Consider the following 54,780-nt stretch of genomic DNA (forward strand, 5'->3'; position numbering starts at 1 on the left):
GTCTACCGGGCGATGGCTCGCGTCGAGGTGATCCGGGAGCGGACGTTCGAGGAGGAGGTCGACGTCGAGGTCCGCTCCCGATCGGCGTACCAGGCCGATCAGGAGGACCTCTTTACCGATCTCGGGCCGACGGAACGTCTCCAGGAGAACGTCAACTACGAGGCGCTGTTCATGATCGACGGCGAGACGAACGCGGTCGACGAGGCGGAGACGCTGTACGGCGGTGCAGTCGAGGGCTACTACGAACCGCAGTCGGATCGGATCGTCGTCGTCTCGAACACCCCCGACGAACCCGAACTGAACGAGGTGGTGCTCGGCCACGAACTGGTCCACGCCCTGCAGGACCAGCACTTCGACCTGACGAACTACGATCGGGAGTCGCTCGACGGGAGCAACGCCGAGAACGGGCTCATCGAGGGCGATGCCGTCACGGTCGAGCGGGCGTACGACCAGCGGTGTGGCGCCGAGTGGGAGTGTGCCCTCCCGGCCGACGGGCCGACCGAACTCCCCGACGACGTCAACTGGGGCCTCTACTTCACGATCTACCAGCCTTACGCCGACGGACCCGACTACGTCGCCCACCTGCGCGAGCAGGGCGGCTGGGACGCCGTCGACGAGGCCTACGACGATCCGCCGACCAGCACGTCCGAGGTGATCCACCCCGGCGAGGATCGCGAGCCGGCCACGATCGACGTCGCGGACCGATCGAGCGAGGACTGGGAGCAGCTCGAGATCGACGGCGAGCCGGCGACCGAAACCGTCGGCGAGGCCGGGATGGCCGCGATGTTCGCCGACGGGGCGACCGATCGGGACCGGCCGTCGGTGATCTCCAGGGACGAGTTCCTCGGAATGGGGCTGTCCGGCGGCGAGGACCTCAGGTACGACCAGCCCTACTCCGACGGCTGGGCCGGCGACGAACTGGTAACGTACGTCCCGGCCAACGCTGACGCCGACGGGAGCGACGATCCGAGCGCCGCGGCCGAGGACGCCGGCTACGTCTGGCAGACCGAGTGGGTGTCCGATGCGGAGGCCCAGGCGTTCGTCGACGGCTACCTGCAGCTGCTCGACATCAACGGTGCCGACGCCGTCTCGGATCGCCAGGATACCTACGAAATCGACGACGAGTTCGCCGGCGCCTACTACGTCGAGCAGGACGGCGAGACGGTGACGATCGTCCACGCGCCGTCGGTCGACGCGCTCGACGAGGTAGAGCAGGGTGCCGCACCCGAGGGCGACGATCGGCTCGAATTCGACGACGGTGACGACGGCGACGACGGAGCCGACGAAACCAGCGCCTGGAGCGACGAGATTCCCGGGTTCGGCCCCTCGATCGCCGTCCTGTCGCTGGTGCTCGGCACCCTCGCGGTCCGGCACGGCCGACGCCGGTAACCGTGGCACTTATCCGTCGTCGTTCGAAGGCCACAGTCGATGCGCCGGGCCAGACTCTTCGCGATCGTCGCTCTCGTCGTCCTGTCGGGGTGTACGCTGCCCGGCACGCCGGGCCAGTTCGATCCCGATCGGGACCCCGGTCACGTCGCGGGATACGCCTCCGACGAGACCTTCGCGTTCGATGGAAGTGACGGCCTCACCGAGCACCAGCTCGAGGCGGTCAAGTACCGCGCGATGGCCCGGATCGAGGTCGTCCGCGGGCTCACGTTCGACCGCGACGTCGAACTCGAGGTGATCGGCAGGGACGCGTACCGCGAGCGACGCGCGGGGAGCGAGCCGGCGTCGCAGTTCGACAACGAACTCTGGCGCGGCGCGTTCGTCGTCGACGGCGAGACGGACGTGAACGAGGCGTTCGACGACCTCTACGGTGACTCCGTACAGGGATACTACGTGAACGATCGGATCGTGATCGTCACCGACGACCCCGACGAGATCCGGATCGATCGGCGGACGCTGGTCCACGAACTCGTCCACGCGCTCCAGGACCAGCGCTTCGGGATCGACCGGTCCGGCGAGACGATCGACGAGCGCCGGGCGGAACTCGGCCTGATCGAGGGCGAGGCGAACTACCTGACGCACCTGTACGACCAGCGCTGTGGCGCCGAGTGGCAGTGTCTGGCCGATCGCGAACCCGCTGCGTCCGACCCCCGTCCGTTCAATTTCGGCCTGTTCCTCTCGATCTACGCGCCGTACTCCGCGGGGCCGCCGTTCGTGGCCCACCTCCACGAGACCGGCGGCTGGGACCGGGTCGATCGCGCCCACGAGGCGCGACCGGCGAGCACGAGCCAGGTGCTCGCGCCCGAGACCTACCCGGACGTCGAACCGGTCGGCGTGGAACTCGAGGACCGATCGAGCGAGGACTGGGATCCCGTGACGGACGACGACGGCGAGATCGAGTCGGACACGGTCGGCGAGGCGACCCTGTTCGCGACGCTGTGGGCCAACGGGGTCGTCGATCGCTCGTCGCTCACCACCGGGGCGACCGATCTTTCGCCGTACAACTACTCCGCGCCCGCGACAGACGGCTGGACCGGCGACACGTTCCGCGCCTACGCGGACGGGAGCGATCGAACGGGCCACGTCTGGCGCCTCTCGTGGGAGAGCGAGGCGGACGCCGAGGCGTTCGCCGACGCCTACCGCGACCTGCTCGCGGCCAACGGTGCCGGGCGGGTCGACGACGGCGTCTACCGGATCGACGACGGCGACTCCTTCGCCGGCGCCTACCGCGTGACCGTCACCGGCGATCGGGTCACGATCGTGGGCGCGCCCACCGTTCCGGAACTCGACGAGATCTATCCCGCCGGCGATGCAGCTACGACCGCGTCGATCGCACCCACCGCTTCCGGCAGCGGATCGCCGATCGGCGCCTCGGTCGGGAGCGCCGGATCCGCCCCGCGCGCCGCGGCAGACGGGTAGCTTTTTTGTCTCCGGTCGGAAACCGTCTGTATGTCGAATCCGTTCGGAACCGTCACGTCAGACGCTATTCTCGAGGGATCTGCGACCGACGCCTACTTCGAGCGCACCCGAGCGACGCTCGAACACGCGGGGAAGAACCCCCACGTCGTCGCGGAGGTGACGTCGGACCAGTTCTCGACCGGTGCGTTCCAGGTCTTCACCGGGGTCGAGGACGTCGCCACCCTCTTCGAGGGTCGCAACGTCGATATCGACGCCCTGCCCGACGGGCAACTGTTCGACGGCGGCCCCGTGATGCGGATCGAGGGCCCCTACCTCGAGTTCGCCGAACTCGAGACGTCGTTGCTCGGCTTTCTGTCCCAGCCAAGCGGGTTCGCGACCGCGGCGCTCGAGGCCCGCCTGGCCGCGCCCGACTCGCTCGTGCTCTCGTTCGGCGCCCGCCACGTCCACCCGTCGATCTCCTCGATCGTCGAACGCGCCGCCCTGCTCGCCGGCCTCGACGGCTTCTCGCACGTCGCGGCGGGGGAGATCCTCGATCGCGAACCGGGCGGGACGATGCCCCACGCGCTCATGTTCTGCTTCGGCGAGGGAAACCAGGCCGACGCGTGGCGGGCGTTCGACGAGGCCGTCCCCGAGGAAACTCCCCGAATCGCGCTGGTCGACACGTTCTGGGACGAGGTCAGCGAGAGCCTGCTGGCCGCCGAGACGCTGGGCGACGACCTCGACGGCGTCCGCATCGACACCACGAGTTCGCGCCGCGGCGACTTCCGGCACATCATCCGCGAGGTGCGCTGGGAACTCGATTCGCGCGGGTACGAGGACGTCGACATCTTCTGTAGCGGCGGCCTCGGCCCCGACCAGCTCCGCGACCTGCGGGACGTGGCCGACGGCTTCGGCGTCGGCGGCCACATCACCGATCGCGATCCGATCGACTTCAGCCTCGACATCGTCGAAATCAGCGAGGGATCGGAAGCTCCCTCGAGCGGTCGGACGCAGTCCGGAAACGGGGGCGAACCGGTCTCGAAGCGCGGCAAACTCTCGGGCGTCAAGGAAGTCTACCGCACCCCCGACGGCGGCCACCACGTCACGCTGGCCGATCGTGACGGCCCCGAAGACGGCGACCCGCTGCTCGAACCGCTCGTCCGCGACGGCGACGTCGTCCGCGAGTTCGACCTCGACGCGGCGAGCGATCGGTGTCTGGCCGACGCGGAGGCGGTCGGCTTCTCGGACCAAGAGTAGGGGCTCGTCGCCTCAGGCCCGTGTCTTCCGGGGGTCCGCGGTCGTCGAGATGCGACAGGTACGATCGAGACGGTGGTGCGACGTGCCCCTCACCGGTCGGGATCGGTACCGTAATCGTGAGACGAAAACAGCGTTGCTAGACCTGCTCGACGCTCCCGTCGGGATCGCGTTCGCGGAACACCTGCCCCTCGAACAGCGTGACGACCACGTCGTCGTCCTGCCAGGCCGTCGGCGGGAGACCCGCCTTCCGACAGGTCCGATCGAGATACTCGCGGGCGCTCCAGCCGTTCTCGACCGGGACGGTCGGGTAGAGCCAGCCGCTTTCGCCGCCGCCGTCGATGGCGACCCCGTGGGTGCCGAGTTCGAGGTCCGCCAGCGGATCGTCCGTCAGGACGACGTTCCTGACCGCGCAGACGGAGACGGTGAGGTTCGGGAGTTCCGAGGGACTGACTTCCGAGCCACACGAGTCCCCGCTCGCGGCCTCGATCGCCGCGTCGACGATCACGTGACCGAGCTGTTCGCCCGACCGATAGCCGCCGGCACAGCCGCGCAGGCTGCCACGGCCGCGGGTCGATTCGAGGCGCACGAACGCACCGGTGCGCTCGTAGAAGGCTTCGCGCATGCTGCCCGGTTGTTCTCGTTGCCCGTGTTCTACGTAGGATTCGACGGACTCGCGCGCGAGTTCGACTGCGCGCGCGCCGTCCTCGAAGGAGAGGTCGACGCCCTGTCGCTGGGACATACAGGTATACATAGGAATAGTCGTCCTAAAACGCTTCCATTCGCTTCGCGATCGGACCCCGACGCCGCTCGGGGAATTAATTCGCCGTTAATCACCCCGAGAACTGGATGCGGGGGCGGCCTCAGACGATCCGCGTCAGGGTCGTCGTCGGACCCGATCGCCGACGAACGCGACTTCTCACTGGCACCCCGCCCCGGCCAGTTGCGCCGCGCCCGAGACCCCCCGCGATCACTCCGCTATGCGGCGGGACGACGCGGCCGTCCAGCATGGGAACGGAGCACCGGATTTCATCGGCCGCTGTGACGACCGAGGCCGACCGCGAGGGGAGTCCACGCCGACGCCGACGAACGTCCCGTACGATCGGGGGACTTATTCGGGTCTGGTTCCTACGATCGATGGGAGAGAGAGCCTGGCTGCCGCGATGATCGTGCCGGCAACGGCGCGATCACCGAGCGTGGTCCACCCCTTCGGGATGCGCCACGCGCCAACGTTGCCCGACTCTCCGAGTCGCGCAACGCTCACAACGTGAACCGTCCCTTCGGGACGCTTCACGCCCGCGAGGAAAGTCCCCCCACCTGTTCGGGCAGGTGACCGGGCGCAAGTCCGGAGCGGGAGACCGCTGGCTCTGGAACAGAAACGACACGTCTCGGCCCGATCGATGACGCGTGCGAACCCGACCGCAAGGAAGGGGAGTTGACCCGCGGAGAGGCCGTAGTCGAGTCTCGTGGTTCGACGCCACGGACCGTGTTTGTCACGGTCGGCTACGGAGAGACGGCCGAGGAGCGATGGAACGGCGAACCCTCACCGGTGCAAGTCCGCGCCGTGGTAGCCCGAACGCCCCGCGGCGCAGCCGCGGACGGCGCGGACGCTCAGCCGAATGCCGGGACGAACAGAAGGGGGCTTACTCCTCTCACCCAGTTTTTCGTCGCCGAGCGACGGCGTTGTCGATCGGGCAGATTTGAACACGCCGAGACGTTCCGGGTCGCTCACTGCGTTCGCTTCCCGGGCTGCGACTCGTCTGCTCAAATCTCCGCGTTGGAGTGTTATACCGACGCAGACGCCTCGCTACGCTCGGCGTTGTTGCGTCGGTGAAAACGTCCTGACGGAGTCCAACGCGAACGCAGTGAGCGTTGGGCACGTCAGGACCGAACGCAAAAGCGGGCGCTGAGCAATGCGAAGCGTCCGCGATAAGTGAGCGTCCTGACGGAGATTTGAACTCCGGTCCCTGGCTCCGCAAGCCAAGAGGATAGTCCACTACCCTATCAGGACTCATCTCTTCGTAGCCGCGTGGACATTAAAGCCCTTTCGAAAGCATCCCGATCGCGCCCCGCGAATTCGATCGTGTGAGACACTGTCGAGAGTGTCGAAGTACTCGGGGTCCGTCCGCACCGCAAACTGCCGCCGTCCCGCTCCCGGTAGCGAATCCGGAACCGCATCTCGGGTATCCCGGCGATCGCGATCGTCCGGACGTTTAAATACGGAGGGGCGCTCAAACCGGGGCATGCTCCCCTCGCGTGAGCCCCGACGAAGGACGGTCCGGAGGCGACGTGGCCGCGATGCCGGTCTCGACTTCTGTACCCGTACGACGGCCGTCGAGAGCGATCGCGGTGGGTCGTCGCGACACCGAATGGACAACGCTTATGCGCGGGCTACGCATGCACGAGCATAGAATGAGCGACATCGAGGGTGTCTACGAGGATCTCGAGGCCGACGTCTCTCTCGAGGAGTTTCGCGAGGCGGTCGAGGCCAAAGTCGAGCAGATGGGGGGACTGGCGGACGAGGAGACGGCGGCGATGCTCGTCGCTCACGAACTCGGCGAGAGCGAGGTCGGCGGCGTCGCCGACGTCGAACCCGGCATGGAGGAAGCCAAGTTCGTCGCCAAGGTGACGAGCATCGGCGAGGTCCGGACGTTCGAACGCGACGGCGAGGACGAGGACGGGCGCGTCGTCAACGTCGAGGTCGCCGACGAAACCGGGTCGGTCCGCGCGGCCTTCTGGGACGAGCACGCCGAGGCCGCCACGGAGGAACTCGAGGAGGGCGACGTCCTGCGGATCAAGGGCCGCCCCAAGGACGGCTACAGCGGCGTCGAGGTCAGCGTCGACGACGTCGAACCGGATCCGGACACCGAAATCGACGTCGCGGTCGCGGACACTCACACCGTCGAGGACCTCTCGCTGGGCCTCTCGAACGTCAACCTCGTCGGGCTCGTCCTGGATACCGACGCCGTGCGCACGTTCGATCGGGACGACGGTTCCGAGGGGAAGGTCTCGAATCTCACCCTCGGCGATTCGACCGGTCGCGTGCGCGTCACGCTCTGGGACGAGCAGGCCGACACGGCCGAGGATATCGAGGCCGGCACCACCGTCGAGGTCGTCGACGGCTACGTCCGCGAGCGCGACGGCTCGCTCGAACTGCACGTCGGGAACCGCGGGGCGATCGAGGAGGTCGACGCGGACGTCGAGTACGTCCCCGAGACCACCCCGATCGAGGACCTCGAAATCGGCCAGACGGTCGACATCGCGGGCGTCGTTCGATCGGCCGATCCCAAGCGCACGTTCGATCGGGACGACGGCTCCGAGGGCCAAGTCCGGAATATCCGCGTCCAGGACGCGACGAGCGACATCCGCGTCGCGCTCTGGGGCGAGAAAGCCGACATCGACGTCGGGCCGGGCGACGAGGTCGCGCTGGCCGACGTCGAGATCCAGGACGGCTGGCAGGACGACCTCGAGGCCTCCGCGGGGTGGCAGTCGACGGTCACCGTCCTGGATACCGACTCGGCCGGCGACGACTCGGCCGCCGAGAGCGGCGGAGACGGCGCGAACAGCGGTCTCTCGGCGTTCGCGGACGACGGAAATGGCTCGGAGTCGGCGACCGCCGACGGCGCGGACGAGTCCGGATCGACGACCGACGCCGACGGCGCGAGCGACGCCGACGACCCCGCGAACGGCGAGGAGATCGAGTTCACCGGCGTCGTCGTCCAGGCCGGCGACCCGGTCGTGCTTGACGACGGCGAGACAACGATGAGCGTCGTGACGGACGCGGACGTCGGCCTCGGCGAGGAGGTAACCGCCCGAGGGGTCGTCCGCGAGGGTCGTCTCGAGGCGAGCGACGTGTTCTGAGGGCGCGAGCAGGCCGATCGGCCGATTAGGAAAAGCGTTAAGGGACTCAGCTTCGCGTATCTGTACATGAACGTCGAACTCCCGTTCGCCCCGGTGGATACGATCATCCGGCGGAACGCGGGCGATCTTCGGGTGAGTGCCGACGCGTCGAAGGAACTCGCAACGCGGATCCAGGAACACGGGAGCGAGCTCGCCATCGAGGCCGCCGAGCGAGCGACCGCAGACGGGCGCAAGACGCTGATGGCGGAGGACTTCGAGGTCGAACAGGTCGTCGACAAGGACGACCTCGAACTCCCCGTCGCACCCGTCGACCGGATCGCACGGCTCGAGATCGACGATCGGTACCGCGTCTCGATGGACGCCCGCGTCGCGCTCGCGGACATCCTCGAGGACTACGCGGACAACGTCGCCCGTGCGGCGGCGATCCTCGCCCACCACGCCGATCGGCGAACGATCACCGAGGCCGACATCGAGACGTACTTCTCGCTGTTCGAGTGAGATGCGCTTTGGCTACAGCGAGCTCTGTCTCGCACACGATCCCGGGTCGCGCCACCCCGAGTCGCCGGACCGGCTCCGCGCGATCCGCGAACGGCTGAAGCGGAAACACGGCGTCGAGTACGTCGACAGCGCCCCCTCCGACGTCGATCGGCTGGCGACCATCCACGACCGCGACTACCTCGAGTCGGTCAGGGAGTTCTGCGCCGAGGGCGGCGGAAGCTGGGATCCCGACACGAGCGCCGTCGAGGAGACCTGGGACGCGGCCCGCAAGAGCGCCGGGCTGGCCTGCTGGGCCGTCGACGAGGCGCTCGACGGGGCGACCGGCCGGGAGACGCCGTTCTCGATCGGCCGACCGCCGGGCCATCACGCGATCGAAGACGACGCGATGGGCTTTTGCTTCGTCAACAACGTCGCGGTCGCGGCCCAGTACGCGCTCGACCACGACGACCACGACGTCGAGCGGGTCGCGATCGTCGACTGGGACGTCCACCACGGCAACGGCACCCAGGACATCTTCTACGACAGGGACGACGTCTTCTTTGTCTCGCTCCACGAGCAGGGGCTGTATCCCGGCACCGGTGCCGTCGACGAGACGGGCGAGGGCGACGGTGCGGGGACGACGATGAACCTCCCGATGCCGGCCGGCACCGACGACGTCGAGTATCTCGCCGCGTTCGAGGGGCCGATCCGGGACGCGCTCACGGCGTACGATCCCGACCTCCTGCTCGTCAGCGCGGGGTTCGACGCCCACCGCCACGACCCGATCTCGCGGATCCGCCTCACGACCGAGGCCTACGCCCTCATGACCGATCGGCTGCGCACGCTCGCCGACGAGACCGACGCCGCGTTCGCGTTCGTCCTCGAGGGCGGGTACGGACTGGACGTGCTCGCCGATAGCGTGGCCATCGTCCACGAGACGTTCGACGGCCGAGAGCCGATCGAACCCGGGGCCGACGTGAGCGAGAAGGCCGAAGAGGCGATCGAGGCGGTCGTCGAGGAACACGATCTCGACGTCGACCTCGAGTGACTCGGACGACGCGATCGAGTATCTTCCTCAGGGTACCGGTTCGAAATAGGCCGCGAGTTCCGACTCGAACTCGGGCAGCAGTGCCGTCACCTCCTCGCCGACCAGCACGTCGTACGCGTCCTCGAGCGTCGTCTCGACGTGGGCCCCGAGGCCAACGTCGAAGAGCCGAGCGCTCGCGACGAACTCGCGGGCGGTGGTGAACTCGCGAGGTCGTTCGGTAACGTACCGATCCTCGGCGATGAACGGCCCGTAGGCCTTCGGGTCGTCGGCGTAGGCCTCGTAGAACCCCTCCGCGTGGTCGCGGACGTGGACCGGGGGCCCGCTGTGGCGTTCGACGGCTGGGCGTTCGGCGACGGCGAGTTCGACGAGGAGGACGGCCGTCTCGTCGGCGAACGTCGCGGCCCGGAAGACGTCGAAGCCGCGGTCGTCGAGTCCGTCGGTGACGCCGTCGAGGGACTTGCGCAGTTGCGGATAGAGCTGATCTTCCACGAGGTCTGGGGCCTCGAACCGGATCGCGATCGGCGTCGTTCCCCGACGGTCGACGTGCGCCCGGAGGTCGGCGGCGTCGATCGGGTCCGGCGTCGCGGGTTCGAAGTGATCGGCGGACGGGTCGGCGAGGAACTCGCGGGCGTAGTGCTGGAGTCGGGCGACGTTCTCGGCCGCACAGACCGCCGCGACGTTTCGCTCGGGATCGGTGGGATCGATGACGACGAGCGGATCGTCGAACTGACGGTCGGCGTCGCCGCTTTCCGGCCCGTGATCTTCGGGATCGAGTTCCACCGGCGGCTGCCAGTCGGCCGCGGCCTCCAGCAGCGATCGGAAGCCGCCGTACTCGAGGACGAGCAGTTCGGTCAGGTAGCCGCTGAACCCCCGGGTCCGGAGGTCGCTGCCGTACGCGCCGATCCCCTTCAGGAACTGCTTCGCGAGTCGCACGTCGTCCGCGAGAGCGTCGTCGAGGCGCTCCTGGAGGTACTGCGTGTGAAACGGGGTGCGATCGACGGCCGATCGGATCTCGGTCGCCGACTCGAGCCGGAAACAGGGGACGACGTCAACGTCGAACCCTTCGACGGTCCCTTTCACGTACGGGTGTTCGGCGTACTCCTCGTGGCCCTCCGGGAGGGTCTCGTGGCCGACCGCGAGGCCGTACCGTTCGAGAGTTTCCCGATCGAGGTCCGGCGGGAACCGCACGAAGATGTCGATGTCGCGATCGCCGCTGATCCACGTGTTCCGGGCGGTCGAACCGACCTGGACGACGTCGGCGTCCGGACAGCGCTCGGTCGCGGCGGATTCGGCGCGCTCGAGCAGTCGATCGGCGACCGATCGGAGCCGGCGGCGTTCCTCCGGGTCGGGGTCGATGCGATCGCGCACCGCCGCGACGACCGACTCGACGTCGGCCGGGGCCGACTCGCCGTCGTCGCGATCGGCGTCTCCGTCGCTCTCGTCACTCATTGGCGGTGGTACTCGCGCACCGAGGGAAAGTGTGTCGAACACGGGCACGGGGCGGAGAAAACGAAAGCCCTATCAAATACACCCCACTACCAAAAGATGAGCCGAAGTAGCTCAGATGGTAGAGCACCTCGCTGTTACGGTGATTCAGGTCATCTGATCGCCGCAGATACGAGGTTGTCCCAGGTTCGAGTCCTGGCTTCGGCGCTTTTACGGAACCGACATCTCGAGAGGAGCGATAGCGCCGAGCGGATCCAGTTTCCGTAACCGCGAGGCGAGGCGGACTCGAACGGCCACAGAAGCGCGGGCGGGCGACGGCCGCGATCGCCGTCTGCGCGGATGTGGGCCACGGGGTGGCCGGTCTCGAGGCGAGCGCGTCGATCCGGGGGAGCTATTATCGCCCTTCGGCGACGACGTACGCCCATGGCAACGGATCGACGCGATCGCCGGAGTACAGACGACCACGGCCACGACGTCATCGACCCGCTCTACGTCGGGATCGTCACCGTCTCGACGTCCCGCGCCGCCGCCGATGACCCGGACGACCCGGGCGGCGACACCATCCAGGAGTGCTTCGAGGCCGAGGGCCACGAGATCCGTGAGCGCGTGCTGGTCCGGGACGACTACTCCTCGATCCGCACGGCAGTCCGGAGCCTCGTCGCCCGCCGGGACATCGACGTCGTCCTGACGACCGGCGGCACCGGGGTGACGGCCGACGACGTCTCGCCCGAGGCGACTTCGTCGCTGTTCGAGCGCGACCTGCCCGGCTTCGGCGAACTGTTCCGATCGCTCTCCTGGGAGGAGGTCGGGACGCGTGCGATGGCCTCGCGTGCGACGGCCGGCATCGCCGTCGACACACCTGTCTTCTGCCTCCCCGGGAGCACGGGCGCTTGCGAAACCGCCTGCGAGGAGTTGATCGTTCCCGAGGCACCTCACCTGGTGGGGCTCGCGACCCGACATCAGCAGGAGGCGACGGACCAGTCCCTCTCGGCCTTCCAGTCGGAGTAGTCCGCCTGACCGAACCAATTCGGGGGCCGATCGCGGGGCCCAAAGCGCGGCCGGGCGGTCGTCGTTTCGCTCGTCCGGACCGTTCATCTGCGCCGCACTGGCCTTTATTGACATTGCGGGGCTAGGTACACCCGTCATGTGCCACTGCTTCGAGGACGTCCGAAACCTGTCAGCGGCGGAGCGAGAAGAGATACTCGATTCCCACACGCGCGAGGAACTCGAGGCCGAACTGGACACGGCGGAACTGGACGCACTCGAGGGTCCGGCATAGATCGGTGCCGATCGGCGGACAGTAAGCGTTAATTATCGTTCGGCGTGTTCGTATTTCGTACGGGCCCTTAGCTCAGTCTGGTAAGAGCGCTCGGCTCATAACACGGTCGTACGATCGTGAGTCCGTGTGGGATACCGAGTGGTCGATGGTTCGAATCCGTCAGGGCCCATTCGCAAAAAACCCGAAGCGTGGCCGAAACGAATTCGGCCGGTAATCGGGGCCTCATACACTCGGGAATCCTGTTTTCTCATTCAGGAACACCCCTCTCAAAACCTGAACCGAACCAGCCACTGGTTCCGGGTCGTCGCCGTCCTGCGAAATTCGTGTCCGAAACGGGGTGGTCGGCGTGACGGCCGCGCAGTGGTCTCCCGGTGATCGATCGACGTGCGAGCACTGCGGTGCGCATGTCACCGATCGGTTTCGTCGCGTCTTCGGTGACGATCGCGATCGGGCCCACCGCTGTGGCGAGTGTAACTCCGACGCTCGACTGAGCCGCGGTTCTGCCGCTGGCGTCGACGTCCCGGTCCCGGACCCGGAGACGAGTCCCGGCCGCCACGGAGGTGAGGCCGATGCGTGACGGACTGTTCGTGCCGGCGAGTCGGCTGTACGATGTCGAGAGTCGGACGCCCACAGCCCATTCAGCCCATCAGGCAACCGATGAGCAAATTCGGCAGGCGATCGAGAAGCAAGAGCGAGCGATTCGAACCGATGGCGGTTGCTCTATCGACAGTGCCGAACGGAGCAAGAAAATACCGTCCGGAACTCCGTTCTCTGCTTACAGCGGGAGCGACCACTCGTGTCTACAGTTGGCACAACGGAAGCCCGCCGTTGCTATCCCGTCGACAACGTATTTTTCGAGTAATTCCCCCAGTCCCTCGTCGCATTCAGGGCAACAAGCGTTCATCGGCATCCCGTCTAGCGACGAGACGGGGTTAACTCCAATTCCCAATTGTATAGGTGTCCAAAATAATGAACGACCTTGCGATGCTGTCCGGTCACGGCACGCGGAAACTGAAGATTCGTCTTCACAATCTGAGAGTTCCACCCGAAGCGAGGGGGTTCACCGATGAACCGTCTCGTCGAATCAAACGAATGCGAGCGGTGCGGCGATCGCGTCGATGGACTTCGGCGACTGTGTTAATCGAGTTCGACGAGAGCGGTGACCCGCAGCGAGTCCGGGTCGACACGATCCTTTCCGAACTAAAAGCCAGCAGCTTCGAGAACGTCGCGACGATCGCCACCGAGGCGCTGGAGAAGTGGTCGAAGTCGGATAACGATCCGGCGGTCCTCAGCGGGACGCGGATGACCTGGAAGACTCCCGGCGGCGGCACCCAGGAAGGCTTCGTCGGCGTGATCGCCGATCGCTGAAGCGGCCTCGGTAGTGGCAACACTGTTCTGACCCCGTGTTTCGGCAATTCTGATTGTCTTATAACGGTGACTGTACAATTCAGGTTGTAGTTCTCGCCTCGTGGGCGGGGTCGGCGGCGCGATCGCTGCCGCTCGTCCGACCGGCGAGTATCGCGGCACCTGCGAGCCGCCCGCCGCGATCGTGCCGATCGTGGCCGCGCCGGTCCCGACGCGCCGCATGAACTTGCACCGGCCGTGGTCGTCGCCGGCGTCCTGGAGGCGATGGGCCGTGGGCTATGGGCCGTGGGCCGATTCGTCCTCGAGGCGCTCGTCGCGATCGTTCGGGTTGTGTAGTTCGCGTTCCATCGAGATCACCCCACGTACGAGATCCAGACGGTTGCGCCCGAGACGTACAGGAGTGCCATCAGCTGGGTCAGATCGTGCCAGAACATGAGCGATTCGATCGCCGGGACGAACACGACCGCGACCGGCAGGAGCATCGCCACCAAGATCGCGCCCAATTCGTACCCCTCGTGACTCGTCTCGTCGTTCATCACGTTGGTTCCCAGTACCCACGCGATCGCGAAGACCGAGACCAGGAGCGCGACCGAGATGTCCGCGCCCCGACAGTTCAGATCGGCTCCGTGACGTCGTAGCTCCCGAAGACGTTGATCCCGAAGGTGAACACGCCGAAGATCATCGACGCGAAGATCGGGACCAGAATCAGCGAGCCGACGTCGATCAGGTCCACCTCGTTCTTACTGCTCGGTGCGAAGTTGCCGAAAGTCGTTCTCGTTGCCATAGTGCAACGACGGCGGTGACATCCGATCGCGCAAAAAATGTCAGCAAAATCTAGGTCATCCCTTGGTGAAGCTGATAGTCACCAACATTTATACCAAGGCGAGTTGCCCGCCGGATATGGCGTTGAACAAACTCCGACAGTTAGACCAGAACTCGGCCGGGATCACGCTCCCGAAAGACGCCCTCCGAATCGAGGGACTTCTCGACGAGAACGGGAAACTCGACGGCGAACCCCACGTCCACATTCGGCACGTCGACGAGGGAGAGTGGACGCTCGAACTCGTCGAAGAGATTCACACCTGACCGCAGTACTGTTTCCGCGATCGGCCGGTGTAGAACCTGTTCGCTCCACGTGCGAACATACCGTGGAAGATTCTACTAGTTTCAGATGATGTTCAGCGAGTCGTGCTGAATACAGAGCGCGTATCTTGCCCGATGGTCGGTCTGTTCGGATTGCTGTTACCGGTTGATACAGAAATTTCAGTACACAATGTGTGCCGGCTCTCATGGGAGTCGCCGGTTTCTCTTCACGTTACGTAAAACGCTGATTTTAGTTAACGACCCGACTATATCGCAGAAGTACCAATATTGTATAGATGAGTATACTCCGACGACGATTCATGCAGGCGGTTAGCGCATCGTCAGCAATCGTGATCGCTGGCTGCATCAGCGATACCTCCCCAGAGAACAACCCCGAGAACAGCAACGGCGATGATGATGGGAACACCGACGACGATGCTGAGAATGACGACGGTCCCACTGATGGTGACAAGGACCAGTCCCCAGAGTTGACAGGGTACACAGTGAGTGAGCATGCTGTGACGCCAGCTGTTGAACACCTGTCCGACATGGATGCCTGGGGTGTGTTCGTCGGGAGTGAAACAGTGGCCGAGGAGTACTTCGGGAGTGTCGACGAGGACGGCGCTGAGGAAGTGCAGGAGTTCGTTGACGAGACAGACTTCGAGGCTGGTGACCACCTCCTCTACGTGGAGGCGTACGCACCGCAGACGTGCTATGAACTCATTCTTGATGGTGAGCCGGAAGTCGCGGAGAACGGCCTGCCGAATGTTGAGATGGAGGTGAATCGGACCAAGCCAGACGATGAGCCATGTGGGGATGCAATGACGGCTGTTGACCTGCTCGCTCGCCTCTCGTTTGATTTGGACGACGGAGGCCCGGCAAACATCATCGAAGTCACGGTCACCGAGCACCGCGATGACCCCGAAGAATTAGCGATTGAAACCGACCGGTGAGATCATCCGGAGGATGGCCGAGAAACTGGACAAGGGCACGGTACTCATCGTCTCTTCCACTTTTTTTGGCCTTGTTGAAACCCTCAATCGGTGATAGGTTTCGGCGATTCTACTAAATACAACGCGCGAATGCGGTACAGATTGGCGCTCACTTGGAGAACAGTTCAGTTGCTCAGTACCGATAAGAGAGCAGACGATACACCCCCGACTGTGGGCCTATTGGCTAAAACTGCCGTTTGAGTCTACAGGTCATTTATTGGATTCTCCGACTACTGTCCCATATGGAACGACGCACGGTTGTCAAGCTGCTCGGTGCAGTCGGTAGTCTTGGAATCGGCGCAGTCGGTACGAATGCCCTCGCAGCGCCATCAACAATCAAAGGGACGGTCGAAGCCAAGTCGATTACGGGCCGGGGTGGTGACGAGAGCCACACCGTATTAGCACACGAAGGAACACTCAACGTCGACGATGTCGAGTACCGAGACGACTTCTCCGACTGGCGGGACGTAACAGTTGACGACGCTCTTGCCCGCCAGTTTGAGACTGACTACGAGGATGTCTACTACAATCTGCATATCTCCCACGAGACACCAAACAGGAAGCAGAACGTGGCAGCAGGTGAATCGTTGGCTTATCGGACCGACCGCACGCTGTTCAATAGCGTGCAAATCGGCACCGCGGTGCCTTTCAAGCCGACAGGTGCAGACGTACCGCGCATAGATTCTCTTGAGTGAGCCCGTGAGACTGCTCGGCGGCTCACAGCTATAGAATCGGGCCACCAACGTCGACAGCAAGGATCGAACTACCCGTTCAGTTAGTGTGCGAATTTGGCGTTGATACTTCCACCATCGATCGGAAATGTTAACGGAGTCATACTAAATACAGAGGACATGTACAGTAACTTTCTTTCATCGTATTTCAGAATACAGATGGCAAAATCGGGTGCCCAACATTGATTTCTTGGCCTGCGGTACCCCCGTACGATGGTTCAGGGCGGCCCGCTCGTTCAAATCGGTATAATTCTCATCTCAATACTGGGTCTCTGGATCGGCGCGCGGCTCCTCGTTGATGCTGTCGTTCGATTGGCTCGGCGGTTCGGCCTTTCGGATCTTACGATCGGACTGACGATCGTCGCAATGGGGACATCGACACCGGAACTCTCAGTTTCGGTCGACGCTGCGCTCAAAGGGCTGGGTGATATCGCGGTTGCGAACGTCCTTGGTTCGAACATCTACAATCTGGCGTTTATTCTGGGGATCATTTCTATGGTAAAAGTGATCCCAATCACAGAATCATTCGTGTATCGTAACGGCGTTGCGCTGCTGGCAAGCACGCTCATCGGTGGATTTGTGATTTTCGACCTCCGGATCACGAGGGTCGAAGGTGTCCTCTTAGCGGGGTTGTTCGCCGTCTACACGGTCTATCTGCTTCGGGCCAACCAGACAGAAGGAACCACGAATCAACCACTCGAAGGAGGTGTGACTCGCCCAGTGACCGAGCAGATGACGTTCCGTGGGCGAGATATCGTGTTTCTCGTGGGTGGGTTAACGCTGGTGCTGGTGAGTGGCGATTACATGGTGGTGGCCGCCTCGGAGCTGGCCCGGGGCGTCGGCATCTCCGAGTGGGTCATCGGCGGGACGATCGTCGCAGCGGGTACCTCGACACCGGAGTTCGCCGTCTCGCTGGTGGCGATCCAGCGGGGGAGTCTCGGCGTCTCTGTCGGTAACGTCGTCGGCAGTAACATCTACAACCTCACGGGAATCATGGGCGTTGCAGCAGTCGTTAGTCCCCTCGTTGTGAGTGCCACGGCACTGGAGACGCTGGCATGGCTGGCTGGCATCACGCTATTGATGGTCGCTGCCCTCTGGACGGGAAGAGTACTCTCCCGTTTGGAAGGTGCATTATTCGCCTTCTCTGAAGTTGCTCGGTGGATTCTGGGTATCCTCGGGTAGCGCGGATAACTGGTTTATAAACCTGGATGACTGCCTCTCCACCAACTGTCGGCCTCCCGGTACTGAATACAACCTCTGGGTCGTGTTTAGATGCGGAAACAATCGGCTCTCACGCGTTGTTCTCTACGTACGAAACTGGACCGTGAGGTGGTCACCACCGTATTCTGGTTAGACGAAGGGACTCCTGACTCGTCCATTCAGGAGCGTCTAAACAAGGCCCAACCTCTGTATTCAGCACGGTGTTCTTGGCCGTTATCAGAGGTATTGGCTGCCTTTGCGGTAACTGCTTGACCTGTATGTAACGTTCGCTGGGGTCAACACAATCGGTACGCGAACCGTTCTATGACACCCTCCGCTCTCCCCCCAATCGGTTACAGGTAAATGAACCTCACCAGCAATATGACGGCACCGAAGATCGCTACAATCACCCCGCAATCTCGTACGTACGAAACCCTCTTGCCACCGGGGTCAACCTCCTGCCTCGGGCGCTGATTTCTTGTTGATTCTATCGCCTCACCCAATTTCGTCATTTTGTATGGCCAGATAATTCCGATAGTTCCCATAATTAGACAGTAAGTTCCAAGAAAAAACAAGGTGATCTCCATGAGTTAACTCCAACTATATTTACATATGTGGCTTTTGATCTCCCACTCGGTGGTGATTGGTTGTCCTGTGCTGACCGCAGAGAGTTCTGAACCGATCACTCTCTGAGGGTGTCAACAGAGTCGACGACGAATACCGATCGTATCTTGGCGATCGCAGCACGATAGACAACGGCCGCAATCTCGACGTTGTCTCCGTTCGATGGGCCCGATATCCATCGTGACTTGCGGTTTCGGTTCCACGAAATCGGGACAATAACCATTATACTACCTTGACACGTTCATCAGACATGGCCGATCGGGACGCGCTCGTCACCGAGCAAGACCTGGCGCACACCTACGACGGTGGCGTGTACGACGACGCCTGGATGGCAGTTCGCGAGTATCGCGACGTCGCCCGGTACCAGTCCGAGAACCCGGACGAGGGGTACACCGCGATCGCGAACGCGCTCGACCTTCCCCAGGGCCGGGTCCGGTCCTGGACCGACGGCAAGACGCCGAACGTCGTCGCCGGGATCGAAACCGCACGCGATCGGGGCTGGATCGACGTCGAGTACGACGATGACGCGTTTCTCCCGCTGAACGCGCTCGTCGCGGGAATCTTCTCGGGCGGGTCGATCATTCGGACGAACTGGATTCCGAAGTGGACGCTCAACGAACAGGGCTATCACTCCTACATCATCGACGCGCTCGAGTTGGCCGACGTCGGATACACGACCCACGAGGAAGCGGACGAGAAGGGTGGGCCGACGATCCGGCCGGCCCACGACGGGGTGATCCTCGGGCGAGTGCTGCGTGTCCTGGGCGCGCCGATCGGCAAGAAGTCGGAACTCGACGACATCACGCTCCCCTGGTACCTGGACGGCGCACCCACGGACGTCCGCGAGATGTTCGCCCATTCGTACATCGCGAACCGTGGGTTCGGCGATCGCGAGAGTGCGCGAGTACAGATTATCGAGGACCGGCCGCAGTCCTATCGCGAGTCGCTGGCGGCGTTGCTCGAAGACGTCGCCGGTGCGCCGGTTACGGTCGGGGACCGATCGGTCACGATCTCCGCCGATGCGGCGCGGGCGCTCGGGATCGAATGGGATGGGCTTGTCTGAGCCACAATCGTTGCGCGTGGTGGGCGCGATCGCGAATCGGCACTGTTCCACCGCCTGCAAGGCGTCGGTGTAGTACCCCGTCAAACGTGCGCGCGAGTTGCTGTCATCGATAAGCGATGCCCCAGCCCCGATCGCAGCGGGGTTGTGTCAGTGGCCATAACGGTTATTGCCCCAGTTTCGGCGGAATGGAATCGCAAGACGGATCGGTTTCAAGAGGGTGCTGTACGGATTCTGCGATGCGCTGATTATCAAGACTGAAACCGTTATCAGTCTGGGAGACACTCACGATCCCATAAATATATGAACCCCTGACCGACTGGTCACTATCAGCACCGGAAACGGAGACGGCAGGAAGGTGGGCGCCGGGATGGTGTGCTTACCCCCAATCCCCAAGCGCACGTCGGGGTACCAGATACCCCGGCATAAGCCTTCTCACCGTTCACGTGGGTGCTGTGTGGTAAACAATGCTCGAAAACATCGGAACAAAGCTCGTCGGAGACGACGAGGAACGTGCAGTAAGTCCAGTTATCGGCGTGATTCTCATGGTCGCGATTACCGTGATTCTCGCGGCCGTGATCGCGGCGTTCGTGCTTGATCTTGGCCAAAGTCAAAGTGCAAGCGCCGCTGCTGGTGTTGAGTTTGATGAAGATGGAAGCGATATTACTGTAACTTGGGTCCAGGACGATCGGACCGATGGCACGCTCTACGTTCACTGCGACGGAGTCGGTAGTGGTGAATTGACAGATTCGTCAGACTCTGACGCGGAGTTGTCAGCGGTGGGGCAGAGTACCTCAACCTGTGACACAGATGAAACTGTTTCTGTGGGAGCGGAGTATCAGGGTAGTGCCAGCGTGATTGCTGATTACGAAGGGTCGGATGTATGATGGAGAAATTAGTCGGTGATGAAGATGAACGTGCAGTGTCCCCCGTAATTGGGGTGATTCTCATGGTTGCAATAACTGTAATTCTCGCAGCCGTGATAGCAGCATTTGTGCTTGACCTTGGTCAAAGTCAAAGTGCAAGTGCATCTGCTGGTGTTGAATTTTCCGAGGAAGAGAATTTAACAACTACAGAACTGATTCAGGTTGATCGAGCAGATAATATTTATGTTCAAGTAGACGACGGATCTGATACTTACTGGGTCGGCCCAGAGGGCGATGAAATAAACTCTTCAAGTCGAGATCCCACCAAACACTCTTGGGGAGTAGGTAGTTCAGTCACGATGAACACCACTGATCCAGGCGTTGACGACGATCTTATCTCTTCCCCAGGTCCCACTAAAGTAGAAAGGATAACCGTAATTGGAGAGGTTGACGGAGACGATACAGTTATTCAGACCTGGGATAAATAAGACAAAATCTCTGGCAAACTGGATATTTTTGCTCAGTGTGTACCAATAAGCACTGATTTAGGGGTTTTATCTACCCTGTCTTTTTATATCTTCAGGAGAGACATCTCCTTGAAGATATGATTTTCCTACGACAGTGATTCGGTACAGTCCACGATCTTCGTCGTAGTACTCGACCAGTCCGCCATCCTGCAGTGCCCGGAGTCGTCGGCGGACGTGCGAAATTTTGTAATCGATATTCGCTTCGACGGTGGACGGATTCGCGACGATCGGCTCGTTACCCTCGTTGAGTAGGAACTCGAGAATCGCATCGTCTGCTCGCGTCATCCAGTCCACCCGAGGTCGTCGCATTCGCTTTCTAAGACACGGAACTCTATGTTAGAATGCTCGGTACGATGGTATTTGAACGCTATTCAATTCTCTACAGTGTATTTTTCGATGCACTACCCGTTCCTGAGTGAGTGCAACGGAAGCCAGACGGATCCGCCGCTGCCCGGTCAAGTCCTTGTGAGAACGCGGACCCGGTGTTAGGGGCACCGGCCCGCTGGCCCCCGTAAGTGAGTACGGAAGCATGCTATCTGAGAACGCACCGGGGGAAAAGTCTCCCGATCGTCCGCATCGATCGGTCCGCGGCCCACAGTCCACGGTCCATCGGAAACGTGTCGGAAATAGGGAGCAGTAGAGTTTCGGCCCGAGCCGCTCGACGCCATCGTCGAGCGGCGACTCGAGGAGATCCGGGCGGCGCGATCCTGTCCACACTGCGAGCAGGAGACGCTCCAGTCGCTCGACGGATCTGACCGTCTCTGGTGTAGCCGCTGCAATTGGAACACCACGTACACGCGGGGAACGCCGTTCTACGATTCGGAACTCGCTCCTGGCGAGTTCCTCATCGCCGTCATCCTCTCCGCTGATACGCTCCTGAGCAGTAACCGGATCGCGTTTCTGCTCTCGCCGTGCTACAAGACATTCCACGACACCATCAGAGAGTTCGAAACAGCCTGCGCGGAACAACTGAGTCACGGCGATCCCGGATCGGAGTCGCAACGGTCTGAGGCCGCTATGCCGATCGGACTTCGTCAGCGATCGACTCGAGTGTATCGTATTCACTCCGGGAGTACGCGATCACGCGGGCGTCGGTCACCGACGATGGCTCGTAGTCCCGGACCGCTTCACAGACGAGTTCCGCTCCCTCGCGGAACTCGAATCCGGCTGCACCGGTTCCCAGCACGGGGATCACGATCGACTCACATCCTAATTCGTCCGCCTTCTCGAGCGATTTTCGCGTCGCAGTTCGGATACTGTCGGTGGTCGCCCGACCGTCGCCGTAATGGGGCATCGCAGCCGCGTGGATGACGTAGTCGGCGTCGAGGTCGTACGCGTCGGTCACGGCGATGTCGCCGAGATCGACGGGGCCGTTCTCCATCGCCTCTCGGTTGATCGGGCCGTTCGCGTTTCGTCGCAACGATCCGGCGACCCCGCTTCCCATCCGGAGGCTGGTTCCCGCTGCGTTCACGAGGGCGTCGGCCGTCTGGGTCGCAATATCTCCTCGGATGACCGTGAACTCCATACGTGTCGGTTCGTCGTCCCGTCTCTAAAATCCATTTGAGCATCGTGTAACTGTCTCGTACGCAGTTCCCTTACCGCGGCCTACGTTTCGAAACTGCTTTTTCTCACCTTCCGAAATGTGCGCCGTGAACGAGGATCGCGTCCAGTTCTGGTCCCTCTATCTCACCCGGTTTGCAGAGGGATTCGGATTTATCACGCTAATTACGCTGCTGCCGTACTACATCAATACGCTCGACCCGACCGACACCACGATTCTCGGCCTGACGATTAGCGCTGGTCTGATCGTCGGGCTGTATACGTCGGGATTTACCCTCGCCCAGACGGTCGCCGTCGTTCCGATAGCCTGGGCGGGCGACCGTTTCGACAAGCGACTCGTCTTACTTGCCGTTCTCGGCGTCGGGGTCGCCGTCTACGGGCTGTTCCCGATCGTCGATTCGAGCGGCTCGTTCATCGTCATTCGAGCGTTGCAAGGGATCGCCGTCACCGGTTCCGGATTGATGTCGCTGTCGTTGGTCGGACAGATCGCCGACACCGGGACGCGAGCGAACTACATCGGCAAGGCGAACGCGGCGAGCTTCGCGGCATCGATCGTCGGGAGCCTCAGCGCGGGAACGCTGTACGAGGCGTTCGGCTTCGGGCCGATCTTTGCGATCATCGTCTGTATCATGTTCGTCGCGTGGCTCGGAACGTTTCACTATCTCGACGCCGACGAGACGCGCGTTCCCGGGTTTCCGTTCACCGATCTCGCGCTCAACCGCCGAATCCTCACGCTGTCGTCGTTTCGATTCCAGTACGCGTTTTCCGTGACGCTGGTTCGAACGTGGGTCCCGATCTTCGCCGGTGTTTCTGCGGCTCAGGGGGGACTCGCCTACGGCGGATTCGCGGTCGCACTGACGGTCGTCGCCGAGAAGTTCACCAACATGTGCTGTCAACCGTTCACCGGACGACTCTCGGACAGTTACGGCCGGGCGTCGTTCGTGTTCGCTGGCGGAGCAGCGTACGGCCTGATCGCGATGGTCGTCCCGTTTGCGCCGGCGATCGGGATCGGACTCGAATTGCCGTCTGAACTGATCGTGGGAGTGCCGGGTACCCTCGCCGGTGTAACCCTTCCCGCGTGGGTCCCGCTCAGTCCGATCCCCGATCAGTTGACGATATTCGGTAACGTGTCGCCGGCGTTCCTTCCGCTAGTCGCCCTCTCCGGATTACTGGGTGTCGCGGACAGTTTCCGCGAACCGGCGAGCATGGCGCTGTTCGCCGACGAAGGTACCGACGACGGCGGTGTCGCGTCGAGTTTCGGCATTCGAGAACTCATCTGGCGACCGGGTAGCGTCGTCGCCCCCTTGCTGGGGGGCTGGCTCATGTATGAGATCGGCATGTCGTCGGTCTTCTACGTCGGCGGAGCGTTCGCACTAACCGGCGTCGGATCGTTCCTCGCAATCCTCGTGTGGTTCCACGGAACTGACGCGCTCACCGAGTGGTGACGCACGGAAGGGCCAATGGATATATCATATAGAACCTTCAAATAGTTGGTTGCGCTTCCAAAGCGCTACGGGGGATACGTGCCTCTGACGCCGATTTCCTCCGTACTTTCTACGCCCACAGTTGAAGGTCGAGTTTCCGACTATCTTTACACCTTTGACAGTTTCACCCGGGGTACAGGGCGACTGTACGGGTCCGGCGTAGCAGCCTCAACTGCGGCGCAGAAACGTAGTTCGGCGAGAAGATGGTGAGTTCCGACTCCGAAAGCGGAGACCGAACTGAGCGTCCGCACAGCCTCTTCTGTCCAGGGAGCGATCGGCGCGATCGTTCAAGCGTTTGATTACCCGAACGACTCTCGGTAGAGTACGCCTCTTCTGATAGCAGGAAAGCGACCGCGATCGAAATCGACCGGGACGAGAGACTCGAGAAATTCGAACTGGAGTTTCGGGCGAACGAACCGAACGAAAACCCCGTTCTGAAGCGGATCACCGACGATCAGTAGCGGTCCTGCCGATCCGGATTCCGCGCTCGGTGATAGTCGAGTCGAAGTTCGCCGTTCGCTATCTGTTCGACCCATACGACTCCGTCAACGAGGTTCTCTAGTGCAGTCATCGTGGTTTCGCTGTGCTCCGTATACTCGACGCTGAAGACGGTGAGACAGGAACGGGACCGCTGGTGTTCGATTACGTTTTCGAGCACGTTACGGACTCCTTCGACGGGGGAGTCGTCGAGAATCGGCGTCAACGATCGAAGAACCACGTGCGTTTTCGGACACGTTTTGGAGAACGAGTCTTCGAGATCCCAGAGAGCGAGCGTGACTTGCATCAGGTCTCCCGAACGGGGAAGCGAAATAGTGGGATTTTCCTGGTAGAGGGCTTCGAGGTGCTCGTCAGCAGTCGTATCGATGATCCCGAGGCGGTGGGCTGCTGTTGTTGCTACCTGCTGTTCCTGTCGAATCGTCTCCTCCGCAGTGACCGACGAGGTGATAACAACTCGACCGTCTTCCCCGTCTGCGTATCGGTTCGTGATATGCAGCGGGAGGGCGTATTCGGTAAGCGGTGCCGGTTTTGCGATACAGAGCGCCGATCCCTCCGGAACGGTCTCGGGAATCCCTTCTACATCGATGAGCGCCTCGTTCGTTCGGGTATTTGGCTGAGAGTGATTCATAATTGGTTGCGTCCGTGATTTCGTTCGGTAGCGATCCGCTCACGATCCCGTGCCGGGTCACCTCAAGGGCGATCGCACCTGTCACGACACCGATCGTGTTTGCGTCTTCACATTCGTTGCCGGCACCGACGATCGCATCCACCAGGTCGTCGCCTACCTGCGCGCGATAGAGCGCCGTTCGAATCGTCTCGATAGCGTCGTTCAACAGATTCAGGACTCCAATGAGGGAATCTACTGGAAATTATATTGCGCTGGTCGAGGTAGCGGGGATCGATGCCCGAAGAAGAACTTTTCAAAACAGAGGAATCACAGAGCCGAGCCGAGATCGCGGAAGCGCTCGTCTCCGCTGCCGAACAGATCGAGACGGGCTCTGTCCACCTGGACAGTGGCTCGGAGGAACGACGGGTTACGATTCCCGAAAACCCGCTATTCGAGGTCGAACTCAAACGGCTCACGGATTCGGAAACCGGGGAAGAGCGGTACGAACTAGAATACGAAATTAGGTGGACCGAGTAATATAGTGACCTCGTTCTCGGCTAACCTGCGTCAACGCTTCTGCGTAGGCCGTTCGGAGCGGACCGATCTCTCCACTCGGTTCAACAGCTTAGCAGTAGATAGTCGCACGATTTCGTTATTCAGAACCGTACGTGAGACTGAATCGGGCAGTTTCGGTAACCACGCGTGCGAACTGAACGGGGCACACTTAATCACTCAGTTAATCAAAACAACAGTGAACCGTGAAAATGAGGCGTATTTAATGTCGTGAGGGACCAAAATCGGGGCCGAGGGGTATGAAATGGTCGATCATGATAATGTCTTTGACGCATTGGCCGATAGCCACCGACGACAGTTACTAGGCAAATTACTCTCCAGTCCCCAACGCGTCTCAAAACCCTCCGGCATTTCCCGAGAAATTGCAGAAGCAGACGAGAACCTACTTCACAGTCATCTATCCAGTTCTCGAACGATTGCAGAAGCCGATGAGTACTCGGTTAGTATGCACCACGTCCACCTTCCTAAATTAGCGGAGTACGGGTTCATCGAGTGGGATCTGGATGATGATCTTGTAACTCAAGGCCCCCGTTTTGACGAGATAAGACCTCATCTCAAACTCTTGGCTGAAACTCAGGAGAGACACCGTACAAAGGGTCCCGTTGCAACACTTCGTAGATGAGGGTTGAGACAGAAGACGGTGTTCAACAGTTCTCCTATACTTACTACGAGTTTCACGACTCACTCTGAATAACGAAGCCGTATTACCAACTACTGGTAGAACACGAATCGTTCGACGAGTCGGCCGAGGATTCCGGGACGCCTCGACTCAGTTTATTTGAATGACGTTCCCGTTCGTCGTGGCGTGTAAATCCCGCCCGAGTGTGTATCCTTGATCGGATGCGAGATCCACGTATCCCGAGAATCCGCCGAGGTCCTGGTGTGCTGGGATGATGTTCTCCGGTTGAAGCGCATCGAGCATCGTGTAGTGTCCTTCCTGGCAGAGGTGGCCCGAGACGTGAATGTCGGAGTAGACGCGCGCTCCTTGCATGCCGAGCAGTTTCTCCGCTTGATAGCGTTGTCCCTCGTTGGTCGGTTCGGGAATTACGCGTGCGGAGTAGACCACCTTGTCGCCGGGTTCGAGTTCGAACGCGGTTTCGCCACGCGCCATTCGCGTGAGGAGTGCCCGCGGTTCGCCCTGATGGCCCGTGACGATCGGCAGGAAGTTTTCTTTGCCGTCGTTCATGATCCGTTCCAGGGTCTGTTCGATTGAACGGCGGTAGCCAACCATCTCGACGTCCGACGGGAAATCGACGCCGATCCGCTTTGCGGTCCCCGAGTACGTTTCCATCGATCGACCGAGCAAGATCGGCGTCCGTCCGATATCCCGTGTAAATTCGATGAGCGATTTGACCCGGGCGATATGGCTGGAGAACGTTGACGCGAGGATTGCCCCATCGTAGTCCTCCATGCTGTAGAGGACGTCTCGGAGGTGTTCTCGCGCGACGTTCTCGCTGGGAGTCCTGCCTTTCTTGTTCGCGTTCGTGCAGTCCTCGATGTAACAGAGAACGCCCTCACGACCGATCTCACGGAAGCGATCCATATCGATCGGGTCGCCAATGACCGGGGTGTGGTCGATCCGCTTGTCCAGTCCGTAGACGATCGCACCCTCGGGCGTGTGCAGGACCGGGTTGATCGCCTGGATGATCGAGTGGGTGACGTTGACGAATTCGAGTTCGCACCCGTGGTCACCGATCGTCATCGTTTCACCGGCCTCCATTTTGACGAGATCGTTGTCGAAGTCGAACTTCTGCTCTTCCTCGACCTCATCGCTCACGAGTTCGATCGTGAACGGTGTCCCGACGATCGGTGCGTCGTATCGATGAGCGAGTTTGCTGATCGCCCCGATGTGATCGAGGTGCCCGTGCGTCGGAACGATCGCTTGCACGTCACCTTCGAGGTCGCTCATGACCCGATCGTCGGGGATCGCACCCATGTCGATCAGGTCGAGGCTGTGCATCCCTTCCGTTCGGATGTTGTCGTGAATGAGGACCTTCGACAGGTTCAGTCCCATGTCGAAAATCACGATGTCGGTACCGGCGCGGACGGCAGTCATCTGCCGACCGACTTCCTCGTATCCGCCAATCGTCGCAATTTCAATGTCCATTGGTAGACCCGATCATAGCAGTCCCAAAACGCAGCCACGTAGCCAGAATGGCCACGATATAGCTGAACGCAAACGTTCGGGGGTGTGAGTACGTACGTCGATCACGCCCTTGACACTCCCAAATCGAACGTTCCGTCTCAGCTGTGTTGAGGACAGCGCCTCTTTCGGTTAGGTGAACAACGGCTTTCCATACGTAAGTACTCCCGGATTGTGATGGTGCAGAGAGAACGAATGCGATCGGGAGATCGGATCGCGAAACAGATTTCCCCTTCAATTCGCTCGACAGCGAACGTGCCAGCAGGATGGTGGACGGAGTGAGCGGGAACGGCCCACTCAGCCGCGACAGGTCCGGCGATCACTACACACGGATACTGAGAGCCCGTCTTCAGATTCTGAAAACTCCACGCGAAGGGAGGGGGTCGGCCGATGAGCCGCCTCGTCGAATCCGACGAGTGCGAGCGCTGTGGCGATCGGATCGACGCGGTTCGTCGATCTGCTCGGAGTCCAGGCGCGACGTTCGTGACGCGGGAGGGGCCACTGCGAGTTCGCGGACGCCGGAACGCGAGAGTCCAACGGCCAGCGGTGACGCGAATCGGCGCCCGAGGCCGCGACCCTCGCGCGGTCGCACGTGATCGATCCCGAGACGGTCCTCCCGGCAGTAACCGTGGGTAAGCTTCGATGCGGGCGGACGGTCACGGTCCGGACGCCGCTACTCACCCGTACTCGCGGAAGTCGGAGTGACCACACGGACAGTCGGGCCCCAACCCGATCGGCATGGGTGTTCCGTCGGGCCAGATTCTCGCTGCGTACACGGACGTGCAGTTCCGGCAGACGAGAACGGTTCGGTCCAGACTATCTCCGTTTCTCATGGATCTACCGGCAGCATCTCGAGATATAGCCGCCCTCCCTACTACCCTAGGTGTGGCTGACTGTCTCACGCCACAATCCGGTGCTGATCCACTCCGTGTGATCTCCGTCCTTGCCGGGTCGACGACGGTTACTGCAGACGCGACTACGTCACGGGACACTGGACGTCACGAGTAACCGTGGAAGCCCGATTCGGAACAGCGGGATACGTGCCAGTACTGGACGTTCGTATCCGACGAAACGGGGACCGATCGGATTCAGCTCGAGAGACCGAGGGCCGCGGCGACGTCGAGCAAGCCGCTCCCCTGCTCGTTGTCCGCGAGGCCGATGTCCTCGGCCGTGTCCGTCAGCCGCTGACGGGCTTCGACGTTCGTGTAGCCGTTCGCCATTAGCTGGCCGCCCGCACCGGAAACGTGCGGACACGCCATCGACGTCCCCGAGAACGTGTCGTAGCCGCCGGGGATCGTCGAGTAGACGTCCTCGCCCGGGGCGGCGATCTCGATTTCGGGTCCGGTCGAGGAGAAATTCGCCAGCGAGTCGTCCTCACTGGTCGCGCTGACGGCGATGAACTCCGAGTAGGCGGCCGGGTAGCCGACGCAGTCGGAACAGGGTCCGTCGTTACCCGCGGCGGCCACGAGCAGAACGCCCTCGTCGTAGGCGTACTGTCCGGCGTCCTTGACGGTCTGTGACCCGGAACTCGCGCCGAGGCTGAGGCTGGCGACGTCCCAGCCCTGGTCTGCGACGTACTCGATGCCGGCCGCGATGTCGGAGAACGACCCGCTGCCGCGGCTGTCGAGCACTTTGACCGCGTGCAGCGTCGCCTCGGTGGAGACGCCGACGACGCCCTCGCTGTTGTCGACGGCGTCGGCGGTCCCTGCACAGTGGGTGCCGTGATCGTTGTCGTCGTCCCAGGGCTCGCGACAGATGTTCGGATTCCCCTTGCACTCCACGAACGCCTTGCCTTTCCCCAGGTTGGCCTGCAGATCGGGGTGGTCGGAGTCGATCCCCGTGTCGAGGATCGCGATGTCGGCACCGGCACCGGTTTCGCCGTCGTCGTGGGCGACGTCCGCGTCCACGCGATCGATACCCCACGGGAGGGTCTGGGCGAGCGCGTGCATCTCGCCGTTCTCCTCGACGTAGCGCACGTTCGGGTTCTGCTGGAGGCTGGAGACCGCACGCTTTTGCATCCGGATCGTCACTGCGTCGAACGCGAATTCGCGAACCGTCTCGGACGCCGCGTCGAGTGCCGCGGACCGCCCGCTGGCGTTGGCGAAACCCACGTTGACCTCGACGGTGTCGTCGGGATCGGCCGCTGCCAGACCGGTCGTGCCGACGGTGGCGAGCGCTCCGCCAGCCGCTTGCAACACTGTTCGTCTGTTTACTGGATGGGGGTTCTCTGACATCCGTTCCCACGTGACATTCACTAATACGTGAATGTTTGGGTAGGGGAATATGATACAGTTAACGGCTACTGGCGAGTAATAATGCGTGCGGCTACGTTCGGCCGTCGAGGGCCGCGCGCGCCAGACCGGAATGCTCAGGCTCGGGACTTAGGGCCGATCCGACCGACGGATGAGTCATGGCCGCCCGCGCAGGCGACCACGACGGCTTCTACGTCACGGTCCTCGGAACGGGTGCGTCGGCACTGGACAACGAGCGGGCGTCCGTCGGGTACGCCGTTCACGTCGACGGCGACCCGACGCTGCTGGTGGACGCTGGCGGCGGGACTGCCGCGCGACTCAGCGACGCCCGGATCGACCTGACCGCGCTGGACGCGATCTTTCTCGGCCACCTCCACGTCGATCACACGGCCGACGTCCCGGCGATCGTCAAGGCGGCCTACCAGCAGGGTCGTGGCGATCGGCCCCTGGCGGTGTACGGGCCTGCGGGGAACGCACGACAGCCTGGGGCCGAACAGTGGCTCACGACGCTGTTCGACGAGGGCGGGGCGTACGGCTACCTGTCCGACTTCGTCGAGCGGTACGCGGACGGCGAACTGGCGCTTCCGGTCACCGAGGTCGACGCCGCCGTCGGCGAGGACGACGAACCGGAACGGATCTACGAGGGCGACGGTGTCGCCGTCGACGCGATTCCGGTCGTCCACGGCCGGGTCCCGGCGCTCGCCTACCGGGTGTCCTCCGGGGGGCGATCGGTCACGTTTTCCGGCGATTACGCCGCCGAATCGGGGAACGTGCCGACGATCGCCCGGGGAACCGACGTCCTCGTTCACCACCGTGTGCTCGCGGACGACGCGGACGGGCCGAAAACGGCGCTCCATCCCTCCGCGAGCGCCTGCGGGCGAACCGCCCGGGCGGCCGACGTCGGCACGCTCGCCCTGTCCCACGTCGGCCGCGACGACCCCGCCGATCTCGAACCGGCGATAGAGACCGTCCGCGACGAGTACGACGGCCGAGTGGTCGTCCTCCGGGATCTGGTCGACGTCTACCCCGACGGCACCGTCGTCGACGCGCGATCGAACCCGGAGACCGGACCGGGGGCGATCGACCCGGCCGACGCCGGGCCGGACGTCGTCGTCTACGACGATCGGGCGGATTCGTAGCGCGATACCGGCGTCACCGGCCGTGCACTCGGCGGCACCGTCCGGGAGTCGATCCCCGACCGGCCCGCCGACGGACGTCCGTCGACCGGGCTGTGTAAGCAAGGGAAACGATGGTTCCAGTCACGGCCGTAGCCTCCACCATGACCGATCAGCACTCGACCGACTGGTCGTTCCGGACCGTGTTCGCGGATGCACTCGAGGCCGTTCCGGACGACCAGCGCGATTCCGATCGGTTCGTCCCCGGCGTCGGCCCGCTGTCGGCCGACGTGATGCTCGTCGGCGAGGCGCCGGGCGAACGGGAAGTCGCCGAGGGCGAACCGTTCGTCGGCCAGGCCGGCTCCCAGCTCGATCGGGCGCTCGAATCGATCGGCCACGATCGCCGGGAGCTGTACGTCACCAACCTCGTCAAGGTGCGGCCACCGGAGAACCGCGATCCCCGCGTGGCGGAGATCGAGGCGTGGTGGCCGGTGCTTGCGGCCGAGATCGAGCGCGTCGATCCGACCGTCGTCGTTCCGATGGGGAGCTTCGCGACGGCCGAGATCCTCGATACCGCCGAGACGATCACCGACCTGCACGGTCGGACGTTCGAGCGCGAGGTGGGAGCGACCTCGAGCGGGACCGACTCGCGAGCCCACGCCGAGCGGATCGTCGTCCCGTCGTTTCACCCGGCCGCGGCGCTGTACGATCGGAGCAAGGTCGACGCGATCGAGGCCGACCTGGCGGCGGCGCTGGAGCGGGCGTGACGACGGCATCGTCTCGAACGGGGCGACTCCGGGACCCGGAGACGACCAGTTGCCCGCCGGACACCGGTGCATTTTAAGAGTGATACCTGATATCAGTAGGTATGGAACTCGACGAACTCCTCGAAGGGGAATCGCTCACCGGGCGTCAGGCGGCGATCATCTTCTTTACCTTTCTCATCCTCATCGTCCTGGCCGCGCTGTTTCTGATCACCTTTAGCGACTTCTTCCGGAACCTCGTCGCGTTCGCGTAATCGGCTGCGGTCGGGCGTCGTCCTGGGTCCGTGACGGACCCGTAGGAGCGTCTGCCGGGACCGAACTCGCGATTCGGTGGTCGTCGATCGGCGCCGGATCGGAACTACAACTCGTCGAGGTACTGCGATTCCCACTCCCGGCGCTGTTCGATCTGCTGACGGCCCTCGTCGCTGATCGCGTAGTAGTTCGTTCGGCGATCGAGTTGTCCCTTCTCGACGAGTCCCTTGTTGACGAGCGTGTCGAGGTTCGGATAGAGTCGGCCGTGGTTGATGTCGCTGCTGTAGTACGTCTCGATCTCGTCTTTTACGTCCTGGCCGGACGGCTGGTCGGCCCCGGCGATGACGTACAGGAGATCTCGCTGAAACCCGGTCAGATCGTCCATGGTTCACCCATGTAGTCACACCAGTATTCTGATTGTTTGTTATCGATTACGTATCGGCGGTTTTGGTGGCGGTTTCGAGGTCCTCAACGGCGGAACGACTGCGATTATGATGGCGTCGGCTCGTAGGAGATCCCTACTCCGGCGGGCAATCGAGCCGCCCAGGTCGCCGACCGGGACCGGAATTCCGCCGCGAGACGCCGTGAACGGGCGTTGTAGTGACTGCCGACTCGCGTAATGGTCTCGGTAGCACAGTTGCCAGTGAGGATTCCGTCCACATCGCCGCGAGCGGAGACTCGCCGGTGGGCGATCGGCGCGGCCCCCGCCACACCGCCGCGGCTCCTCGAGCACGGCGTCGCGTCTCGGCGGAGACGTAGCCGTCGCTCGTCGAGTAGTGTGCTGAAGAATTGCTAATCGAATGTGAACCCGTTACCGAACGTGAGAGGCCGTATTACAGGCGGGTGACGTTGGTGGCGCGGGGGCCCTTGGGGGCCTGTTCGATGTCGAATTCGATGTCTGTGCCTTCTTCGAGGTCCGGACCGCCAACGTCTTCCATGTGGAAGAAAACGTCATCGTCCGCGTCGTCCGTCGAAATGAAACCGTAGCCGCCTGTGTCGTTGAAGAAATCAACGTTTCCTTTCGCCATTGCAATTCAACGAATCCCCGCCACACGTATAACAGTTGTGTTATAGTTATTCTATCGAAAGGAAAATAATTCGAGGTAGAATCTGCTATACGCGGAACGATAGGCGAAGATGCGCCGGGTTCGGTTTTCACGTTTCTCGGACAACTATTCTCTCCGCTGGTCGAAACGACGATCGGTGTACCGCCGGAGCACCGCTTACAACACCGCTTGTCGGGTGTCCGTGCGTGGCTGCATTCGTCTCGACGTGCGACACGACGGCGCCGATCGCGCTCGTCGGCCGCATTCGACGCCGACCGATCGTCCAGAACGACCGCACCTCGTCGGTGCCGCCGGGTCGCACGGGGCGCGTTCACAGCCATCGCTCATCGTTCGCGATCACCTGGCGCATACTCGAATCGGACCCGAATAGTATCGTTTAGGTAGGTTCGCTGACTACGCGGGGGATATGACTCAGCAACGTGGGACGCCGACGATCGCACAGGTAGCCCTGATCGGGTTGTTCGTGGCGGCGCTCGTCACGGCCCAGTTGACCGCCTCGAAGGTGCTCGCGTTCGACATTCCCGTGGCGCTCCCGATCGCGGGGGACCAACTCGCCCTCCCCGGGGCCGCGCTCGCGTACGCGTTGACCTTCCTCGCGAGCGACTGTTACACCGAACTGTACGGCAAGCGCGCGGCCCAGATCGTCGTCAACGTCGGGTTCGCGCTGAACTTCGTCGTGCTGGCGCTCGTCTGGTCGACGATCGCCGCGCCGGCGGCGGATCCCGATAGCGCCGGCCAGTTCGCGACGGTGCTCGGCGCGTCGACGAACATCGTCCTCGGCAGTCTCCTCGCGTACGTGATCAGCCAGAACTGGGACGTGCTCGTCTTCCACCGGATCCGGGAGTACACCGGCTCCGAGAAGCTCTGGCTCCGCAACATCGGCTCCACGGCGAGCAGCCAGGCGATCGACACCGTCGTCTTCGTCGCCGTCGGCTTCGTGCTCGCCCCGGCGATTCTCGACGTCGGCATGGCCCCGCTCCCGTTCCAGGCGGCGCTCGGCCTGATGATCGGCCAGTACCTGCTGAAGTTCGCGATCGCGGTGCTCGACACGCCGATCGTCTACGCCATCGTCTCGCTCGTGCGCTCGCACGAGGGCGTCGACGCGGGCGAGACCCACCTCGCCTGATACGGATTGCTGTAACTATTTACCGCCGAACACCAGGACGGGGTCGGCGACCGGCGGTAATTGACTACAGCAGTCCGTATGAATCCGTTCGCGATCGATCGGAGACCGTTTTAGTATCCCGGCCGAGCCACCGGTATGGACGAACGCGTTCGCGAACACGCGGCGGTACTGGTCGACTGGAGCGCACGGGTCGAGGCAGGCGATAACGTCGTTCTCTCGGTGGGGCCGGACGCCCACGAACTCGCCGTCGCCGTCGCCGAGAAACTCGGCGAGCGGGGGGCGAACCTACTCGCGACCTACAGTTCCGGCGAGGTCACGCGCGCGTACCTCCGGGCGCACGACGACGACTTCGACGAGAACCCGGCCCACGAACGCGCGTTACTCGAGGAGAGCGACGTCTACCTCTCGATCGGCGGCGGGCGGAACACGAGCGCGACCGCCGACGTGCCGGGGGAGACGCGCCAGGCCTACCGCAGCGCCCGGACCGAGATCCGCGAGGCGCGCTACGACACGCGCTGGGTCTCGACGGTCCACCCGACCCGATCGCTCGCCCAGCAGGCGAACATGGCCTACGAGGAGTACCAGGCGTTCGCCTACGACGCCATCCTCCGGGACTGGGAGTCGCTGGCGGAGGAGATGGCCCGTCTGAAGGACCTGCTCGACGAGGGTTCGGAGGTCCGACTCGTCTCCGACGACACCGACCTCACCATGTCGATCGAAAATCGAACGGCGGTCAACAGCGCGGCGTCGGTCGCGTACGACTCGCACAACCTGCCGAGCGGCGAGGTCTTTACCGCGCCCGCGGCCACCGAGGGAACGGTCGCGTTCGACGTGCCGATGACGCTTCGCGGCGAGGCGGTTCGCGACGTCCACCTCACCTTCGAGGACGGCGCGGTCGTCGACTACGCGGCCGAGCAGGGCGAGGCCGTGATCGGCGACATTCTGGACACCGACGAGGGTGCCCGCCGACTGGGCGAACTCGGGATCGGCATGAATCGCGGGATCGATCGGTACACGGACAACATCCTCTTCGACGAGAAGATGGGCGAGACGGTCCACCTCGCCGTCGGCCGGGCCTACGACGCCTGTCTCCCCGAGGGCGAGTCGGGTACCGACTCCGCCGTTCACGTCGACATGATCACCGACGTCAGCGAGGACTCACGACTGGAAATCGACGGCGAGGTCGTCCAGCGGAACGGTCGATTCCGGTGGGAGGACGACTTCGATCGGTGAGTTCACGTCACCGCCCGTCGATCGTCAGAACGGCGGGTTAAGCACCAGTTACGCCGCTTCTCACCCGAGTTAGTCGATCGAAACGACCGCATAGTAATGGGACGTTCCGTCGTCGATCCCGACACCGCCATGACCGGTGGCGGCCAGTAACCGGTCCGGGGCGATCGCTGCTCGTCGCCCCCTACCCCGCTTCCACAGTTGTCTGCCCGCCTCGCCGGAGGCGGTAGTATCCGGCGATCACCGTTTCTTTATTCGGGTCGAAATCCAACGACTGCTATGCGCGATCGGCTTCGGGCGGGCGTCGCCGTCTACAACGACGGGTACTACCACGCCGCCCACGACGCCTGGGAGGACTACTGGCTCGACCTCGAGACCGGGACCGACGACGAGCGCCTGCTCCACGGCTTGATCCAGTTCACCGCCGCCGTCTACCACGCTCGCGATCGCAACTGGGCGGGTGCCGTCGGCCTCGCGAACAGCGGTCGGGACTACCTCGACGGCTTGCCGGCGGACTATCGCGACCTGAGACTCGATCCGATCCGATCGGCGCTCGGCACGATCGCGGCCGATCCCGAGGTCGTCGAGCGCCGCCCTCCGATTCCGATCGAACACGAGGGAACGGCCCCCACGCTCGCGGATCTCGGCGTCGAACCGACCGCGATCGCGGCGAGCGTCCTCGCCGAGGAACTGGGGTTCGACGAGGACCCGATCGAGAGGGCACGAACGTACGCGGAGCGCGATCTGGCGGCCGGGGACGACGCCAGTCCGTTCATCACGTTGCTGTTCGACTTCGTCCGCGAGGACGACCATCGGGGGATCGTTTACCAGCGGTTGACGGGCCACGTCGACCGACGACGATCGCGCGAAAAAGACGTCGAAGGGCTGTTCTGACCGCCCGATCGGTCGGCTCGATCGCGCCGGATCCCGATCGCCGTTCGCCGTCTCGGCTCGTGGCTCGTCGCCGACACCGACGCTCGCCGGTCTACTCGCTCGCGTCGGACCGGATGGGAGTCCCGTCGGGTCCGAGGACCCACCAGACGTCGTTGCTGCCCCGTCCACGAGCGTCTCCCGGAGCGTCGTCCTGGGCGAAACCGTACAGCGGCCAGCCGTTGGCCGTCACCTGCATCTCACCGGTTTCTCGCTTGAAGGTCTCGAGATCGGCCGTGACGCCGTCGCCAGCGCTGGCCGCGTCGGCGGTGAGCGGCGGCCAGGCATCGGCGCAATCCTCGTCACAGGTACTCTCCGCCGCTCCCTGGGTGTCCTGATCGAACATGTACAGCGTCATCTCGTCCGAGTCGACCAGGATCTCGCCGTGTTCGGGGTGATCGCGGACCTGAACGGTCGGCGCTGCCTCGTCGGCTTCGTCATGATCCGGGAGTTCATCCGCGAAGCGATCGATATCGGCGAGGACGTCCTCGAACGGCATCGTTCCCCGGTCTCGAACCGTCGCCGGGTCGAGCGCGGGGGCGTCGAGGATCTCCTGCGGTGTCAGCCACGCCCACTCGCAGTCCTCGTTCCCCTCGGTCGTCGCGTTGAGTTCGTGTTCGAGGAACGCCTTGCTAAATGGCGCAAGGAGCGGCGGTTCGTCGCTCCCCTCGAACGTGTCCTCGTACTCCGGCAGATCGTCCTCGGCGAGGTCACCGACGACGATTCGCATGCTCATTCCGAGCACGTGGTGTGGGCCACAGTACACGTCGTACACGCCCGTTTCGGTGAACTCGTAGAGCCAGGCGCTACCGAGGTTGAGCACCGGCGACGAGAACGGCGGCACTCCGTCGGGCACTCGCTGCTGGAATCCCTGTGCGGGATGATACGCCGTAACCGTGTGATCGGGAGATTCGGGAGTAAATTGCACGACGTCACCGGCACCCACGTGAATGCCGATCGGGTCGAAGTGGAAGAACGGAGGCCGGTCCGGGTTCTCCGGATCTTCCGACTCCACCGTGTGGAGTTCGACTTCGTGATCGGGGTCGAGCGTCGCGGGCAGTTCCTCGACGTTCGGCACCGCAAAGCCGTACTGCGGGTCGATCTCCGCCGCGTCGGTCCCGGTCGTATCGCTCTCCTCTGCGTCGGAGTCGTCATCGTCGCGAGCGGTTGTGAGACCACTGCTCAGCGAGAGAGCGACCCCCGCGCCCAGCGTTTTCAGCAACGGTCGCCGCTCGAAGTCGATCCACCCGGCGATCGATTTGTCGAACGATTCCTCGGGTCTCTCGGCCTCGGGTGATGCCATCGTATCACTCCCCCAGTTGCTGCCGCCTGCGTCGAATACGTGCACTTTCCGATGAATATAGCGACGGGATCGTTCCATCTCGATAATAGCAGTTACCCAATATGTCGTCTCCTGCAGATTGCGAGACGACCCCTGTCGGCCCTACAATGGTAATAGGTAACACACACCGGAGGTACAGACGAAATGGCTCGCTGACGTATAATTTCGTGTAATTATGTGTCGGTGGAATGGGGCGGCCGATCCCAGTTCCGTCCGCAGTCGGTACGGTCGACGTCAAAAATCCGGTCAGTCTCCGTGCGAGTACAGACAACCCGATCGATGGGCGTCTCTCGCTGAGACACCGCGTCCATAGCAGGGGAAGCGACTACTCACGGCGTTCGTCTCGTGGCCCGGTCGCGCGATTTCGAGACCCGATCGCCGTCAGTCGTGTCGCGCCGAGTTGTCCCGTGGCTCGTAGCCCAGCACCTCGCGGGCCCGATCGATCGAGTAGTACTTGCGATCGTTGTCGGAGATGCCGTAGACGATTTCGTAGCCGTAGTCGGCGCGGATACAGCGATCGAACAGGTGGGCACAGTCGCGGTAGGAGAGCCACATCGCCTGGCCGCGTTCGTAGTCGATCGGCGGGTGGCCCTCGGTGAGGTTACCGATGCGGACGTTGACGACGGAGATGCCGTACTCGTCGTGGTAGTAGCGCCCGAGGGTTTCGCCGGCGGCCTTCGAGACGCCGTAGAGGTTGCCGGGGCGGGGCAACTCGGTGCCGTCGAGCAGGTAGTCGTCGTGGGCGCGGTACATGTCGGGCGTGCGCTCCTCGGTCTCGTAGGCCCCGACGGCGTGGTTCGACGAGGCGAAGGCGACCTTCTCGACGCCGGCGTCGACGGCAGCCTCGAAGATCGTCTGCGTCCCGTTGATGTTGTTCGTCAGGACGCTGTCCCACGGCGCCTCCGGCCGCGGGTCGCCCGCGAGGTGGATCACGACGTCGATGCCTTCCATCGCCTCGCGGACGGCGTCCTCGTCGGTGATGTCCGCGACGACGAACTCGCCGGGGTGGTCGTCCGTCGGCGGGTCGCGATCCATCAGGCGCCACTCGTGCTCGTCGCCGATGCCGCCGAGAATCGCCTCTCCGACGCGCCCCGCAGCCCCCGTGAGCAGGACCGACTGTGCCATTCGTTCGGTGTGAAGACAGGGGCCGATAAGTAACGTGCGATTCCGCGTCGGTCCGATCGTCGCTGACATACGTTTCCCGGATGATACGACGCCCGATCGGGGTCCGCGACCCCGGACCCCAGTGTGCGACTGGACCCGGCGATCGGAATCACGTCCCGCCCGATACCCGCGGACCGGAATCCCCTTCCCGACCGTGCCCGTGGGATCGGCTATGCCCAGCGATTCGACGCCGACCGACGCGGAAGCCGCCTGTTTCGAGGCCGGCATTAAGTTCGGGACGCTCTACCACCAGTTCGCCGGGACGCCGGTCTCGCTCGAGAGCGCGCCCAGTCTCGCGACCGCGATCGAGGAGTCGATCGAGAACCAGCCCCACTGTACCGCGGTGACGGTCGAGGTGCGGGAGGACGAACTGGCCGCGGCGCTCGAAGCGGGCCCGGCCGACTACACCGAACTGACGGGGCGCTTCCTCGAGGTCGAGATCGTCGTCGACTACGAGGGCTGCGAGGTCGTCACGCGCATGGCGATGGAGGACGGCTACCCGCTGATGCGACTGGAGGAGGTCCGCGGTCGCGAGTAGCGTCCCGATCGGTTCGTCCCGTCGAACCCGTCACGCGGAGTCGGAATCGTCGTCTCCGAGTTCGGGATCGAACAGGTCCTCGATCGAGGTGTCGAAGTGAGCCGCGAGTTCGAACGCGAGTTCGAGCGACGGATCGTACCGATCGCGCTCGATGGCGTTGATCGTCTGGCGGGAGACGCCGACGGCGGCCGCGAGATCGGCCTGGCTCTCGCCGCGCTCTTCGCGCCGATCGCGGATGTCGCACTTCATCGGCGGCTGTAGTAGCCGATCGCGACGCCGTAGGTCACGTAGACGACGGTCGTCGTCCAGGCGAGCGTCACGCTCGCGGTTCCCCACGAGAAGTACCGGGTCGACGAGAGGACGACGAGCGACGGGAACACGATCGCCGCCAGCCATCCGAACAGCGTCAGCGTGAACCCGCTGGCGCGTCTGTGGATGGTGTCGTCCCGTTCGTCGAACAGCGTGTACCTCGTTGCGGACGGGATCGCCACGGCGGCGATCATGCCGAGGGCGTAGAGTCCAACCGCGACGAGCGGACGCTGGAGCGCCGAGCCCACGCCGAGGGCGATGCCCGCGAATACGCAGCAGGCGAGCATCAGTCGCTTGTACGTCTCCGGTGCGCCGGTTCGAAGGAATCCGATTGCAGGTTCCGTCATGGGTGTCTCGATCTCGAGGTTCGTACCGCGCTCGTCCTGTAAAGGACTCTTTACAGTAAAGTGTGCTTTACACTCCTACTTAATCCTGTCCGTTCGTTGCCACCAGGACCGTGTCGAATCTATTCGCTCACTGTCCTACTTCGGGTGTCGATCCGATTTCCCGCCGCGAGTCTCGACGGTTCCAGCCTTTCGAAATCTCACCGTCGATCGGGCGATATCGGATCGCTTCGGCCGATTTTCACTTTCACTTTCGGGCTACCTTTTAACCCCAGTCCCGGTGAACGTGGTGACATGAGCCAAGCGACACTCGGCGACGACGACGAACTGTTCGGCGAAGCGGCCAACGAGATGCGCGAGGACGTCGAATCCTCGCTCGCGGCGGCCTGGGACGCACTGCCGGCGGCCGACGACGTCTGGGAGACCGACGCGGACAACGTCCTGGGCGTGCTCAACGGGCTCAACTCCGCGCTGGACGCCGGCGATGCCGAGGACCACCTCCGGGACGCCAAGAAGTGGTTCACGATGGGCCAGCGCGCCGACGCCTTCGACGACGCCGACGACCTCGAAGAAGAGATCGGCGACCTCGAGGACGCGATCACGGACATCTCCGCGGCGGGCGAGCAGGTCGGCGACCTCACGTCGACGATTCCTGCACTCCGGAGTACGCTAGAGGACGCCGGGCCCGACGCGGAAGCGGAAGAAGAGGAAGAAGAGGAGGAGTAACGACCGGCTCATCTCGGTCCATTCGCCGGCATCCGGGAGCCGTCGTTCTCTGCCAGCCCCGGGCTACGATCGGTCCTCGGGCCGAGAGACGTCGCGCTCGGCGATCGTCGCGAGGAGTCGAACGAGCGCATCCGCCGCCAGGTCGAGCAGTTCTTCGCCGCGTCGGGCGTCGCCGTCGGCCGGATCGCCGACGACGCCGTTGTCGGTAAACTCCGCGGAGTCGTAGGCCAGATTCGTGTGACTCGTCCACTCGCCCCAGCCGTCGGCCCGTCCGTCCCGTGCCTCCTCGATCCGATCCTCGCGGACGAGGTCCGGGTCGACGTGGCGTAACAGCGCCGTCTCGAGCGGGCCGCCGTGGCCCATGTCGGCCGCGTGGTCGCCGACGGCTTCGAACCACGTGAACGGGACGGTGTAGGCCGTTCCCGATCGGGTCAGGGTGCCCCCGACCTCCCGCAGGGCGTCGACGTTCCCGCCGTGGCCGTTGACCAGGACGACCCGATCGAAGCCGTGGTGGGCGAGGCTCTCGACGGCCTCGCCGACGTAGTCCCGGAACGTGTCTTCGGAGACCCACATCGTGCCGGTGAACTGTCGGTGTTCCGCGGCGATCCCGATCGGAATCGCGGGTGCCCGCACGACCTCGCGATCGGTTCGATCGAGGGCGGCGTCGGCGACGGCCTCGGCCCCGATCACGTCGGTCCCGAGCGGCGCGTGGGGGCCGTGCTGTTCCGTGCTCCCGACGGGGACGACCGCGAGTTCGGTGTCGGCGTCGCGCACGTCGGTCCACGTCGCATCGGAGAGGTCCATGGATGAGTCCTCCGACCGTGTGGACATGAAACCCTCGGTGGCCGTGGCGTGCGTCGCCGGTTGCGGCGGCGACGGCAGCGGCTCGATCGGGGCCGGTCGAGCGGCACCCTGGCGATGCGGGAACGGTGCGTACGCAGGGCCAACCTGTTTGAGCGCGCTGGCGCAGTATCCTCCCATGAGTAACGAGGATCGCGAACTCGGCGTCGAACTCGGAGACCTTCAGGAGGAACTCGAGAGTCAGGAGTATCCCGTCAGTCAGGACGACCTGCTCGACGAACACGGCGACGAGCAGATCGGCATGGGCGAGGAGACGATGACCCTCGCGGAACTCATCGGGCCCCTGAACGAGGACGAGTACCGGGACTACGGCGAGGTCGAGCAGGCGATCATGAACATGGTCAGCGACGACGCGATCGGGCGGAAGAACTACAGCGATCGGACGCCGCCGGCGGCGGGCGAAGACAGGCAGGACGAGGGGGCACCGGATCAGGAGGGACAGCGCGAACAGGAGTCGTTCTGAGCGTCCGACCGATCAGGTGAACGAGTGCTGCGCAGTCGGGTTCGAGGACCTTCGTGACGCGCTGGATCGGTAGCGACGGCTCAGTCGTCGTCGGCGTCCGCGTCGACCTCCGTCCGCGCCTGGCGGCGCTGGGCGCGCTCGATGAACTCCTGTGGCAACTCGTCGATCTCGCCCGCCTGGACGCCCCAGAGGTGCGAGTAGAGCCCGTCGTTGGCCAGCAGCCCCTCGTGCGTCCCTCGCTCGACGATCTTCCCGTCCTCGAGGACGACGATCTTGTCGGCGTCTTTGATCGTCGAGAGCCGGTGTGCGATCGCGAACGTCGTTCGATCGGCGGCGAGTTCGTCGATCGATCGCTGGATGAGCATCTCGGTCTCGGTGTCGACGTCGCTCGTGGCCTCGTCCAGGATCAGGATGTCGGGATCCTTGAGGATCGCGCGGGCGATCGAGATGCGCTGGCGCTGGCCGCCGGAGAGTTTGACGCCGCGTTCGCCCACCTCCGTGTCGTACCCCTCCGGCAGGTTCTGGATGAAGTCGTGCGCCTCGGCCATCTTCGCGGCCTCGATCACCGCCCCGCGGCTGGCGTCGAACGCGCCGTATCGGATGTTCTCCGCGACGGTGCCGTAGAACAGGAACGTGTCCTGGCTGACGTAGCCGATCGACTCGCGAAGGCTCTCGAGGGTGACGCCGCGGACGTCCTGTCCGTCGACGGTGATCGCCCCCTCGTCGACGTCGTACATTCGCAAGAGGAGTTTGAGGATGGTCGACTTGCCCGCACCAGTGGGACCGACGAGCGCCAGCGTCTCGCCGCCGTCGACGGTGAACTCGACGTCCTCGACGGTGGTTTCGTCGTCGTAACCGAACGTGACGTCGTCGTACGCGACGCGGCCGTCGGTCACCTCGAGGGCGGTCGCGTCGGGGGTCTCCGCGACCCGACTCGGTTCGTCCATCAGGCCGAACATCCGCGCCGAGGAGGCGCGGGCACGCTGGTACATGTTGATGATCTGTCCGAACTGGGCCATCGGCCAGATGAACCGCTGCGTGTAGAGGATGAACACGACGAACTCGCCCTCGCTCAGCGTGCCGGTGAAGGGACCGGGCGGTCCCTGGAAGACCCACAGGCCGCCGACGAGGAACGTGACGACGAAGCCGATGCCGGCGAGGACGCGCAGTCCCGGGAAGAACTTGATGCGCGTCTCGATGGCGTCCCAGTTGGCGTCGAAGTAGTCCTGCGAGACGTCCTCGACGCGATCGGACTCGTAGTCCTCGGTCGTGCTCGACTTGATCACCTGGATCCCGCCGAGGTTGTTCTCGAGGCGGGAGTTGACCTTCCCGACGGTCGAGCGGACGGCGGCGTACTTGGGCTGGATGATCCGGACGAACAGGTAGGTGAAGCCGGCGATCAGCGGCACCGGGAGCAGGGCCACCAGCGCCAGTTGCCAGTTGTACGCGATGAGGATGGCACCGATTCCGACGACCATCACCGCCAGTCGGAACAGGGAGTTCATCCCGTCGTTCAGGAACCGCTCGAGGCGGTTGACGTCGTTCGAGAGGATCGACATCATCTCGCCGGTCTGCTTGTCCGCGAAGAAGTCCATGTTCAGCCGCTGCATCTTGTCGTAGGTGTCGGTCCGGATGTCGTGCTGGATGTTCTGGGCGAACGCGTTGAATCCCCAGTTGCGGATCCAGTGAAACGCGGCCCCGACGAAAAAGGCGCCGGCGATGACGCCGATCGTCAGGTAGAACTGCTCGAGTTGGGTCTCGGGAACGTACGGCGCGACGAGTCCGCTGCCGAACGGAAGCGCCTCCGCGTAGCCGATCTCGTCGCGAAACACCGCGTCGAGGGCCACCGCCAGCATGATCGGCGGCAGCAGATCCAGCACGCGGGCGGAGACGCTCGCGAGGATGCCGACGACCGCGTGAAACACGTAGTTACGACCGTACTCGACGAACAGCCGCTTCATCGGATTCTCGATCTCCTCGCGCTGTTCCTCGAACGGGTCGTCGTCCTCCCAGTCGACACCGCTCATTACTCTCGCCTCGGGGGCCGCGGCCAATAAGCGTTTGCTACGAATCGAAATAGGTCGCCTCGTCGATCGGCGCGGCGACGACCGACTCGCTCGCGTCCGCTTGCAGTGCCGACGGAGCGATCGACGTGATGCTCACCTCGTTCGACTCGAGATCGATCTCGACCTCGTCGCCGACCTCGGTCCCCGTCTCGTTCGCGTAGCCGCGTGGCACCTCGAGCACCCACTTCGCCTCGCCGGAGTACTCGAGATCCTCGCCGTCCTCGCCGGGTTCGGGGGCCCGCGCGTGTGCGATCGTCGTGATCTCCCGATCGGCGTCGATGAAGATGATGTCGATGTCGAAGTCCATCTCTCGCATGACGTACGTGCGTTCGCCCTCGCGTTCGTGCACGAACAGCATCCCGGTCCCCGGTTCGAGCGAGTCGTGATCGCTCAGTCCGGTGTAGCGCTCGCTGCGCGTGTCGGCGACCTCGACCTCGACGACCGCCTTGGGATCCCCGTCGGCCTCGTTCTCGTCGTCGACTACGCGCACCTCGCCCTCGTCCGGACTCCACGGGGCGGAGACGACGCCGCCCTGGACGAGGAGCACGAGGACGATCGAACAGGCTGCGATCACGAGCAGCCCCTTCCAGACGCGCTCGAGAACCATGGGGCATACCTGCCACGCGAGAAAGTAAAGGTTATTCGGACGGGGCGATTCAGTCGGCATGCGGGCTCGTGGTCTAGCTGGTCATGACGCGGCCTTTACAAGGCCGAGGTCGGTGGTTCGAACCCGCCCGAGCCCACTGTTGCTGTCGCGAACATCCCGTGAGCGATAGCAACGTGATGCGAGCGGCGGTTCGAACTAGACCGAGGTTCTGCGCCCGTGGCGCAGGTTCTCGGGCGTAATTCGAACCCGCCCGAGCCGTCGATCGGTCCGATCGTCTTCCCTTCGCTCACCGATCTGATTCTACCGTCGCGATCGTCGACGGACGAGCCACGACCCCGCTCGAGTAGCCGCCGCACCGCAATCGACCGACCTGCCATCGATCGCGAGCGCCGTTCTCTGCCCCTGTACCGGTGCCCCACGTTGATATGCGATCCCCGCGTCCAGTGACACGTGACCCAGCAGCGGCTCACCGCGGCGGACGTTCTCGGATGGAACTCGCTCCGGGAGATCGCCGAGTCGTTCGCGACGCGTGGTCTCGAGGTGCGATCGACGCCCGGCGAACGGGCGCGCTTTGCCTGTCGGTGCGACGACGAGACGCTCGGTCTCGTCGTGGCCGGACCGGACGAGTCGCCGACGGCGTTCGGTCCCGACCGGGGCGATCGGCGGACGAATCTCGTCGCAGCCCACGATTTCGAGCGGTTCACGGTCATCGCGCGCGATCGGCGGCGGACCGACCAGCGCCACGGTCGAATCGGGTTCCGGACGCTCTCGTTCGCGAAATCGGGGTTCAGGCGGGAGACCGAGCGCGCGGACGCGATCCTCGACCGACTCAACGCGATCGGTGACGGCTCGACGGGACTCGCCGAGACGCTGTTCGACACGTGCGCGGTCGTCGAGGGGTTCGTCCGGGAGTTCGAGGCGTTGCGGACCGACCTCGTGGAGGCGGTCGCGGGGGTTCCGGCCGATCGTGGCGACGCGAAACGGCGGTACGTCCAGGTCGTCCTCGATCGGCTGCTCTTTCTCGCCGTCCTCCAGGCGAAGGGGTTGCTCGACGGGTCCGAACGGTATCTTCACGATCGGCCCGCGACCGTCGTCGACGAGGGGGCGGATCGGTACGAGGCGTTCTTCCGGCCGCTCTTCGACTGCCTCGCCGGCGACGAGCACGACTCCGCGTTCGGGCGGGTCCCATCCATCGACGGCGGGTTGTTCGCCAGGGCGCCGATCGAACGCGAGTTCGCCGACGCCCGACTGGGCGCGTCCCCGATGGAGACGAACGCGCTCCTCGACGACGTGCTCGCGTTCCTCTCCGAGTGGAACTGGGCGGTCGACGAGCAGGTCGCCGCCGCCGGCCCGAAGACGCTCACCCCCGCGATCCTGGGTCGGATTTACGAGCGGACGGTCACCCAGAAGGGACTGGGCGCGTACTACACGCCCGACGAGATCACCGGATTCGTGGCGCGCCGGACGATCCACCCGTCCCTCCTCGATCGGCTCTCGGAGGCCGTCGACGCGGCGTACGAGTCGATCGACGAGGTGTTCGGCTTCACCGGAGAGGCGGTCAGTGACGCCACTGTGACCGTCGACGGTGGAGCGCCGACGCCCCCGGTTCCGATGGCGCGGGTGACGACGGCCCACGTCGAGACGCTCTATCACGACGTGCTGTGGGAGACGCGAGTCCTGGATCCGGCGGTCGGGAGCGGCGCGTTCCTCCTCGCTGCACAGGACGTCCTGCTCGACGTCGCCGTCCAGTGTCTCGAGTTCTTCCGGCGCCTCGAGCGCGAGGGGCGCGGCGACGCGCTCGAGGCCCGGACCCGGGACGAACTGACGGCGATCGAAGCCGACGACGACACCCCCTCGCTGCACGCGAAGCGCGCGATCGCTCGCCACTGCCTCCACGGCGTGGACGTCGACGACGGAGCCGTCGAGGTCTGCAAACGCCGTCTCTGGCTGTCGATGGTCGCCGACATCGAGGATGAGCCAAGTGCAGTAGAGACCGTGCCCGACGTCGACGACGGTATTCGGCAGGGTAACGCCCTCGTCGGCGTCACCGATCTCGCCGATCGAGAAGGGGACGCGTCCGCCACGATCGATAGCCGTGACGGCGGCGACGGGGACGAGGGGTACGAGGCCGCGGGCGATCGGCCGTCTCCGTCCAGCGACGAACTCGACGAGCGGGTGCTCGCGGACTTTCACGACGCGGGACTCGAGGACGTTACTCGTGCGGACCTCGCGGATCACTCCCCGTTCCACTGGCCGCTCGAGTTCCCGGCGGTGGCCGCCGCAGGTGGCTTCGACGTCGTCGTCGGCAATCCGCCCTGGGACGTCGTCGCGCCCGACCGCGAGGAGTACTTCGCGAGGTTCGACGAGGGGTTTCGAACCCGATCGCCGTCCGAGAAAGACGCCGTCCAGGAGCGACTCCTGGACGACCCCGCGATCGCCGACGGCTGGGCGGCCTACCAGGAGCGACTGGCGACCCGCGCGGCCTACTTCAACGGCAGTTCGCAGTACGTCCTGCAGAACCCCGACGTCGGCGGCACCGCCGTCGGCACCGACAACGACCTCTCGATGCTATTCCTGGAACGCGTCTTCGAGGTGGCGAGCGACGAGTCGTACGTCGGCCAACTCCTTCCGGGAACCGTCTTCGTCGGGGCCGCGGGGGCCGACCTTCGAACGCACCTGCTCGAGGAGACGTCGCTCCAGCAGGTCGTCCTCTTCGAGAACCGGGGCGTCTTTCCGGACGTCGACAGCCGGTACAAGTTCGGCATCGCCGTCTGCGAGACCGGCGGCCGCACCGATCGATTCGAGTCGATCTACCGGAAAGGCGACCTCGACGTGCTGGGACGCGTCGACGAGGCGGCGGTTACCGTCCCCCGGGCGGTCCTGACCGAGTACTCGCCGAACGCGGGGCTATTTCCGCTGGTCGAATCGGAGACCCAGGCCGCCATCCTTCGCAGCCTCGTCGCCCATCCGCCGCTGTCCGACGACGCCCCGGGGTGGACGGTGACCCCGTACCGTGAACTCGATCGCAACAGGGACCGCGACCGCTACGTCGAATCCGAAGCGGCGGGCGCGTATCCGGTCTACGGCGGATCGAACGTCTACCAGTACAGCTATTCGCCCGACGTCGTCGCGGACCTGGCGCCGCCGACGCTGTGGAGCGTCGCCGAAGACCGCGACCCCGAGCGAAGCGCCAAACGCCGAATTCGGGAGAAAGCGCTCCGGTCCCGCGACCCCGAACTGGGCCTCAAGAAAGCACTCTACGAGGCGTTCGACGGAACGGGGTCACAGACCGCGTTCGTGGACGACCTCCTCGAACGGGAACGCGGACGGCCGCTCTCGCTCGAGGACGTCAAACTCGACTGCAGCGCGTATCGCATCGTCTTCCGGAACATCACGAATTCGACGAACGAGCGAACGATGATCTGTGCGGTCGTTCCGAAGGGAGTCGTCTGCCACCATGCGCTCAACACCATCCGTCCCTACACGTTCGACATCGATCGAGACGCCCTCTCGGAATACCCCCTGCACTCGGTCTACGAGCGCGTGTTCACCGATCGCGAACTGTTCGTCGCGCTCGGACTCCTGAACAGTCTCCCCTTCGACTACCTGATGCGGAGAAAAATCGAGGAGAACCTCGTCTCGTACAAACTGACCGAGTCACAGGTGCCGCGTCTGACCGCGGGCGACGACTGGTTCGAGTACATCTCGGAGCGCGCCGCGCGCCTCAACTGTTACGGCCCGGCGTTCGCGAAGATGCGCGACCGCCTCGGCGGTATCGACCCGGTAACCGACCGCAGGGGTCGCACCGAACTGCAGGCCGAGATCGACGCGGCGGCCTGTCACGCCTACGGTCTCTCACGTCGCGAGGCGGCGTTCGTCCGCGACTCCTTCCACCGGGTGTCAGACCCCCGGATCATGACGGACGCGTACTTCGACCTGGTGGGGACGACATACGATCGTCTCGCGTCGGCCGGGCCGTTCCCCTGAGCGTGCGTGAATCGAGGCGTTCGCGGGCGTCCGATGGTAGCCGGCGATTGCAAGGAGTAGTCTGATAATAGCCGCGATCAGTCAGTGCTTGAGTCGCGCGACGTTCTCGCGAATCTGGCCGAGCAGGCCTTCCTCGGACTCGGCTTCGAGGGCGCTGTGCAGCGTCGAGTTCTCCGGTTCGTCCTTGACCACGACGCGGAGGTACGGTTCCAGCTGTTCGAAATTGTCCGAGAGCACGACGGTGTGGTTCTCCTCGTCGTGCTCCACGACGCCTGAGTCGGCGAGTTTCGGGACGTGACACTGGACGGACGAGACGTAGACGCTCTTGTACTCGTTTTTCGCGACCTCGTCGGGCGGCACGTCGTGTTCCCAGCCGGCGACCTGTTCGGCGATCGACGACAGCTCGATCGGGCCGTCTTGCCCTCGGAGGGCATAGAGGAGGTATCGCCGGCGTCGGTTCGCCAGGAGCTCCAGAATGGTGTCGGCCGAGAGTTCTGTTTCTCCCTCGTCCGAGGCAAGTGCTTCCATAACACGATGTTACCCTCCAGCGCAGAAAAGCGTGTCTTGAATATCCAACATTCCAACCAACGAACGTCAGGCACTCCCAAACGCGATGGTAGCCATCCCGTTACTGAGTCGCGATCGGCTTACTGGCCTCGACTGGCGAGAAACCTGTCGTTCCGCCTGCCATTCTGCCGGCGATCAGATTCGAAATCCTTTTTTATACCATGGACGGAGATGTAGGTGCGCCGCCTTAGCTCAGACTGGGAGAGCACTCGACTGAAGATCGAGCTGTCCCCGGTTCAAATCCGGGAGGCGGCACTTCTCACCGCGAACAACATCGTGAGCCGTGCAAATGCGATCGGATTGCGTTCAAACCGGACCGAGAATCGGCACAAGATCCGAAGTGTCGTCGTTGAGCACGGAACGTTGGGAGTCGAGACGAGCGATTGAGTCGACAGATCAGCACGTACTATAATCGGTGGATACGTACCCGGCGGGGCCGAGGAGGCGATCGCGGAGGGCGTCGAGGAAACGGCGGGAGAAGCGACCGGCAAGGATCTCTAGCGGGTCGCTAACTGTCCGCCGTAGACCTGTCGAGTGTCGATCGCCGATCGCGCCAGCCATCGCTCCGTCGCAACGAGCATCATTGGTGGCGTCTCGAGCGCCACGACGGAACGCGGGCGACCGTGGTGACCGGAAACGGCCCCGATTCGACTTCGGAGACACTCTCGTCGCCCCGCTCATGGGCTTGAACGACGATCGGCCGGGACGGAACGCGCCGAAATCCTCGCGACGGCGACGCCGACGTGACGGTTCGAGTACAATAATTGTGTTCAGCGAGCGTTCTTGTCGTCCGCCCTGTATTGCGCTGACAATGGCTGACGAGCGACCACTGATCGGCATCGTCACCGGCACGAGGGCACCTGAACTGACCGACGACGGCCAGGCCGTCGCGTCGGGCCTCCGCGACCGGGGGTACGAAGCCGAACCGGCGATCTGGAGCGTGCCGGGAGAGGACTGGTCGCGGTTCGACGGCCTCGTCGTCCGATCGTGCTGGCAGTACTACGAGGACCTGGACGCGTTCCGCACGTGGCTCGGGACGGTCGAGCGAAACGGCATCGTCGTTGTCAATCGGCCCGACGTGATCCGGTGGAACGTCCACAAGTTCTACCTCCAGGATCTCGAGGCGGCGGGCGTCTTCGTCGTCCCGACTGCGTACGTCGATCGAGGAGCAGACGTCGACCTCGGGACGGTGCTGGCCCGGAACGACTGGACGGACGCCGTAGTCAAACCGGCGATCGGGACCAGTTCCGACGGCGTCTGGCGGACCTCGACGCCGATCGGACCGGACGAAGCGGACCGGTTCGAGGCCCAGCGCGCCGAACGCGATCTTCTGGTCCAGCAGTTCGCCCCCGAGGTGCTCGACGGCGAACTCTCGGTGATCTTCTTCCGCGCGACGTTTAGCCACGCTAACCGAAGCGTTCCGGCCGCCGACGACTTCAGGGCGCATCCGGATTTCGGCGTCTCCACCGAGGCCGCCGATCCGTCGGCCGATCTCGTCGATCAGGCCCGAACGGTCCTGGACGCCGCCGCTGACGTCCACTCGATCGACCCGTCCGAACTGACCTACGCCCGCGTCGACGGGGTCGAGCGAGACGGGGCGTTCGAACTGATGGAACTCGAACTGATCGAACCCTATCTGGGTCTCTCGCGGACCGACGGGGCGCTCGATCGGTTCGTCGACGCGATCGACGCGGCGCTACGTCGTCGCTCCGACTCGATCGCCCCGGCCCGCCGTGATGGACGATTCACGTGAACCATCCATGTCACCCACAGCACTGCCCCGGATCGGTATCGGAACGTACGACGTACCACCCGCGGCCTGCACGGCCGCGGTCACCACGGCCCTGAACCTCGGGTACCGTCACGTCGACACGGCGGAGATGTACGGGAACGAGGCCGCGGTCGGGCGGGCGATCGATCGGGCCGGAGTCGACCGGGAGGACGTGGTCGTCGCGACGAAAATTCACTCACGAAACCTTTCCTACGAGGACGTGATCGACCACGCCCGCGCGAGTCGCGAACGACTGGGCGTCGACGCGATCGATCTGCTGTACGTTCACTGGCCGATCAGGACCTACGACCCCGCCGAGACGCTCGCAGCGTTCGACGAACTGTACGATCGGGGCGTGATTCGACGCGTCGGCGTGTCCAATTTCACCCCGTCGTTGCTCGCGGAAGCGATCGAACGGCTGGACGCGCCGCTGTTCGCCCATCAGGTCGAGTGCCACCCGCTGTTGCAGCAGGCGGAACTGCGCCGGTACGCCCGGGACCACGGCCACTACCTCGTCGCGTACTCCCCGCTCGCGAAAGGTGCCGTCACCGAGGTCCCCGAACTCGTCGAAATCGCGAGGGAGAACGGGGCTACGCCCGCTCAGGTCGCACTCGCCTGGCTCCAGTCCACGGAGAACGTCGTCCCCATCCCGAAGTCGACCTCGGAGGCGCATCTTCGGGAGAATATCGAGGCGAGACGGCTGGAACTGGACGAATCGGCGATCGACCGAATCGACGCGATCGAGCGGACGACTCGGCTGGTCGACTTTCCGGCCACGCCGTGGAACGAGTGACGAGTCGATGAGGACTGTGTTTCTCGAAGCGCCGCGGTTCAAAGGGGGGATGCACAGCGACCACAGTACCGAAACGCGGGGTCGTTCTTCGCACCACAGTGACGACACGTCAGGCGCGTCTGCCCCGCCGCGTCCTCCTCGACCGGAGCGGCGGATCCCCGGTCGTACTCCTCGTCTTCGGTGTAGCGTTCGATCTCCCCGTTCTTCCACTTGCGTCGTCGTTCGACCCCCTCCCGGAAGATCCGGACGAGAACCGGGATGCTGACCCCTAACGCGAACAGCAAGAGGACCAGTATCACTGCGGCGTAGATCTGTCCGGGCGTGACCACACGTGACATACGATCGCAGATCGGTTAGCTATTGTGTGCGAATACCTGACGATCTCGCGCGCGTACTCGATGGTGATCGGCCGGAACCGTTATACTATGCCCCTCTGATGGGAGTCGCACGATGAAGGCAGGAGTGCTCGGTATCGTCGATGGGTCGTTCGACGTCGTCGATTCGTACACCGATACCGTCACGACGGACGAGCAGGAACTCGATCGCTGTCTCGAGATCGATCGCGTGTTCTCGCTCCCGTCCGGGGACATGGCGTTCGCCGGTCGGGCTGCTGCCGACGCGCGGACGGAGCGGACCACGACGACGATCGAGGACGGCGAGATTCACGTCACCGAACGGGCGCGGACCGAGACGAAGTACACCGAATTCGTCGGCGTTCCCGGCGAGTTCGTCGCCGTCGACGGGAGCGACGGGACGTTCGCGTTCGACCTCCTCGGGGCCGAGACCGACACGAGCATCGAGCGCGCGACGCTGGATCTCGACGAGTTCTTCGCGGCTCGCGAGTCCGCGACGCCGTGGAAAGCCGGCTTTTACGGGTCCGTCGACGGGATGAACGGCGTCTTCCACGGCGAGGACTTGCGGGCGAGCCACGACGTGGACGCCCTCCTTGCGGACTCGACCCTGAATCAGGTCGGCCTCTCATACGAGTACGACGGGGCCGACGTGAAGATGACGGCGGCCCGGAGCGGGTACGTGGAGGTCTACCGGCCATCGGAGTTCGACTCCGGGCAGTTCCTGACGTACTTGCGCGAGGAGATCCGTCCGTACGTCCGGTGAGTCCGGCCCGATCAGTCCGTCTCCTCGATTTTCTGCCCCCAGAATCCGGGGTGTTTGGTCACCGTCACGTCGCCCTCGACCCGGGTCTGGCAGGCCAGTCGGAGGCCGCGATCGGGATCGTGTGGCGGAAACGAGAGGCGCCGCTGTTCCCGCTCGGTGGGATCGCTGACCGCCCCGTCCACCTCGACGGCGCAGGTGCCGCAGGTGGCCTTCCCGCGACAGTTCACGGTATCGGCCATCCCGTTGTGCGGGCTCTCCCCGGCCTCGAGGAGCACGTCGCGGAGGATTTCACCCTCGTCGCAGTCGATCCGTCGGTCGCGGAACTGAACCGTTGGCATACCTGCAGGTACGTTCCGTGCGACCGTATGGCTTGGTGGTCGTCGGTCTCCCGTCGTCCCCGTCGGTGGTCTCTCGTCCGATCGGCCTCCCGCCGGCACTCCCTCCGGCGGCCTATATTTCGATCGCGGGCGAATGACGCCGTATGCACCCGTCCGCGCCAGCCACGCGTCGAACGGTCGTCGTCGGACTGGGCGCGCTCGTCGCCGGATGTCTCGACGACGGGATGGACGAGTCGACGACGTCCGAAGACGACGGCACCGACGGGTCCAGCGCGACCGATGGTGACGATGGGAACGCGTCCGAAAACGGCGTCGACCCCACCGGCGAGGTCGAACAGGTCGGCGACCTCGCGCTCACGAGTCCGGCGTTCGACGACGGCAAACGGATTCCCGAGCAGTACGGCTACGAGGCCGAGAACGTCAATCCGCCGCTGTCGATCGAGTCGGTCCCCGACGTCGCCGATTCGCTCGCCCTGATCGTGGACGATCCGGACGCGGTCGAACCGGCCGGGGTGGTCTGGACGCACTGGCTCGTCTGGAACGTCCCGCCCGACACGACGTCGATTCCGGAGGACTGGGACGTCGAGGAAGCCGCCGAGGGGACGACCGACTTCGACGAGGTGGGCTACGACGGCCCGAACCCGCCGAACGGGGAACACCGCTACCGGTTCAAACTCTTCGCGCTGGAGACGACGCTCGACCTGTCGCCCGAAACGGACGTCGACGGCCTCGCGGAAGCCGTGGACGGCCACGTGATCGCGGCCACGCAACTCGCCGGAACCTACCCGGCCTGATACGGACTGCTGTACGTCATTTCCCGCGCAATCGCGACCCGTTAGCGGTTGCGCCGGTACATCGTTACAGCAATCCGTGTGAGTGGCCGTCGTCGAAAGGGGGTTCGGGCGGCGATCGAGCGCTCAACCGTTATGGGATGCGGACTCGTACTGGCCGTGTGACCAGCGACACCATCGCAAACGAGAGCGATACGTTCGACATCGGTGACACGACCGTCCATCGCCTCGGCTTCGGAGCGATGCGACTCTGTGGCGACGCGATCGTCGGCCCACCCGAGGACGAGGAGCGAGCGCGCGAGGTGCTCCGGCGGGCGGTCGACCTGGGCGTCGATTTCGTCGACACGGCCGACTCCTACGGCCCCGGCGTGAGCGAACGCCTCATCGGCGAGACGATCGGCGATCGCGACGACGTGCTGGTCGCGACGAAGGCGGGTCTCCTGCGCAACCGATCGGGCGAGTGGATCGCCCACGGCGATCCGGACTACATCCGGAACCAGGTGCTGGCGTCGCTCGATCGGCTCCGGACCGATACGATCGACCTCTACCAGTTTCACCGTCCCGACCCGGACACGCCGTTCGAGGACTCCGTACAGACGTTCGCCGAACTCCAGGACGACGGCCTCGTCCGCTCCGTCGGCGTTAGCAACGTCTCCGTCGAGCAACTCGAGACGGCCCGCGAGCACGTCGACGTCGCCACCGTCCAGAACCGGTACAACGTGGCCGATCGGTCGAACGC

At 63.9% G+C, this 54,780-nt stretch carries 55 protein-coding genes, 5 tRNA genes, 1 other RNA gene and 2 pseudogenes (2 of these 63 cut by a window edge); 41 read left to right on the plus strand and 22 right to left on the minus strand.

Annotated features, from left to right (window positions below; all coding sequences use genetic code 11):
• The 3 genes in view from AC6I6X_RS08990 to AC6I6X_RS09000 are tightly spaced (at most 39 nt apart) and all read left to right on the plus strand, a layout consistent with a single transcriptional unit that may run on beyond the window.
• On the plus strand, nt 1–1,389 hold the 3' portion of the coding sequence (locus AC6I6X_RS08990; protein WP_497930178.1) for an Hvo_1808 family surface protein. The gene continues 336 nt to the left of window position 1, outside the view; the window shows 1,389 of its 1,725 coding nt (coding positions 337–1,725); its start codon lies off the left edge, out of view; it ends in the stop codon at nt 1,387–1,389.
• 39 nt (nt 1,390–1,428) lie between these two features.
• Nucleotides 1,429–2,865 (plus strand): Hvo_1808 family surface protein, encoded by a 1,437-nt coding sequence (locus tag AC6I6X_RS08995; RefSeq protein WP_497930179.1) that lies wholly within the window; start codon nt 1,429–1,431, stop codon nt 2,863–2,865.
• A gap of 30 nt (nt 2,866–2,895) precedes the next feature.
• Entirely contained in the window at nt 2,896–4,101 is a 1,206-nt protein-coding gene (locus AC6I6X_RS09000; RefSeq protein ID WP_497930180.1) for a nicotinate phosphoribosyltransferase, read from the plus strand.
• Between the two features lie 136 nt (nt 4,102–4,237).
• On the opposite strand, the gene AC6I6X_RS09005 is transcribed toward AC6I6X_RS09000, so the two are convergent.
• On the minus strand, nt 4,238–4,840 hold the full coding sequence (locus tag AC6I6X_RS09005) for a TIGR00296 family protein (RefSeq protein ID WP_497930181.1): 603 nt from the start codon (nt 4,838–4,840) through the stop codon (nt 4,238–4,240).
• 540 nt (nt 4,841–5,380) lie between these two features.
• On the opposite strand from AC6I6X_RS09005, the gene rnpB reads away from it, so the two are divergent.
• Nucleotides 5,381–5,756: RNase P RNA component (gene rnpB, locus AC6I6X_RS09010), an RNA gene on the plus strand.
• A gap of 280 nt (nt 5,757–6,036) precedes the next feature.
• Here rnpB and AC6I6X_RS09015 read toward each other — a convergent pair.
• Nucleotides 6,037–6,109: transfer RNA gene (locus tag AC6I6X_RS09015), tRNA-Arg, on the minus strand.
• 401 nt (nt 6,110–6,510) lie between these two features.
• Between AC6I6X_RS09015 and AC6I6X_RS09020 the strand changes: the two genes are divergently transcribed.
• The 3 genes from AC6I6X_RS09020 (at nt 6,511) to AC6I6X_RS09030 (ending at nt 9,484) form a co-directional block, all read left to right on the plus strand.
• Complete coding sequence (locus AC6I6X_RS09020) at nt 6,511–7,959, plus strand: single-stranded DNA binding protein (RefSeq protein ID WP_497930182.1); 1,449 nt, start codon at nt 6,511–6,513, stop codon at nt 7,957–7,959.
• A gap of 66 nt (nt 7,960–8,025) precedes the next feature.
• Nucleotides 8,026–8,457 (plus strand): histone, encoded by a 432-nt coding sequence (locus tag AC6I6X_RS09025; RefSeq protein ID WP_497930183.1) that lies wholly within the window; start codon nt 8,026–8,028, stop codon nt 8,455–8,457.
• Nucleotide 8,458: 1 nt separating this feature from the next.
• Nucleotides 8,459–9,484, plus strand: coding sequence for a histone deacetylase family protein (locus tag AC6I6X_RS09030; RefSeq protein ID WP_497930184.1), 1,026 nt, complete (start codon nt 8,459–8,461; stop codon nt 9,482–9,484).
• A gap of 27 nt (nt 9,485–9,511) precedes the next feature.
• Here AC6I6X_RS09030 and cca read toward each other — a convergent pair whose 3' ends face one another.
• Entirely contained in the window at nt 9,512–10,933 is a 1,422-nt protein-coding gene (cca, locus tag AC6I6X_RS09035) for a CCA tRNA nucleotidyltransferase (protein ID WP_497930186.1), read from the minus strand.
• 100 nt (nt 10,934–11,033) lie between these two features.
• On the opposite strand from cca, the gene AC6I6X_RS09040 reads away from it, so the two are divergent.
• From AC6I6X_RS09040 to AC6I6X_RS09065, 6 genes are all read left to right on the plus strand, one after another.
• A tRNA-Asn gene (locus AC6I6X_RS09040) sits at nt 11,034–11,137 on the plus strand.
• Nucleotides 11,138–11,353: 216 nt separating this feature from the next.
• A complete protein-coding gene (locus AC6I6X_RS09045) occupies nt 11,354–11,938 on the plus strand; it encodes a MogA/MoaB family molybdenum cofactor biosynthesis protein (protein ID WP_497930187.1) in 585 nt (194 codons plus the stop codon).
• Between the two features lie 136 nt (nt 11,939–12,074).
• Nucleotides 12,075–12,209 (plus strand): hypothetical protein, encoded by a 135-nt coding sequence (locus AC6I6X_RS09050; protein ID WP_497930188.1) that lies wholly within the window; start codon nt 12,075–12,077, stop codon nt 12,207–12,209.
• A gap of 61 nt (nt 12,210–12,270) precedes the next feature.
• Nucleotides 12,271–12,378, plus strand: a tRNA-Ile gene (locus AC6I6X_RS09055).
• A 168-nt stretch (nt 12,379–12,546) separates the two neighbouring features.
• The gene (locus AC6I6X_RS09060; RefSeq protein WP_497930189.1) at nt 12,547–12,786 is read left to right on the plus strand and encodes a DUF7563 family protein; all 240 of its coding nucleotides are present in this window, start codon (nt 12,547–12,549) and stop codon (nt 12,784–12,786) included.
• Between the two features lie 557 nt (nt 12,787–13,343).
• Nucleotides 13,344–13,577 carry a hypothetical protein gene (locus AC6I6X_RS09065; RefSeq protein WP_497930190.1) on the plus strand — a complete coding sequence of 78 codons (234 nt, stop codon included), beginning with the start codon at nt 13,344–13,346 and terminating at the stop codon, nt 13,575–13,577.
• 350 nt (nt 13,578–13,927) lie between these two features.
• Here the strand turns inward: AC6I6X_RS09065 and AC6I6X_RS09070 are convergent, their stop codons facing one another.
• Nucleotides 13,928–14,191 (minus strand): DUF8023 family protein, encoded by a 264-nt coding sequence (locus tag AC6I6X_RS09070; protein WP_497930500.1) that lies wholly within the window; start codon nt 14,189–14,191, stop codon nt 13,928–13,930.
• Entirely contained in the window at nt 14,188–14,358 is a 171-nt protein-coding gene (locus AC6I6X_RS09075) for a DUF8023 family protein (RefSeq protein ID WP_497930191.1), read from the minus strand. Before AC6I6X_RS09075 ends, AC6I6X_RS09070 begins: the two co-directional genes overlap by 4 nt.
• 116 nt (nt 14,359–14,474) lie before the next feature.
• Here AC6I6X_RS09075 and AC6I6X_RS09080 point away from each other — a divergent pair, with 116 nt between their 5' ends.
• From AC6I6X_RS09080 to AC6I6X_RS09110, 7 genes are all read left to right on the plus strand, one after another.
• Nucleotides 14,475–14,660: a DUF8053 family protein gene (locus AC6I6X_RS09080; RefSeq protein ID WP_497930192.1), complete on the plus strand. Its 186-nt coding sequence runs from the start codon at nt 14,475–14,477 to the stop codon at nt 14,658–14,660.
• Nucleotides 14,661–14,953: 293 nt separating this feature from the next.
• Nucleotides 14,954–15,610, plus strand: coding sequence for a hypothetical protein (locus AC6I6X_RS09085; RefSeq protein ID WP_497930193.1), 657 nt, complete (start codon nt 14,954–14,956; stop codon nt 15,608–15,610).
• Between the two features lie 281 nt (nt 15,611–15,891).
• The gene (locus AC6I6X_RS09090; RefSeq protein WP_497930194.1) at nt 15,892–16,344 is read left to right on the plus strand and encodes a hypothetical protein; all 453 of its coding nucleotides are present in this window, start codon (nt 15,892–15,894) and stop codon (nt 16,342–16,344) included.
• Between the two features lie 249 nt (nt 16,345–16,593).
• The gene (locus AC6I6X_RS09095; RefSeq protein WP_497930195.1) at nt 16,594–17,562 is read left to right on the plus strand and encodes a calcium/sodium antiporter; all 969 of its coding nucleotides are present in this window, start codon (nt 16,594–16,596) and stop codon (nt 17,560–17,562) included.
• Between the two features lie 892 nt (nt 17,563–18,454).
• The gene (locus AC6I6X_RS09100; RefSeq protein WP_497930196.1) at nt 18,455–19,267 is read left to right on the plus strand and encodes a hypothetical protein; all 813 of its coding nucleotides are present in this window, start codon (nt 18,455–18,457) and stop codon (nt 19,265–19,267) included.
• 464 nt (nt 19,268–19,731) lie between these two features.
• Complete coding sequence (locus AC6I6X_RS09105; protein WP_497930197.1) at nt 19,732–20,151, plus strand: type IV pilin domain-containing protein; 420 nt, start codon at nt 19,732–19,734, stop codon at nt 20,149–20,151.
• A complete protein-coding gene (locus AC6I6X_RS09110) occupies nt 20,148–20,618 on the plus strand; it encodes a type IV pilin domain-containing protein (RefSeq protein WP_497930198.1) in 471 nt (156 codons plus the stop codon). Before AC6I6X_RS09105 ends, AC6I6X_RS09110 begins: the two co-directional genes overlap by 4 nt.
• A 66-nt stretch (nt 20,619–20,684) precedes the next feature.
• Here the strand turns inward: AC6I6X_RS09110 and AC6I6X_RS09115 are convergent, their stop codons facing one another.
• Entirely contained in the window at nt 20,685–20,966 is a 282-nt protein-coding gene (locus AC6I6X_RS09115) for a winged helix-turn-helix domain-containing protein (protein WP_497930199.1), read from the minus strand.
• Nucleotides 20,967–21,323: 357 nt separating this feature from the next.
• Here AC6I6X_RS09115 and AC6I6X_RS09120 point away from each other — a divergent pair.
• A pseudogene (locus AC6I6X_RS09120) lies at nt 21,324–21,614 on the plus strand (IS1595 family transposase); the annotation flags it as partial.
• 58 nt (nt 21,615–21,672) lie between these two features.
• Here the strand turns inward: AC6I6X_RS09120 and AC6I6X_RS09125 are convergent.
• Entirely contained in the window at nt 21,673–22,182 is a 510-nt protein-coding gene (locus tag AC6I6X_RS09125) for a macro domain-containing protein (protein WP_497930200.1), read from the minus strand.
• Between the two features lie 124 nt (nt 22,183–22,306).
• Between AC6I6X_RS09125 and AC6I6X_RS09130 the strand changes: the two genes are divergently transcribed.
• Nucleotides 22,307–23,662: an MFS transporter gene (locus AC6I6X_RS09130; RefSeq protein ID WP_497930201.1), complete on the plus strand. Its 1,356-nt coding sequence runs from the start codon at nt 22,307–22,309 to the stop codon at nt 23,660–23,662.
• Nucleotides 23,663–24,155: 493 nt separating this feature from the next.
• On the opposite strand, the gene AC6I6X_RS09135 is transcribed toward AC6I6X_RS09130, so the two are convergent.
• Nucleotides 24,156–24,827, minus strand: coding sequence for a DUF7504 family protein (locus AC6I6X_RS09135; protein WP_497930202.1), 672 nt, complete (start codon nt 24,825–24,827; stop codon nt 24,156–24,158).
• Between the two features lie 273 nt (nt 24,828–25,100).
• On the opposite strand from AC6I6X_RS09135, the gene AC6I6X_RS09140 reads away from it, so the two are divergent.
• Nucleotides 25,101–25,343, plus strand: coding sequence for an amphi-Trp domain-containing protein (locus AC6I6X_RS09140; RefSeq protein WP_497930203.1), 243 nt, complete (start codon nt 25,101–25,103; stop codon nt 25,341–25,343).
• Between the two features lie 280 nt (nt 25,344–25,623).
• A complete protein-coding gene (locus AC6I6X_RS09145; protein ID WP_497930204.1) occupies nt 25,624–26,001 on the plus strand; it encodes a DUF7344 domain-containing protein in 378 nt (125 codons plus the stop codon).
• A gap of 147 nt (nt 26,002–26,148) precedes the next feature.
• Here AC6I6X_RS09145 and AC6I6X_RS09150 read toward each other — a convergent pair whose 3' ends face one another.
• A complete protein-coding gene (locus AC6I6X_RS09150; RefSeq protein WP_497930205.1) occupies nt 26,149–27,486 on the minus strand; it encodes an RNase J family beta-CASP ribonuclease in 1,338 nt (445 codons plus the stop codon).
• A gap of 1,124 nt (nt 27,487–28,610) precedes the next feature.
• Entirely contained in the window at nt 28,611–29,756 is a 1,146-nt protein-coding gene (locus AC6I6X_RS09155) for a S8 family peptidase (RefSeq protein WP_497930206.1), read from the minus strand.
• A gap of 176 nt (nt 29,757–29,932) precedes the next feature.
• Here AC6I6X_RS09155 and AC6I6X_RS09160 point away from each other — a divergent pair, with 176 nt between their 5' ends.
• From AC6I6X_RS09160 to AC6I6X_RS09170, 3 genes are all read left to right on the plus strand, one after another.
• Nucleotides 29,933–30,913: an MBL fold metallo-hydrolase gene (locus AC6I6X_RS09160; protein WP_497930207.1), complete on the plus strand. Its 981-nt coding sequence runs from the start codon at nt 29,933–29,935 to the stop codon at nt 30,911–30,913.
• A gap of 140 nt (nt 30,914–31,053) precedes the next feature.
• Nucleotides 31,054–31,656, plus strand: a complete 603-nt coding sequence (locus tag AC6I6X_RS09165; RefSeq protein ID WP_497930208.1) for a uracil-DNA glycosylase — start codon at nt 31,054–31,056, stop codon at nt 31,654–31,656.
• A 101-nt stretch (nt 31,657–31,757) separates the two neighbouring features.
• The gene (locus AC6I6X_RS09170; protein WP_265109760.1) at nt 31,758–31,907 is read left to right on the plus strand and encodes a hypothetical protein; all 150 of its coding nucleotides are present in this window, start codon (nt 31,758–31,760) and stop codon (nt 31,905–31,907) included.
• Nucleotides 31,908–32,011: 104 nt separating this feature from the next.
• Here AC6I6X_RS09170 and AC6I6X_RS09175 read toward each other — a convergent pair whose 3' ends face one another.
• Complete coding sequence (locus tag AC6I6X_RS09175) at nt 32,012–32,290, minus strand: PadR family transcriptional regulator (RefSeq protein WP_497930209.1); 279 nt, start codon at nt 32,288–32,290, stop codon at nt 32,012–32,014.
• A 448-nt stretch (nt 32,291–32,738) separates the two neighbouring features.
• Entirely contained in the window at nt 32,739–32,933 is a 195-nt protein-coding gene (locus AC6I6X_RS09180; RefSeq protein ID WP_006087767.1) for a cold-shock protein, read from the minus strand.
• A gap of 445 nt (nt 32,934–33,378) precedes the next feature.
• On the opposite strand from AC6I6X_RS09180, the gene AC6I6X_RS09185 reads away from it, so the two are divergent.
• The 3 genes from AC6I6X_RS09185 (at nt 33,379) to AC6I6X_RS09195 (ending at nt 36,222) form a co-directional block, all read left to right on the plus strand.
• A complete protein-coding gene (locus AC6I6X_RS09185) occupies nt 33,379–34,098 on the plus strand; it encodes a queuosine precursor transporter (RefSeq protein WP_497930210.1) in 720 nt (239 codons plus the stop codon).
• Between the two features lie 135 nt (nt 34,099–34,233).
• Complete coding sequence (locus AC6I6X_RS09190) at nt 34,234–35,331, plus strand: aminopeptidase (RefSeq protein ID WP_497930211.1); 1,098 nt, start codon at nt 34,234–34,236, stop codon at nt 35,329–35,331.
• Nucleotides 35,332–35,607: 276 nt separating this feature from the next.
• Entirely contained in the window at nt 35,608–36,222 is a 615-nt protein-coding gene (locus AC6I6X_RS09195) for a DUF309 domain-containing protein (RefSeq protein ID WP_497930212.1), read from the plus strand.
• A gap of 91 nt (nt 36,223–36,313) precedes the next feature.
• Here the strand turns inward: AC6I6X_RS09195 and AC6I6X_RS09200 are convergent, their stop codons facing one another.
• Together AC6I6X_RS09200 and azf are read right to left on the minus strand one after the other, a co-directional pair.
• A complete protein-coding gene (locus tag AC6I6X_RS09200; RefSeq protein WP_497930213.1) occupies nt 36,314–37,561 on the minus strand; it encodes a plastocyanin/azurin family copper-binding protein in 1,248 nt (415 codons plus the stop codon).
• Nucleotides 37,562–37,981: 420 nt separating this feature from the next.
• A complete protein-coding gene (azf, locus tag AC6I6X_RS09205) occupies nt 37,982–38,725 on the minus strand; it encodes an NAD-dependent glucose-6-phosphate dehydrogenase Azf (protein ID WP_497930214.1) in 744 nt (247 codons plus the stop codon).
• Between the two features lie 211 nt (nt 38,726–38,936).
• On the opposite strand from azf, the gene AC6I6X_RS09210 reads away from it, so the two are divergent.
• Nucleotides 38,937–39,302, plus strand: a complete 366-nt coding sequence (locus AC6I6X_RS09210) for a dihydroneopterin aldolase family protein (RefSeq protein ID WP_497930215.1) — start codon at nt 38,937–38,939, stop codon at nt 39,300–39,302.
• Nucleotides 39,303–39,332: 30 nt separating this feature from the next.
• Here the strand turns inward: AC6I6X_RS09210 and AC6I6X_RS09215 are convergent, their stop codons facing one another.
• Together AC6I6X_RS09215 and AC6I6X_RS09220 are read right to left on the minus strand one after the other, a co-directional pair.
• Nucleotides 39,333–39,551: a helix-turn-helix transcriptional regulator gene (locus AC6I6X_RS09215; RefSeq protein WP_497930216.1), complete on the minus strand. Its 219-nt coding sequence runs from the start codon at nt 39,549–39,551 to the stop codon at nt 39,333–39,335.
• Nucleotides 39,548–39,958 (minus strand): DUF2178 domain-containing protein, encoded by a 411-nt coding sequence (locus tag AC6I6X_RS09220; RefSeq protein ID WP_497930217.1) that lies wholly within the window; start codon nt 39,956–39,958, stop codon nt 39,548–39,550. Before AC6I6X_RS09220 ends, AC6I6X_RS09215 begins: the two co-directional genes overlap by 4 nt.
• A 291-nt stretch (nt 39,959–40,249) precedes the next feature.
• On the opposite strand from AC6I6X_RS09220, the gene AC6I6X_RS09225 reads away from it, so the two are divergent.
• Nucleotides 40,250–40,681, plus strand: coding sequence for a DUF5790 family protein (locus AC6I6X_RS09225; protein WP_497930218.1), 432 nt, complete (start codon nt 40,250–40,252; stop codon nt 40,679–40,681).
• Between the two features lie 63 nt (nt 40,682–40,744).
• Here AC6I6X_RS09225 and AC6I6X_RS09230 read toward each other — a convergent pair whose 3' ends face one another.
• A complete protein-coding gene (locus AC6I6X_RS09230; RefSeq protein ID WP_497930219.1) occupies nt 40,745–41,485 on the minus strand; it encodes a creatininase family protein in 741 nt (246 codons plus the stop codon).
• Nucleotides 41,486–41,660: 175 nt separating this feature from the next.
• On the opposite strand from AC6I6X_RS09230, the gene AC6I6X_RS09235 reads away from it, so the two are divergent.
• Nucleotides 41,661–42,005, plus strand: a complete 345-nt coding sequence (locus tag AC6I6X_RS09235; RefSeq protein ID WP_497930220.1) for a DUF5789 family protein — start codon at nt 41,661–41,663, stop codon at nt 42,003–42,005.
• 80 nt (nt 42,006–42,085) lie between these two features.
• Here the strand turns inward: AC6I6X_RS09235 and AC6I6X_RS09240 are convergent, their stop codons facing one another.
• Together AC6I6X_RS09240 and AC6I6X_RS09245 are read right to left on the minus strand one after the other, a co-directional pair.
• Nucleotides 42,086–44,032 carry an ABC transporter ATP-binding protein gene (locus tag AC6I6X_RS09240; protein WP_497930221.1) on the minus strand — a complete coding sequence of 649 codons (1,947 nt, stop codon included), beginning with the start codon at nt 44,030–44,032 and terminating at the stop codon, nt 42,086–42,088.
• A 37-nt stretch (nt 44,033–44,069) separates the two neighbouring features.
• Entirely contained in the window at nt 44,070–44,678 is a 609-nt protein-coding gene (locus tag AC6I6X_RS09245) for a DUF192 domain-containing protein (protein WP_497930222.1), read from the minus strand.
• 62 nt (nt 44,679–44,740) lie between these two features.
• On the opposite strand from AC6I6X_RS09245, the gene AC6I6X_RS09250 reads away from it, so the two are divergent.
• Nucleotides 44,741–44,814, plus strand: a tRNA-Val gene (locus tag AC6I6X_RS09250).
• A 314-nt stretch (nt 44,815–45,128) separates the two neighbouring features.
• Nucleotides 45,129–48,665 (plus strand): Eco57I restriction-modification methylase domain-containing protein, encoded by a 3,537-nt coding sequence (locus AC6I6X_RS09255; RefSeq protein WP_497930223.1) that lies wholly within the window; start codon nt 45,129–45,131, stop codon nt 48,663–48,665.
• An 81-nt stretch (nt 48,666–48,746) separates the two neighbouring features.
• Here the strand turns inward: AC6I6X_RS09255 and AC6I6X_RS09260 are convergent, their stop codons facing one another.
• Nucleotides 48,747–49,193 carry a DUF7344 domain-containing protein gene (locus tag AC6I6X_RS09260; protein WP_497930224.1) on the minus strand — a complete coding sequence of 149 codons (447 nt, stop codon included), beginning with the start codon at nt 49,191–49,193 and terminating at the stop codon, nt 48,747–48,749.
• Nucleotides 49,194–49,413: 220 nt separating this feature from the next.
• Here AC6I6X_RS09260 and AC6I6X_RS09265 point away from each other — a divergent pair.
• The 3 genes from AC6I6X_RS09265 to AC6I6X_RS09275 all read left to right on the plus strand — a co-directional run bounded on the left by AC6I6X_RS09265 (nt 49,414) and on the right by AC6I6X_RS09275 (nt 51,796).
• A tRNA-Phe gene (locus AC6I6X_RS09265) sits at nt 49,414–49,487 on the plus strand.
• Between the two features lie 556 nt (nt 49,488–50,043).
• On the plus strand, nt 50,044–50,985 hold the full coding sequence (locus AC6I6X_RS09270) for an ATP-grasp domain-containing protein (RefSeq protein ID WP_497930225.1): 942 nt from the start codon (nt 50,044–50,046) through the stop codon (nt 50,983–50,985).
• A 7-nt stretch (nt 50,986–50,992) separates the two neighbouring features.
• Nucleotides 50,993–51,796: an aldo/keto reductase gene (locus AC6I6X_RS09275; RefSeq protein ID WP_497930226.1), complete on the plus strand. Its 804-nt coding sequence runs from the start codon at nt 50,993–50,995 to the stop codon at nt 51,794–51,796.
• A 38-nt stretch (nt 51,797–51,834) separates the two neighbouring features.
• Here the strand turns inward: AC6I6X_RS09275 and AC6I6X_RS09280 are convergent, their stop codons facing one another.
• Entirely contained in the window at nt 51,835–52,134 is a 300-nt protein-coding gene (locus AC6I6X_RS09280) for a DUF7577 domain-containing protein (protein WP_497930227.1), read from the minus strand.
• A gap of 112 nt (nt 52,135–52,246) precedes the next feature.
• On the opposite strand from AC6I6X_RS09280, the gene AC6I6X_RS09285 reads away from it, so the two are divergent.
• On the plus strand, nt 52,247–52,912 hold the full coding sequence (locus tag AC6I6X_RS09285; protein WP_497930228.1) for a hypothetical protein: 666 nt from the start codon (nt 52,247–52,249) through the stop codon (nt 52,910–52,912).
• 11 nt (nt 52,913–52,923) lie between these two features.
• Here the strand turns inward: AC6I6X_RS09285 and AC6I6X_RS09290 are convergent, their stop codons facing one another.
• The gene (locus AC6I6X_RS09290) at nt 52,924–53,250 is read right to left on the minus strand and encodes a 2Fe-2S iron-sulfur cluster-binding protein (protein WP_497930229.1); all 327 of its coding nucleotides are present in this window, start codon (nt 53,248–53,250) and stop codon (nt 52,924–52,926) included.
• Between the two features lie 338 nt (nt 53,251–53,588).
• Between AC6I6X_RS09290 and AC6I6X_RS09295 the strand changes: the two are divergent.
• Nucleotides 53,589–54,044, plus strand: a pseudogene (locus AC6I6X_RS09295) (YbhB/YbcL family Raf kinase inhibitor-like protein); the annotation flags it as partial.
• 137 nt (nt 54,045–54,181) lie between these two features.
• On the plus strand, nt 54,182–54,780 hold the 5' portion of the coding sequence (locus tag AC6I6X_RS09300; protein WP_497930230.1) for an aldo/keto reductase. 283 nt of this gene lie beyond the right edge of the window; 599 of the gene's 882 nt are visible here — the first part of the coding sequence; it begins with the start codon at nt 54,182–54,184; its stop codon lies beyond the right edge, outside the window.

The organism is Halosolutus sp. YCN4 (genome assembly GCF_059736495.1).

Excerpts from the sequence above, each read along its gene's own strand:
- AC6I6X_RS08995 (WP_497930179.1), top strand. The coding sequence starts at position 1,429 with ATGCGCCGGGCCAGACTCTTCGCGATCGTCGCTCTCGTCGTCCTGTCG.
- AC6I6X_RS09000 (WP_497930180.1), top strand. The coding sequence starts at position 2,896 with ATGTCGAATCCGTTCGGAACCGTCACGTCAGACGCTATTCTCGAGGGA.
- AC6I6X_RS09005 (WP_497930181.1), bottom strand. The coding sequence starts at position 4,840 with ATGTCCCAGCGACAGGGCGTCGACCTCTCCTTCGAGGACGGCGCGCGC.
- AC6I6X_RS09020 (WP_497930182.1), top strand. The coding sequence starts at position 6,511 with ATGAGCGACATCGAGGGTGTCTACGAGGATCTCGAGGCCGACGTCTCT.
- AC6I6X_RS09025 (WP_497930183.1), top strand. The coding sequence starts at position 8,026 with ATGAACGTCGAACTCCCGTTCGCCCCGGTGGATACGATCATCCGGCGG.
- AC6I6X_RS09030 (WP_497930184.1), top strand. The coding sequence starts at position 8,459 with ATGCGCTTTGGCTACAGCGAGCTCTGTCTCGCACACGATCCCGGGTCG.
- cca (WP_497930186.1), bottom strand. The coding sequence starts at position 10,933 with ATGAGTGACGAGAGCGACGGAGACGCCGATCGCGACGACGGCGAGTCG.
- AC6I6X_RS09045 (WP_497930187.1), top strand. The coding sequence starts at position 11,354 with ATGGCAACGGATCGACGCGATCGCCGGAGTACAGACGACCACGGCCAC.
- AC6I6X_RS09050 (WP_497930188.1), top strand. The coding sequence starts at position 12,075 with ATGTGCCACTGCTTCGAGGACGTCCGAAACCTGTCAGCGGCGGAGCGA.
- AC6I6X_RS09075 (WP_497930191.1), bottom strand. The coding sequence starts at position 14,358 with ATGGCAACGAGAACGACTTTCGGCAACTTCGCACCGAGCAGTAAGAAC.
- AC6I6X_RS09080 (WP_497930192.1), top strand. The coding sequence starts at position 14,475 with ATGGCGTTGAACAAACTCCGACAGTTAGACCAGAACTCGGCCGGGATC.
- AC6I6X_RS09085 (WP_497930193.1), top strand. The coding sequence starts at position 14,954 with ATGAGTATACTCCGACGACGATTCATGCAGGCGGTTAGCGCATCGTCA.
- AC6I6X_RS09090 (WP_497930194.1), top strand. The coding sequence starts at position 15,892 with ATGGAACGACGCACGGTTGTCAAGCTGCTCGGTGCAGTCGGTAGTCTT.
- AC6I6X_RS09095 (WP_497930195.1), top strand. The coding sequence starts at position 16,594 with ATGGTTCAGGGCGGCCCGCTCGTTCAAATCGGTATAATTCTCATCTCA.
- AC6I6X_RS09100 (WP_497930196.1), top strand. The coding sequence starts at position 18,455 with ATGGCCGATCGGGACGCGCTCGTCACCGAGCAAGACCTGGCGCACACC.
- AC6I6X_RS09105 (WP_497930197.1), top strand. The coding sequence starts at position 19,732 with ATGCTCGAAAACATCGGAACAAAGCTCGTCGGAGACGACGAGGAACGT.
- AC6I6X_RS09110 (WP_497930198.1), top strand. The coding sequence starts at position 20,148 with ATGATGGAGAAATTAGTCGGTGATGAAGATGAACGTGCAGTGTCCCCC.
- AC6I6X_RS09115 (WP_497930199.1), bottom strand. The coding sequence starts at position 20,966 with ATGCGACGACCTCGGGTGGACTGGATGACGCGAGCAGACGATGCGATT.
- AC6I6X_RS09125 (WP_497930200.1), bottom strand. The coding sequence starts at position 22,182 with ATGGAGTTCACGGTCATCCGAGGAGATATTGCGACCCAGACGGCCGAC.
- AC6I6X_RS09135 (WP_497930202.1), bottom strand. The coding sequence starts at position 24,827 with ATGAATCACTCTCAGCCAAATACCCGAACGAACGAGGCGCTCATCGAT.
- AC6I6X_RS09140 (WP_497930203.1), top strand. The coding sequence starts at position 25,101 with ATGCCCGAAGAAGAACTTTTCAAAACAGAGGAATCACAGAGCCGAGCC.
- AC6I6X_RS09145 (WP_497930204.1), top strand. The coding sequence starts at position 25,624 with ATGGTCGATCATGATAATGTCTTTGACGCATTGGCCGATAGCCACCGA.
- AC6I6X_RS09150 (WP_497930205.1), bottom strand. The coding sequence starts at position 27,486 with ATGGACATTGAAATTGCGACGATTGGCGGATACGAGGAAGTCGGTCGG.
- AC6I6X_RS09155 (WP_497930206.1), bottom strand. The coding sequence starts at position 29,756 with ATGTCAGAGAACCCCCATCCAGTAAACAGACGAACAGTGTTGCAAGCG.
- AC6I6X_RS09160 (WP_497930207.1), top strand. The coding sequence starts at position 29,933 with ATGGCCGCCCGCGCAGGCGACCACGACGGCTTCTACGTCACGGTCCTC.
- AC6I6X_RS09165 (WP_497930208.1), top strand. The coding sequence starts at position 31,054 with ATGACCGATCAGCACTCGACCGACTGGTCGTTCCGGACCGTGTTCGCG.
- AC6I6X_RS09170 (WP_265109760.1), top strand. The coding sequence starts at position 31,758 with ATGGAACTCGACGAACTCCTCGAAGGGGAATCGCTCACCGGGCGTCAG.
- AC6I6X_RS09175 (WP_497930209.1), bottom strand. The coding sequence starts at position 32,290 with ATGGACGATCTGACCGGGTTTCAGCGAGATCTCCTGTACGTCATCGCC.
- AC6I6X_RS09180 (WP_006087767.1), bottom strand. The coding sequence starts at position 32,933 with ATGGCGAAAGGAAACGTTGATTTCTTCAACGACACAGGCGGCTACGGT.
- AC6I6X_RS09185 (WP_497930210.1), top strand. The coding sequence starts at position 33,379 with ATGACTCAGCAACGTGGGACGCCGACGATCGCACAGGTAGCCCTGATC.
- AC6I6X_RS09190 (WP_497930211.1), top strand. The coding sequence starts at position 34,234 with ATGGACGAACGCGTTCGCGAACACGCGGCGGTACTGGTCGACTGGAGC.
- AC6I6X_RS09195 (WP_497930212.1), top strand. The coding sequence starts at position 35,608 with ATGCGCGATCGGCTTCGGGCGGGCGTCGCCGTCTACAACGACGGGTAC.
- AC6I6X_RS09200 (WP_497930213.1), bottom strand. The coding sequence starts at position 37,561 with ATGGCATCACCCGAGGCCGAGAGACCCGAGGAATCGTTCGACAAATCG.
- azf (WP_497930214.1), bottom strand. The coding sequence starts at position 38,725 with ATGGCACAGTCGGTCCTGCTCACGGGGGCTGCGGGGCGCGTCGGAGAG.
- AC6I6X_RS09210 (WP_497930215.1), top strand. The coding sequence starts at position 38,937 with ATGCCCAGCGATTCGACGCCGACCGACGCGGAAGCCGCCTGTTTCGAG.
- AC6I6X_RS09215 (WP_497930216.1), bottom strand. The coding sequence starts at position 39,551 with ATGAAGTGCGACATCCGCGATCGGCGCGAAGAGCGCGGCGAGAGCCAG.
- AC6I6X_RS09220 (WP_497930217.1), bottom strand. The coding sequence starts at position 39,958 with ATGACGGAACCTGCAATCGGATTCCTTCGAACCGGCGCACCGGAGACG.
- AC6I6X_RS09225 (WP_497930218.1), top strand. The coding sequence starts at position 40,250 with ATGAGCCAAGCGACACTCGGCGACGACGACGAACTGTTCGGCGAAGCG.
- AC6I6X_RS09230 (WP_497930219.1), bottom strand. The coding sequence starts at position 41,485 with ATGGACCTCTCCGATGCGACGTGGACCGACGTGCGCGACGCCGACACC.
- AC6I6X_RS09235 (WP_497930220.1), top strand. The coding sequence starts at position 41,661 with ATGAGTAACGAGGATCGCGAACTCGGCGTCGAACTCGGAGACCTTCAG.
- AC6I6X_RS09240 (WP_497930221.1), bottom strand. The coding sequence starts at position 44,032 with ATGAGCGGTGTCGACTGGGAGGACGACGACCCGTTCGAGGAACAGCGC.
- AC6I6X_RS09245 (WP_497930222.1), bottom strand. The coding sequence starts at position 44,678 with ATGGTTCTCGAGCGCGTCTGGAAGGGGCTGCTCGTGATCGCAGCCTGT.
- AC6I6X_RS09260 (WP_497930224.1), bottom strand. The coding sequence starts at position 49,193 with ATGGAAGCACTTGCCTCGGACGAGGGAGAAACAGAACTCTCGGCCGAC.
- AC6I6X_RS09270 (WP_497930225.1), top strand. The coding sequence starts at position 50,044 with ATGGCTGACGAGCGACCACTGATCGGCATCGTCACCGGCACGAGGGCA.
- AC6I6X_RS09275 (WP_497930226.1), top strand. The coding sequence starts at position 50,993 with ATGTCACCCACAGCACTGCCCCGGATCGGTATCGGAACGTACGACGTA.
- AC6I6X_RS09280 (WP_497930227.1), bottom strand. The coding sequence starts at position 52,134 with ATGTCACGTGTGGTCACGCCCGGACAGATCTACGCCGCAGTGATACTG.
- AC6I6X_RS09285 (WP_497930228.1), top strand. The coding sequence starts at position 52,247 with ATGAAGGCAGGAGTGCTCGGTATCGTCGATGGGTCGTTCGACGTCGTC.
- AC6I6X_RS09290 (WP_497930229.1), bottom strand. The coding sequence starts at position 53,250 with ATGCCAACGGTTCAGTTCCGCGACCGACGGATCGACTGCGACGAGGGT.